Here is a 41,673-nt window from a genome sequence, read left to right as displayed (position 1 = left end):
AACAGAGTACTTCTAATTTTATTTTAATTTTCTAACTTATTTTTTTAAGTTGTAGAATGATTTGATACCTAGGTAAACAGCTGAATCACCTAATTGATCTTCGATTCTGATTAATTGGTTGTACTTAGCAACACGGTCTGTACGTGAAGCTGAACCAGTCTTAATTTGACCAGCGTTTGTAGCAACAGCGATGTCAGCAATTGTTGTATCTTCTGTTTCACCTGAACGGTGTGATACAACTGCAGTGTAACCTGCACGTTTAGCCATTTCGATTGCATCAAATGTTTCAGTTAATGTACCGATTTGGTTAACTTTGATTAAGATTGAGTTTGCAGTTCCTGTAGCAATACCTTTTGCAAGATATTCAGTGTTTGTAACGAATAAATCGTCACCAACTAATTGGATCTTAGAACCTAACTTGTCAGTTAGCATCTTCCATCCAGCCCAGTCGTTTTCATCCATACCATCTTCGATTGAGATGATTGGGTATTTAGCAACTAAACCAGCATAGTATTCAACAAGTTCAGCAGAAGTGAATTCTTCTTTAGTTGATTTCTTGAATACATATTTACCTTTAGATTTGTCAAAGAATTCTGATGCAGCAACGTCGAAACCGATAAAGATTTCTTCGCCAGCTTTGTAACCAGCATTTTTGATAGCTTCTAAAATAGCTTCGATTGTATCTTCATTTGAAGAAAGATTTGGAGCGAAACCACCTTCGTCACCTACAGCAGTTACTAAACCTTTTTTCTTTAAGATTGATTTTAAGTTGTGGAATACTTCAGCACCCCAACGGATAGCTTCTTTAAATGATGAAGCACCAACTGGATAGATCATGAATTCTTGGAAATCGATTGGAGCATCTGAGTGAGCACCACCGTTAACGATATTCATCATTGGAACTGGTAATTGTTTAGCATTGAATCCGCCTAAGTATTGGTATAATTCAACACCAAGTAAATCTGCTGCTGCTTTAGCAACTGCGATAGAAACACCTAAAATAGCGTTTGCACCTAATTTACCTTTGTTAGCAGTACCGTCTAATTCGATCATTTTTCTGTCGATTAGAACTTGATCTAATACTGATTCGCCTAATAAAGCTGGTCCGATAATGTCGTTGACATTAGCAACTGCTTTTAAGACACCTTTTCCTAAATAACGACCTTTGTCGCCGTCACGAAGTTCAACTGCTTCGTGTTCACCAGTAGACGCACCTGATGGTACTAAAGCTCTACCGAATGCACCTGATTCAGTAACAACTTCAACTTCAACAGTTGGGTTACCACGTGAGTCAAGAACTTCTCTTGCATATACGCTTGTAATAAATGGCATTGCATATTCTCCTTTTAATTTATTAATTAAGTTTTGTTTAACCACACATATTATACATTAATTTCAGACATTTTCAAATGAAATCAAGTAGAAACACACGACTTCTCATAATGAAACGCTTTCATAACTTTTATGCTTTTTCGTAAATGATGGATAATCGTTTATAAAGCAAGAAGGTAATTCCACTTACTAATGTAGCAAGAATTAAATTAAATGGAATGATTGCTATAAATAGGTAGTAAAGCATATAGTTGTCGGCAGTAATTCCTGGTATGACTTGCAGCATGCCAAAAACACCTTCAAATGTATACATATAAATATAGAATGGTAAGATGATTAACCAGTTAGCAATTGTACCTACTACTACCCATAGTACAACAATCCAAATAGATGCTTTAATGGCAGTCTTTTTGGTTTTATTTCTTTGATACATCATAGAAGAAACTAAAACCGTTACTAATCCAATCAATAAATCTGCAAGTTCACCAACACCAAGTGTTGATGATCCAGGAAGTTTAACAACAAATCTAATGACTGCAATAATTGTCCCTGCAATTGGCCCAAACATGTAACCACCTATATATATAGGTACATTAGAAAACTGAATATCTAAAAAGTTTGGAATAAATGGTAATAGAAAACTAATTGGAAATTTAACAAAATAGTAAAGTACCACTGATAGTGCTGCTAACATTGAGATTGCAGTTAACTTCTTTACTTTATTGTGTCTGTTTTCTATCTTCTTTTCAGACTTAAATGCTACAACAATTAAAACAATGAGACCTATGATGAATAAAGCAGTTAAACTCCATAAAAACGCTGCCTCATTATTCTTAAGAAACTCCATAATACTTTCAAAACTCATCATTCATCACTCCTTTCAATAAAAAATCGCCTACAATATGTGGGCGATGAAAAAAGATCTAAAATCACACTTTAAAAAGTGTTTATTTCCTTCTCCCATCCAGACTATACTGTCGGTTCCTGAATTTCACAGGATCCTGCAACTTACATTGCTCGCAGACTTTAACTGCCGGTGAGGAATTACGCCTCGCCCCGAAGATGATTAAGTTTTGTAACTATATTCTAACACTTAAACTATGGGATATCAAACAATATTATAATAAGTACGTTTTCATATATTGAAATCTATGATTTTGTCGACAGATTTGTAGTATAATTAATGCGAAATAAGAAAAGAGGTATATATTTTATGGCAGAAAAATTTGCAGCTTTAATTATCTTAGATGGATTAGGACTTGCTCCAGCATCTAAAGGGAACTCAGTAGAGTTAGCTGATAAAAAGTATTTTGACAATTTATTAAAAGAATATCCAAATAATACACTTGTTGCATCAGGTGAAGCGGTAGGTCTCCCTGAGGGTCAAATGGGTAACAGTGAAGTTGGACACTTAAACTTAGGTGCTGGCCGTATTGTTTGGCAATCACTATCAAGAATTAACGTAGCAATTAAAGATGGTTCATTCTTTAAAAATGAAGCATTCTTACAAGCAGTGGCTTATACTAAGAAAAACAATTCAAAATTACACATCATGGGTTTAGTTTCTGATGGTGGTGTCCATGCTCACTTAGAACACTTTAAAGCTATGTATGAATTTGCTAAACAACAAGGCGTATTAGATAAAACTTATCTACATGCATTCATGGATGGTCGTGATACACCACAAGAAGGTGGTTACGAATACCTTAAGTCATTAATTGATTATGGATATAATGTAGCAACCGTTTCAGGTCGTTACTATGCAATGGATAGAGATAATAACTGGGATCGTGTCCAAAAAGCATTTGATTCAATGACATTAGGTGATGCTCCAGTGATTAGCGATGCATTAGAAGGTATTAAAATGTCTTATGCTGCTGGTGTACAAGACGAATTCATTAAACCATTTGTTGTAAATCCTGCTGGTTTAATTGAAGATAACGATGCAGTCATCTTCATGAACTTCCGTCCTGACCGTGCAATTCGTATGGCAACTGCACTTTCAAACCCTTCAGATACTAAAGAGTTATATACAGAAGGTAAACCATTACTTGACATCTCAAAAGCTCCAAAGAACATCTTCTTAGTTTCAATGATGCATTATAAAGAAACTGTAAAAGGACCTTTAGCTTTCGAACTTCAAACATTTGAAAACCTATATGGTGAAGTCATTGAAAAAGCTGGTTTATCTCAAATTAGAGCAGCTGAAACAGAAAAATATGCACACGTTACATTCTTCTTTGATGGTGGTAAAGAAGTTCCACTTGCTCATTCAACTAGAATCCTAGCTGAATCACCAAAAGTTGCAACTTATGACCTAAAACCTGAAATGTCAGCTTATGAATTAACAGATAAAGTAATTGCTGAACTTCGTACAGGCAAATACCAAACGATGGTATTAAACTTTGCAAACCCTGATATGGTTGGTCATACAGGTTCAATTGAAGCAACTAAAAAGGCAGTTGAAGTAACTGTTGAATGCATGGGTAAAGTCGTTGATGTCATCACTAAAGAATTAGGTGGTGTAGCAATCGTTCTTGCTGACCATGGTAATGCTGAACAAATGTTAGATCAAGAAGGAAAACCTCATACTGCACATACAACTAACTTAGTACCAGTTATCATTACTAAGAAAGGTATTAAAGTAGATCATGGTGCGTTATGCGACGTTGCACCTACCTTATTAGATCTTCTTGGCATCCCTCAACCAGAAGCTATGACTGGTAAATCATTAATTTCAAAAGAATAATTGTATTATATTATCATACACAAGGTCTCCTTATATTTTGGTTATCGCTAACTATTAATATAAGTGAGATCTTTTCTTTTCTTTATTTATGCGCGGCTTTCAAAAAAAGAAGCCTTTAATTAGACTTCTGATTTTTTATTGTTACTTTATCTTCTAATTTCTTTTGATAATCACTTAATGTTTTAATTGATTTTTCTTTTATCTCTTTTTGAGACTTATTAAACCCATCTTTAATGCTTTTAATTTTAACTGCATTTTCTTTTGTTAACTCATTTATTTTTTGAGACTCTTTTTTCTTCATTTGTTCTTTTTGCTTCTTTTGTTTCTCATCAAAAGTAGCTTTTAGTTTAATCTTTGCTGCTTCAAGTCTTTCTGTTTCTTGCTTCTTATACTCTGCTGTTTTAGTTTGATAGTCTTTCTTTGTTTCTTGAAGTTTAGCTGATAAACGCTTCTTTTTTTCTTGAATCTTTGTTTGAATTTCCTTATTTAACTTATACTCAAGAACATTTAATTCTTCCAGCATACGTTCTTCTTCATCCATTAAGATTTGATCATGTTCTTTACGAATAGTTTCTTCTAAGTAATGAATCGCCTCTTCTTTTAAAGTCGTCATTTTTTCAATCCAAGTTTGTTCAAGTTTAGATTGTTCCTCTAACATGCGTTCTTTAACTTCTCTTGCAGCCTTGATAATTTGATACTTTTCGTTTGCTTTTTGATATTTTAAAACCGGATGTTTTTCAGTTATTAAATAGTCAAATACATCCTCATCTTGATTTAATTCAAAAAAGTAGTTATAGACTGCATCACCAATTGAATATTGATCAAGTAAAATTTGCTTAAAGTTTTGTTGAGGTTTGCTTTTATTAGGTTCTAATTTAGTAAATCTTTCTTGTGCTGATGCCCTCATCTTTTCAAGATAAAACTGACTTGGTAATTGTAAATCTAGATCATAAACTTTTAAATCATCAAAAGTTACATTTGCTAGATAATCATCTAGATTACGTTGAGCTTTAAAGACTTCTTCAGTTACGCTTTCATTACTTCCTAAACCACTACCAAAATTAGTTTCTGTAAAGAGCGTGATCAGCATTAAAAATAATGTATGATTAATATCCTCTTCATAGTTAGGGGTAATTTCTTTAGTTTTTGTTTCTCTGACGACTTCATATTTAAACTCATGTAATTCATCTAAATATAACCATAATAAATATGCTTGTCTAAAATCAGGGTTTTTCAAAATTATTTGCGTTTTAAGAATTGGTGGATTAACCTTTTTATAACGACGCATGATTGACATGAATTCACTATTATATAACGTTCCAACAAACTTATATGCATTTTCCAAACGATAATAAATTCTGTGATTCACGATATCTTGATCAGTTAATTCTAATGGTTCATTGGCATGCACTTGAAAATCAAAGTTTAAATCAATTGAGTTAACTTTAAATTGATTTTCTAAATTGTATACTGTTTTTCTGCTACCAAAAAGATTTTCTTTTAAGACTTTAATACGTTCAGTTAAGAAAGTGAACAATCTATCAATTAAGGTCATTATGAAGCGGTTTTCATAAATTCCATAATCAATATCTTGTAAGGAATTTAAAACCTTTTCAGGAATTATGTCGCCTTCTTCAGTAACTTCTTTAATGTATCTGGTATTCCTTAAAAGGTGACGAATCGATTCATTTGTAGTTCTTCGTGACTTTTCAATTGGTAGAATTTCTTCGTCACTCTTTAAGTTTACCTTAATATCAGAAATAATCTTTTGTAAAGATGGAAAGAATGTTTCTAGCCCAACAATCCAATCCTCTTCAAAGCGTTTATAAATATGCTCTTGAAATTGAGTATAATTTTTATTACCTTTAAGCAGTGTTTCGAATAACTGCTTTAATTCTTCACTTAGATTTTTCCTGATATTAATTTCATCTAAAATGATGTCTTTAAATCGGTTTATATTTCTAGGATCCATAAAAGATCATCCTTATAATTTAGTGGTGTAACGTACAATCATTTCTTTAGCTCTTGGTAATCGATCTTTACCAAAGAGTTCATCAAATTGTTTAGTTAACTCTTTTAACTCATCCTTTAAAAAAGGTAAGTTTAATGTTTCAAATTTACGTATAATCTTACGTGTAATTAAGTAATCGATACCAGCAAGTTCATCCATACCACAAGCAATAAAGACTGGAATAAAGTTTTCAAATTGCTTCATAATACGGTTACCAAATGTAATCTCAAAGTTTTTAGAAATAAATTCATCTAATTTCATAATAGCTTGCATCGTTGAAGTTGAAATTGCGTATCTTGATTTAGCTTCTTGAAATAATTGTTGTAAATAATCATATGAAACATGAATACCTTCTAAATTTCTACCTTCAAACTTCTCAGCTTTATTATTCATTTCAATTGAACCAGCACGGTCATAAACTTTATCTGTGATACCAAATGTTGAATCATCCTTATTAGCTGTACCAATAAACCAAACATTCGTTGGAATTTGAATTTTTCCGTTTTTCAGTCTATTTGGGTCAGAAAGTGTTTGTTCAGCAACGAGTTCAACTAACCACTCATCTGAGTTTGGTAATTCAAGTAATGCTAGGAAGTCAGCGAAGTAATATTCAATACGTGCTAAGTTCATTTCATCTAGCACGATTAAGTTTAAGTCTGTTCGATAATTCGCTTCATATAAAGCACGTAAGAACTCTGTTTCATTAAACTTTTTCGTAAAATCATTTAAATATCCCATCATTTCAAAGCGGTCTCTCCAAGAAGGTTGAACAGGAATGATGGTAGTTTCATTCTTAAAGAATTTCCCCATAGCATAAGGTAGTGAAGTTTTACCAGTACCTGAGATCCCTTCTAGAATTAAAAGTTTTGAAGTCGCCATACCTGCAAAGAATGTAGCGATAGTTTGATGGTCATAATATAACCCCATTTTGCTGGCAGCAAAATCCCTAAAATGAGCAACAAGTTGTGCCAGGGTTAACTTCTCATCATCTCTCATAATAGTAGGTAACGTTGTGTATTTATATTTTTCATCTACGAGTGAAAGTTTAGTAAATCGTTTGTGGTTTAATTTTTGATCATTTTGGTTTGAAGTTTTATTTGAAGATGATGTAGATGGAAGCATCTGTTCTGACTTCGTTGAATTTATGTTAATGTTTCTTAATTGTCTTTCTAACATCGAGTTTTGATATAAGAGTTCTTGTTTATCAAGTTCTACTTTTGTAAACACTAAATAGCGTTTAATAAGTTGAAATAAAACTAAGAAGATAATAATCACTAATGCGATAAAAACAAGAATAAATAAAATTGCTAAAACCCATTCAAGCGGATTAAAAGTCTTCGAACGTTCAATAAATGTATCTAGGTATTCTGCTGGGTCTTTGATAAACATATTGTATAAAGCATTAAAGAAACCAGAGATATAACCCCAGACTTTTTCAATAAGTTTTTCAAAAAATTCAATAAACCATTCTGCAAATTTCTTCATTTGTTTCTACCTGCTACTTTCTTAGTTTGGTTTTTAAACCCAATGACTTCTTTTCTTGATAACTTATGGGTTGCACCAACTAAGTCATACGCGTTTCTCACCAAGATTTCTTGATGATTTGTTTTAGCACTATAGACGATTCTTTCTAATTCATTTAGATTCATCATAGGTGTCACATTCAATTCGATTCTGTTCAATTCTAAGTTGAATAGATTTTCAATCATTACAGGATTTAAGTTTTCTAGTAAGTAACTTAATTTATAACCAACTTTATTTAAAGTTAGGATATTCTTTAAGATTTCAGATGAATCATTTAATGTACCTTCAATTGAAAGAATTGTTTTCTCAATTGAGATTCTATATTTGATCAGTAATCGTTCTAATAACCAAGGCATGTTTGATTCTTTTAATGTATCTTCATAAATCGGCAAGTTAATCATATGACTACCTTGTTGTTTGAGGTAACCTGCAAGAATAATCTCAATTATATACATGTTGATCCATGCACGATCTTTTGGACTAGCTTCTTTCATAATTTCACTAAGTGATTTTCCGTTAAAGTTAACCTCATAAAAGTATTCTTCCACTTTATTAAGTGACAATTTGTTCACTTCATAAACGACTAAATTTGCTTTTTCTAATGAGACTTCATTCATTATTGCTCGATAGCTTGCAAGTTCATAAGGATAATCATCACTATATGTAATGACTCGACCTAATTGACGTTTTGATTCAATCAAAGCTTTTTGAAGTTTTTCGATTGCTTTTAATAAGTCATCGATAGGATTTTTTAACTCAGCAATCGATACATCAATTATGACTTGTTCATTTTGATAATTAAGTGGAATGACGGCTGCATTTTTAAGCATGATTTGGAAGTCATTGTCAGTAAACTCATGATGAGGGACTAAAAGTATAAATGTGTTTCTATCTTTTAGTTGTGTAAGCTTACCACCTTTTGGTAAGCTTACACTCACATTCTTAGCAAAAAATCTCATGAGCTGTTTAATCATTGTTTCAGGGTATTTATTAAGCACTAAATCATAGTGATTCATTTGAATCATATATAAACTAAATGATTCTTCTTTTTCTAACATGTACTGATAATATTTTTTAAAGTCATTTGTTCTGATGATTCTGTTTAAAGTTAACATCTTTGTTTCATAATGTTTTTTATTGCCTTTAAGATAGACTCTAATAAGTAGGTAACAACCGACTACAAAGACTATAATTAACGCAAGCGCTAAGATTAATTTAGCGATATCTGGTAATTGATTCATTTTTATTTACCTACTTTCTTAGAAGATCACATCATCATGATGTTGATTCTTTTCTTTGTTACGTTTAAGAACAAAGATAAGAATTGTTGTTAACCAAAGGATTAAGCTTAAGATTAAGAGCACAGTTGTCATTAAATCCGGTTCAAAGTCACGTACGATTGTAACTTGATAATATTCAACTGTTTGACCATCTTCAGCAATCACTTTAACTAAGATGACATTCTTACCAACTTCTAAATCATTTACATTGATTGAAACTTGGTTAGATAATTGTGATGTTATACCTTGGACTTCAATATTTGCATTTGGATTAAAGGCCTCAGCACTGATTGTTACAGATTCAACATCATAACCGACATTTATTTTGTATTGGAATTGATTTTGAACAAATTTGAGGTCAGTACCACCAACTGTTAAAGTCTTTAAAAGTGCATTATCAGATGGGATACTTACTTTTGAAATTCTAATCACATATGTTTCAGTGACTAAACCAGATGCAGATTTGACATAAATTCTGATCTTTTCCTCTGTTAAACCAACCGGATATGTACCAAAACCAGTTATTTGTGCACCAGCAACATCTTGAGCTGTACCAGTAATTTGAACCCATTTTGTTAATGGATCAACAATAATGACATATTCAAACTGTTCTGGGTCAAATGTAAATTCGTTGTATAGTGTTGATGTTTCATGGTTATAACTTACTTCAATCGATCCACGTACTAATAATGTTTCAAGTAATGCATTACTTTCAACATAATTAATGATGACAGTATAGGTGTTTACTTCACCATTTTGGGCAATCACATTCACCGAATAAGTATTAATACCTGATTCTAATACCTTATTACCTAAACCTTGAATAGTTACAGGAGCATCACTTGTTGCTGATAAATTAATTTGGTTTGATTGATGTGTTGGCATAACAATTTCATACGTATTGGTATCTGGATTGAAGTTTGGAACTAACACACCATTAATTGTTAAACTGTTAAGTTTGTTGTCAGCTATTGCATCATCTTTAGTAACAATGATTCTATAGACTGGTGTTTGTTTAGTTGTGTTTTGAGACACAATATATAAATTAAATTCAATAACATTTGAATTACCAAATGATTTTTGACCTGCACCATAAACTGTACCTTGTGAATTCACAATAAGGTTCATTGTTGTGATATTGTATGGAACACTAATGTTATAAACTAATATTGATTCATTAAATCCTTCTAAATCTAAGTGAATACCACCTAGGTTATCTAAAAGTAATAAATCATTAATATCAGTTAAATCGCTTAAGTCAACATTTCTGTAAATTGAGATTCGATAATTTTCAATAATACCTGATTGAGCTTGAACGCTGACTGTTAAGATTGTATGGTATTCACCATCAACAAATCCACCTAATAATTGGTAACCTGAGTTAAAGACAATCGCGTTTGGATCAGTAGCTTCTGCTACAATATATCCACTCATTAAATTAAATTCAGCTGGCAAGTTAATGATGTATTCACGGTTCAGTGGATTAAATGCTGAAACGAATTCAAATAAATTACCATCTTTACGATCGTAGAATTCAAGGATTGATAAGGTTGTATCATCACTTGGTGCACTACGTTTAACAATAATTTGGTAAATCTTACCCATTGTTTCTGCTTCTGAAATTGCATAAACTTCAAAGATGTTATCACCAACGGCTAGTTTAGTCTTAATACCTGTACCAAATAATGTCGCCTTAGCATGTGTCGTTGCAGTAATTTCAACTGAGGTTTCTTGATATGGTATTTCAACTACATAGAATTGATTATCTTTGTTAAAAACTGGTGTCAATTGATAACCTAAAACTGAAAGTGATGTTAAGTCATTCACATAACTTAATGCATTGATGGTAATTGAATAAGTTTTTTTATCTCCATTTTCAGCTGTTACAGTGATGTTAAATGAGTTTTTACCAGCAGATATAGATAATGTACCAACATTACCTGAAAGGCTTGAAGTTCCATCTTCTAATACCGCAGAAAGGTTAATTGATTTAACTGTTGCTTCATCAACTCTGATCTCATATGATGTTACTTCTGGATCAAATCCTTCAATGGTTGTACCATTAATCTTAATATCAGATAAATTGTTATTCTCACTTGGTCCTTCTTTTAAAACTAAGATGTTATAAGTTTCACTAACCTTACCACTCTTAGATGTGATTGTAAAAGTGATCAATGTTTCTTGATCGTTGAGTTCATATGAACCTACACCAGTAATTGTTGCCCCTTCTTTATTTGTTACAGTTAAATTAACTGATTTTAATTGATAAGGAACGGTTAGTGTGTAAGTTTTTGTTGATTGTGTAAATTGATTTAATGCATTTGGATATTTGTCGTTGCCTAAATACATAATACCTTCACCTGATAAATACATGTTATCGATAATAACTGAATCATCTGGGTCAATATTTCTTTCAACAATAATGGTATATGTTTCTTTTGTTTCACCATCTTGTGCAGTAACTACAACATCAAATCTGTCAGTTGTTTGACCAATGCCAGATTTTAAGTTTTTCACACCTAATCCATAGATGGTTGCAAAAGGATAGTTAGATACTGCTTTAATATCAATATCTGATATATTTCCCATTGCTGCATCTAATGTGATGTAGTATTCATGAATGTCTTTATTAAATGGAATACTAAATGGTAATAACACACCAGTTTCAAAGTTATATACTTCTAATGCTTTTAGTGATGAGTCATTAGATACTTTAACAACTTGAATATTGTATGTTTCTAAATCACCAGTTTCTGCCACCACTGTAACTGTAAAGATTGATTGGTTATCGAATAATTGTTTATTGCCTAAACCATAAACAGTTGCAAAGTCTGGTTGGGTTGCACCAATTGTAATAGTTAGAGTATCTGGTGCAACATTAATCACGAATGATTTTAGATTCGTATCTAAATCTGTTCTAACCCCATCAACAATCACCCAAAGGTCTAATAATTGATTTTCATTTGATGCATTTTTTCTTGATACATTGAATGTATAAATTGCACCTTTAGTACCATCCTCAGCAGTCACTTGAACTTTAATTTGTTGAGTTTGACCAGGATTAATTGAATAGAAACCCCTACCTGTGATGGTTGCTCTTTGATGTGCTAAAGCTTCTAAGTAGAACTGAGTATCTTCAAAACTGATTTCAACATTGTATGTTAAGGTTACTGGATCAAATTCAAACGCTACTTCATTTTTTAATCCTTGGAAGATGACATCATATAATTGTGCATCATCTGATGGTACTGGATTAGGGTTATTATTTAATACTTCTTTTTCATAGTTAATGATATAAGTCTTACTAACTGCACCATTTTCTGATTTGATTGTTACTGTTAATGAATTTAATCCACTATATACAGGTTGGATACCTGTACCAGTAATACTTCCAAATGAATCAGAAATGATACCTACCACATTCACAGCACCAACTGTTGCAGGAATCTTATCCGTTAAGGTATAAGTTGTTACATCTTTATCAAATGCTACTGTGAATGGGAAGTTTGTTACCGATAAATCTAATAATTCAATATCTTTATTGACAACATTAATTGTAATTGTATAAGTCTTCTTAGTTTTTCCATCTTCAGCAGTTGTATAAATGTAAAATACATTTTTACCTGCATCTAATAATTGGTCTCCAAGAGAACCAAACATATCAGCATTTGGATCATTTAATTCAGCATCGATGATTACTTCTTGATAGCTTCTATCTAAGTTTAAGACTACATTTGTTCTTGCAGGATTAAATGTATCAAAGATTGGGTTTAAATCAGCAAGACCAAATAAAACATTACCATCTAAATCACGGATTGTAATTGATTTTAAGTTTGCATCTGCGTTATTTGATTTGCGTGTAACGTTTACGATATATGGATCTGATGCATCACCATTTTCTGCAACTACATAGAATGTAATTACAGTTGTTTTTCCAAGTTCAACTGGATATGAACCAAGACCAATAATTTCTCCATTTGGATGTGCTGGTGAGCCTTGAAGTGTCAAACTTGTAACGGTTGAAGGTACTTCAACATTATATGTATGGATTGATGCATTAAATGAAAGATAGTTTGTGTTTAGGCTATCTTTTAATGTAATTTCAGAGATGCCAGTGTTATTTGAATATGCTAATGTGACATTAATTGTATAAATCAATTCTTTTGAGCCATCCTCAGAAATAGCTTTAATTGTGAAAGTGTTTAATCCTTCGACTAAAGTCTTAGCACCAATCCCTTCTAATTTACCGAAGGTATCAGATAATGTACCTACAATATTAATTGTTTCAAATCGACCATCAACAGTACCTAAATTATATGTATCTGTATTTGGTTCATAATTGAATGATAATCCATCAACAGAAAGGCTAGTTAATTCAATATCACTATTTTTAATTGTGACATTAATTGTGTATGTACCTTTTAATCCTTCTTTATCTTCTGGTGTAACAACTACTACAAATTGGTTTAACCCATGTTTTAGTGTTTGTTGAAGATTTACAGGTCCTGTCACTTCTTGGCTTGATACTTTCTTTACATAAGTGATTAATATATTTGTATAATTTTCATTTAATGTAATGTTATAGGTAAAGGTATCTTCATTAAATTGATAAAGGGCACCAGTTTTACCTAAGATCTTCTCACCATTGGCCATTAAAACTAAATCATTTAATCTGTTTTCTAATGATGCTAAAGCTCTAGTTACACTAATCTTATAAGTTGCTGAACGACTACCATCTTCAGCTTCAACATAAAATTCAACGACTGAAGTTACACCATCTTTAAAACTTTGAGGTAATGGTTTAACATACACTACTTTAGCCTTATTGTGTTCTAATCTTACATCGAATGTTAGTTTATCAATTGCGTATGGTAAATTTATTTCATATTGTGTTTTAGACGGATCGAAGTTTTCTAAATAGTTTGTGTTGTATATATCATAAATTGATAATTCAAAGTTATTATTGTTTGATAATGTAACACCTTTAAACAATCTAATTGTATATGTTTGTTCAACACCTTGTGCAATGACTTTGAATGAAATCACTTGGTTAACTGTACCATCTTGGTTGTAATCAACAATAACATCTGTTAAATCAATTTCTGATTGAATTGATTGTTTAGAAGCATCCTTTAGTGTTGGAACGATTCTTACTCTTTGTTCATTGTTTACTTCAATGGCGTAGTTATAAGTTCCAGGTGTGTAATTTAGGGTAAAGTTCTTATTTAAGATAGCATCTTGAACTACAAGGTTAGATAAGTTTACATCTTTATAAGCAGCTTCTTTAGTTATAGTGAATGCATATTCACTTCCCTTTACACCACGTTCTGATGTCGCATATACTTTGAATGTATTGAGTCCATCTTTAAGTACTTGTGTACCGTTTAAATTTACAGTAGCAAAGTTACTTTCTAATAAGATGTCAAAAGTTATTGTTGTTTGATCCCAACGTACAGTTCCTAAGTCATATGATAAAGTTGAAGGATTGAATACAAACAATGATGAAATACCATCAATTGTAATATCGGAGATCTTATTGTTTGAATCTTTTCTGATGATTTTAACGACATAAGTTTTAGTCGTTGTACCGTCTTCTGCTTTAACTGGAATTTCAAAAATGTGCTCAGTTGTAGCTAGTGGTTTTGTACCTAAGTTTGAAATAGTTGCGTTATGTGAAGATGAAGCAGTAAGTACCACTTGACCAACTGTTCGTTCAACGAACACTTCATATGAAAGAATAGTTGGGTCAAATAAGCCTTCAAGTAAGTCAACTGGATTTGAATTAATGGTTACGGTTGCATGTAATTCATCTAAGTCTGCATTGTCAGATGGTTTTTGTTTATTGTATGTAGTAGTTACTACTGTTTGTTTATAATCAGTTGATTCAGTTGAAAGTACATCTGTTTCAATTTTAAACTGGAATGTTTTACTTTGACCTTCAATCAAGTTCACACTAAATTCTGCAGTGATTGAATTTGTGCCATAAAATACGCCATTATATGAAACTCTTGCTGTTTGATCAGCTTTTGTTATCGTAACTAAGACTGAGTTCATACTTGCAGGGAAATTATAAAGTGGGTTTAATAAGATGTAATCTGCATATGAACCATCAAAAATCACTGTACTACCTGATTCAACTTTGATATTTTCAATATCATTGTTGTCATTTTTACGTGTGACGTTGACACGGTAATCTTTTTTAGCAATGTTTGGATCTTCTGCAAAAACTGAAATAGTTTCGCTTGTAGTTTGACCTTCATTTAAAAGATTTAGTGTTTTGGTATAAACTTTATAGTTACCACTAATTGTTGGTGTACCCCAACCATTAATTTGTGACATATCAGCAGTTAATAAATAAGCCTTAATGATTACTGATGCAATATTTCTATCCACGCGAAGGTTATAGATTTGAGCCTCAGTTAATGAAAGACCATCCATTAAATCGAAAGTGCCATCTTGATAAGTAACTAATACTTCAAGTTCAGCTAATGAATTTTCTACTTTAGCTGCTTGACGATTGACTTGAATCTTATAAGTAGATTTAGTTACACCATCTTGAGCAGTTACATTAATAACAAGTTCTAACGTACCTGATGATGTAAAGTTCCACACACCAGAAATTAATGCTGGCTGAGTAGAAACTGTTGAGTAAGTATCAGTCTTGTTAACTTCAACGCTCATTGATGATTTTGAGAAAGCAATTGTTGGTAGCATTAAAACACCATCAACAAATTGGCTAACATTGTAAGTTTGTCCATCCACAACCACACTATCGATCGTAGAAATTGTATTTGCACGATAGATTCTTACTTGATATATCTTAGTTGCATTATTTTCACCTAAAACAGTAATAGTTACTGTTTGACCTGAAATACTAGATGGGATGTTATAAAGTTGTTCAAATGTATTTCCAGTAACACCAACGATTTTTTCACCTTGTGAACCTGAAACTGTGGCACGAACCGTGACTTTATCAATTGCATAGTCCACTCTGTGTTCAAATGATGTTTGTGTTGTACCTGGGATTAAGGTTACAACCTCACCATTGTATTCTAATTCTAAGGTTTCAAGACTATTAAAAGTCTTAGCTTCTTCTCTATAAATATTAATTGTGTAAGTCGTATCTGACTTTTTACCAGACTCAGAAGTTGCAAAAATTGTAAGTGTTCTAGTAGCTTTTGGAGTTAATGAGAATTCACCAGCACCAGTTACAATTGCATAAGGGGATGCTGTAACTACTGCATTTACCATCGAAATAGAATAAGGTACCGTAATGTTGTATGTGTTGGTACCTGCATCAAAAGTGAATTTATCGCCAGAAATGTTATCAAATGTAATATTTGTTATCGCATTTAGATCACTCTGTGCAGCCACAGTTACGCTATAAGTGACAGTTGTATTTGCTTGAGATGTAACTCTAATATCAACTGTGACTCTGCTACCAGGTGTAATACCAATTTGATTAGTCGATTGTTTTGTACCATTTACATAATACTCGACAGTCGCTTTAGTTGAGTTTGCGACAGCATCAATAAAGAAGCTGTTTGAGTTTCTATCAATAACAAATAAATCATAGCCAGCATACTTAGTTGCTAAGAAACCTGGTAAATCGATGTTATTGATGTTAATATTTGCTAGTTTATTATCATTATCTGCTGCTTCTCTAATTAGTTCAACACTATATTCTGTTGCTACATTATTTTGAGCTTTTACAGTAATTGTGCCTAATGTAATAGTTTGCATTGCAGTTGAGGTAAAGTCTTTATCAAAATATGCTTTATTACCAATGATGTTTGTAGCACCACTTGCAACAATAGTTGAATAATCTGATGTTGTAACAATAACTTTAACCTTATTTGTTAATTCAAAATTAAATTTAATTGAATATGAATTACCAGATTGAGTAACTACATATTTTGAAGGATCAATTGTAATTAATCCTTTTTCTCTATCTTGAATTTCAATTGAGACAATTTCTCTAGCATCTGATTGTTTTATAATCACTAATTGATATTCTTTTTGAGTAGAACCATTTTGTGCAGTAACTACGACATAGAATGTATTGTTACCATACTCTAATGAATCTACTTGAATAATTGTACTGATTGGTTGACGTTCTGAGTTTAAGAATTGAACTGTTTGGTTTTCGCCAAGTTTTTCTTGAACTGTCACAATTAATTCAGTACTTGATAAATCTCTTAAAGTATATGTATAAATAGTTTTTCCAGCATTTGGAATTGAAGAAATTGGTTGGAAGGTTGGTAATTCTTGAATTTGAATACCATCAATATCTGCATTTGTTGATTTTTCTCTAGATACAACAACTGTATAGATTTCTTCTGTTCCATTTTCAGATACAGCTTTAACAAATACAGTTTGAGTTCCACCTTTTTGAAGGATTCCTGCAAGAGTTGTTGGACTATAAGAAATACCATCCTCTGAATAGTAAACCTTAGTTGTTGTCTTTTCAGGAGTTGCAACAACTGTATAGTTTGTTGTTGCTTGTGGAATTGAATATGTATAAGCATCTAATGATGAATCATAAGATGTTGCTGCATTGTTTACTTTGATAGTTGCATTTGTATTTGAATCACCATCTAAACGAGTGATGGTGATGTTATATGTTTTAGTTGCTCCACTTTCAGCTGTGATTGTCACAGTTTTAGTTTGTGCCACACCAACTTGTAATGAAGTAAAGCTTAAAGTAGTTGTACCCGATACTGCTGCTGAGAGGGTTGCTTTAGTATCTGATGCTGTAATTAAAGCATTAATTTCAGTGACGGAAAAAGGAACCTCAATATTATAGGTTTGATTGCCATCATATAAATTCTTCGTAACTAATGAGTTCTTATTGGTTGTGACATTGATGTTAGTATTGGTTGAAGCAGGTGTTACTTTAATTGTTCTTGTATATGTCTTATTGACAGTTTCAGAACCGACAGTATCACTAACCTCAATCGTTAACACATCGTTATTGTTAAGTTTAGTTGTTGGTGTATATAAAACATCATTGACTTTAACGATTGCTGATGAATTACTTCCATTAAAAGTAGATTTAATGACTAATTCGGATTGACTATCTGCATATGAAATAGTTAACTCTTTAGTATCAGAAACATTACTATCAACTGAATTTTCATAGACAGTTGTTGATGCACCTTTAATATTTAAAGATTTTAAAGTCGCATCTGGACCAGCAACTGGTGTACCAATTTTTAAATCAAATTTAAATACATCTGCTGGATATGTTAAAATCCCAGATGATCCAAAATAACCAGCATCTGAAAATTCGATATCAAATCTAAAATTATCAAGACTTGAAGCAGTATTATAGTAAAGATATAATGTACCAATTAAAGTGCCATCTGGTGAAATATCGACATTACCATCTGATTCTCCGCCAACTGCTGCAAGTGATAATTTTTGAGTGGTGTAGTTAGTGCCTAAACCGTTCCAAATATCGACTTCATTTCTACCATTTACTTTTTTTGCAGAAACAAAATCACTTAAACCTGTGACTAAGTCATTTGGTATAACAATAAATTCAAGTGCAGCTAAATCTTCCACTTGTCCTGTTAATGAACGTACACGTAATTCAACTTCTACGTCCCCAGTTTCCTCATAATATGTGTCTGCAATTTTTTCTTTTGTTATGTCTTTATCGCCATCAATTGTCAAGTAGACTTCAAACAGTGGTCCACTAGAGTAAACCACTGTTTGAGTCATATACAAGCTAAAAGAAGCGATAAGCACTAATATTGCTATTAAAATTCGTTTCATGATTGTGAATCCCTCTCTTAATGAATCTGTACGCCACCGCTCACATGATTTAATATTGCTGTTGAATCAAGGGCTGTGAGACGTCCATCTCTATTCACATCCAATGCTAGTAATTTAGCACCACTAATTGTAGTCATTGAACCACTAATGTAGTTAATAATGGATGTTGAATCTACTGCTGTGATGCGACCATCACCATTTGTATCGCCATAAAGCACGATATGTACACGATCAATAATTTCACCTGAAGAATTCTTCAGAACAATCATTTGACCGGTTGCAACTTTGATATCACCTGTTATCTCGTTGCCATTAATATCAAGGAAGATTAATCCTTCATTTTCAAACTTAAGTGATAATTCATTTAATGACATATCAAGTTTGACACCAAGACCAATTAAATAAGTTGGATTGTCTTCTGAATAACGAACACGTTCCTCAATCGGAATAGTTGTAACGATTTCAGCATAATATAATCCTAATTCAAATAGGAATTCTTCTTTAATTGTTATATATCCGTCATATTCATAACGGGCGATTAATGTAATTTCACCAATGATTGAACCTGGTTCAATTACTTCAATTGGTTTTTCACTAATACCTGATGTTTCATTAAGTTTTTGTTTGGTTTTACCTAAAACTTGTGTAGCTTCTTCAGTAACTAAGAACCAACCAATAAATTGATGATCTTCTTTATGTGCACTTTGAAGTACGATGGTATCTTCAACTGTGTATGAGTCAGGATTAATTGCCTCACCACCATCAAGTTCATAATGAATTTGATAATGTACTGGTAACCAAATAGCTTCTAACTTCATACCTTCGTCACTAAATTTGATCGTTTGACCATCTAGATATGCTATGTATGATTCACCTTGACGTTGCCAACCAACAAAGTAATATCCCTCACGTTCAAAAGAAACATGCGGTAATGTAACATCACTATCATATGCTGCTACCATTCTAGGCATACTACCAGTAACAGGAATAATGTCACCTTCCTTGAATCCACCATTAAATTCGATATAGTAATTATTTGGTAAGAAAATTCCGTATGTTACTGTATCTTGTGTGATGAATGAAAGGTTAGTATCCCAATCAATAAAGCGATAGCCTTTTAGGTAAGGGGTTGCTACTAAGTTGTATGCACTCTTACCATATTGAACGTATTCGATAACTTCCTCTTCGCCCATAATGAAAGTTACTTGGAAGTCTCTAAGTTGACGTTCAAATTGTGCTGTAACAGTTAAATCACTTGTTACATTATTAAATGTAATATCCCAACCAATGAATGCATATTGATACATCGCACTTGGAAGTTTTGTAGGAATTGTTGTAGGTCCTTTAGCATCTTTACCATAATCAACAGTTTCAGCATGAACTAAGATGCCATTACCATCAATAAAGATGACTCTAAAGGTTTTTGGAACTTCTTTGTATCTTGCAATATAGAATATATCTTCTGTTAGAACTTGTGCCACAGGAATATGCCAACCTAAGAATTCAAATACAGTTGATTCTGTAGCATCTTTCTTTGGTGGTGCTGGTGCGATGATTGGATCACCATAAGCACCAGTAATTTCTTTTAAGATTGTGACTTCATCTTCGTCATAAAAGGTGTATGTATATTTTCTTAATGTTGCTATGTATAAAGTCTGAATCACTGTATCTTCAGTGATATATGAGAATGATTTATCCCAACCGGCAAAAATATAGACATATTCTTTGGTTGATGGTTTATCAGGAATAATTGAACTATCAGGTTCAGTTGCACCAAGTCCATATTGAACCATTTGAACTTGGAGGATATTACCATATTCATCAGTGAATGTAACTTGATATTCTTGTAAGTATCTATAGAATACTGCATTAATCACTAAATCTTGGTAAACCTTGACAGTTGTTGTTTCCCACATTCTAAAGACATAGTAATATTGTTCATTAGCATCCTTAACTGGAGTTCCTGTTGGTGTTTTTGGTGTTTGTCCATAAGGCACTAATTGTGAATCATAAACATCACCATTACCATCTGTGAACTCAACTAAGTATTGTCTAATGGTTCTGTCATAGACAGGATAATAATCACCATCTTTGATTAAGGTTTCATCCAATGTTGGACTCCAACCAACAAAGTGGTACATATATTGATTTGTCATTGGTTTTTCAGGTGGCATTGGACTTTCAATTGTTTGTCCATAAGTGCCTGAAATTGTGATATATAATTCACCAAGGTCATTATAGAATCTAGCATAGTAAATTCTTTCAACTTCCTCATAATATAATTCAACGACTAAATCAGTTTTAACATTTGTATAATCTTTACTCCAACGGATGATGTATTCATACATATCTGTTGAAGGTTTTTCTTTAATATTTGTTGGAGCAGTTGCACTCATACCTGATTCAACTTGTTCAACTTTTAAGATATTACCTTCATTGTCTTTAAAGACGACTGTAAATGTTCTTACAGTTGCCTCAAAGATTGGATAAATCTCTAAGTCTGAATCAATCACACTATAGTCTTTGTCCCAACTGATGAAGACAAAACTTTCAGTTTGGGTTGGACTCTTCATTGGTGTACCAGGGTTTGTTGCAGCTTTTAGATAATCAACGATTTGTTCTGAATAGATGTTGCCATCACCATCAAAGAATGTCACTGTATAGCGCTTCTTTATCGCATCATACTCTGGATAAACATCAAGATTTGATCTAACAAATGAAGTATCTTCGCTCCATTTTACAAACTTGAATAAATAATCTGTCTCATCTGATTTAACTGGTGCATCTGGAGGTGTAACAAAATCTCCATATTCAACATAATGATCAGTAATAAAGTTACCGAGGTGGTCATAGAATGTTACTGTATAGTATCTATCAACTTCACCAAATATTGCATAAACATCTAAATTTTCTGTAATGTAGTCAAATGGTTGATCCCATTCAACAATAACTTCTAATCTGTTTTCACCAACAATTTTAACCACTGTTTTACCAAGTTCAATAATTGGGTCATTGGCAGCTTTACCATACTCAATCACTTGAGTATTTAGTAATTGATTATTTTTACCAATGAAGTTTACTTGATACCATCTGTCAACCTCTATAAAGGTTGCATAAATGATTTGGTCTTGAACAACATTGGTATAAGAACCACTCCAACCAGTAAAGATATAATATTTATCTTCGGTTGGATTTTTTGTTGCATCCATTGGTGCACTCGCATTTAGTCCATAAGAAACTAAGACTTCTTTAATGATTCTTCCGTTTCCATCAACAAACTTAACGCTAAATTGTTTTTCTATTTCTTCATATTCTGGATAAATATTTAAGTTAGATGTAACTTCATCAAATGCTTCACTCCAGCCAATGAAATTGTATAGGTATTTACCTTCTAATACTTTTGAAGGTGGAAGTGGTGCAGATGCACTTGTTCCATATTCAATTCTTTGAATAGATAATTCATTATTAAAGGCATCAAAGAAAGTTACATTATAATATCGATCCACTTCATAGAAGATTGGATAAATGTTTAAGTTTTCTTCTACTGCTAAATAATCTTTATCCCAAGACTTGAAAATATATACTTTATCTTCTGTCTTAGTCTTTCTAACATCTTGTGGTGGATTAGCATCAGCACCAGGGTTAACATTTTCAAGTTTTAATAACTTACCATCGCCATCAAAGAATCTTACTTCATAGAATTTGTAAACTTCATTGAAGGATGCAGTAATTGTCATATCTTGTTTAATTTGTTTACCATTGTGGTTCCAACCTACAAACTCGTATGTAATTTGATTATTAGGTGATTTAAATGGTTCAGGTAATGTAACATCTTTACCCCATTCAACAACTTCTTCAGTTGTTTCATCACCGTTAACAATCGTAACGATAAATCGTTGTAGACGTGAACCATAAACTAAATTAACAGTTAGGTCACTTTCTACAAATGAAAAGTCTTTATCCCAGCGGATGAAATAATATTCTTGTCCAACTGTAGGATGTGGACCAAAGGTTACTTCCGGGTCTACTGCGGCAAACCCATAATCGACTTTTTCAGTCTTTAATATGGTGTCATTCATCATGAATGTGACGTAGTACCAACGGTATACTTCTGTGAAGTTTGGTAGAACTTCTACATCACCTGTTATATTTTGATATGTGTTTTGCCAGCTTACAAATTTATAACCAGTATCACCAACACCATCTTTACGAGGAATATTTGTTGGTATAACACCAGATTCACCATAAAGTACTGTTTGTTCTTCAAAGACATCACCATTACCATCTTTGAAGGTAATCTTATATGGTCTTAATTGTTCAGCAAATACTGGACGAATTTCTAGATTTTCTTCTACTTGTTGATAGTTTGTATCCCAACCAGTAAACTCGTAAATATATTCTACTGTTGGTTCTTTTGTTAACTCAACGTTTGGTGCAATTGCACTTTGGAAGTATTCAACAATTTGAGTTGAAAGTACATTTTCATTTTGATCATAGAAGACGACATTATAGTATCTTGGTACTTCCATAAACACTGCATTAACTACTAAATCGGATGTAATATTTGAATAATCTTTATCCCAACCAATAAACTTGAATGCTTTATCAAAGGCTGGGTTTTTAGTTGGAGTTCCACTAGGTGTTGCAGCTTTATTACCGTAAGGTACTTGTTGGCTTGAGAATGTATTTCGATTACCGTCTTTGAAAATAACAGTATATTCTCTAATCTTTTGTTCAAAGATTGCTGTAACAACTAAATCTTCTGTAACAACATCAAATGTCTTATGCCAACCAACAAACTCATAAACTGAATCAATGGTTGAATCTTTTGTTGGTATTAAATCTGGACCAATAGCACTTCTTAAGTACTCAACTTTCTCTGTATGGTAAACCACACCTTCTTTAATAAATGTTACAGTGTAGAATCTTTCGACTTCTTCAAAGATTGGATAAATCTCAATCGTACCTGTTACTGGTAAATTATAGTTATAATCCCATTTAATAAACTTATACGCAATATCATCGTGATAAGTCTTTTCTGGAACTTTTTGAAGTGGTGTTAAGTAAGTGTTATATTCACCCTTAACAATTTCATAAACCTCTTCGTCACCATCGTAATAGATCACTTCATAGTAACGATCAAGTTGTTCAAATTTAGCATAAATCTTAGTTGGTTCAAGGATATAAGTTTGATCAAAGTTGAAATCCCATCCTAAGAATTGATAAACAAAGAGTTGATCTTTGTTCTTAGTTGCTGTTAAACCAATTGGTTCAACAACTTTTTGACCATGTCTAATTTCAAGTGATTCAATCACTTTATTATTACCATCAATAAATTGTACTGTATGGTATGCTTCAGTCCATTTAGCGTATAAAACAATATTTGATTCAAAACTAAACGGTGCGATACTTAAGCCATTTTCATCGGTTATCTTAACTTCTGTACCGTTATGATCATAGTACCAACCAGTAAACTTATATCCAAAATATTCTGGGATGTAAAGTTTGAAGTGTTCATTAATTAATACATATTTGAAACTTGTGGTTGGTGTTGATTCATTACGTTCTTCAAAGCTAATGATATATAAAGAATTTCTTGTTGCATCAGCAATTCTGTTTTTAACATGAGCGTTTGGATGCATTGCAAAGTATCTTAATTGCGGATAATGATTTTGGTCTTCAATGTTAATTGATGTAGTCCAAATTGAAACGTGGTTTGTAAACTCTAATTTAGTTTCACCAGTACCGATTGCTGATTGACCTGTCATAAAGAAGTGATCTAAGCCCTTAACATCATCTGCATTTTCGCTTGAACCTATAGCTGATTTAGGTTTGATATAACCTGATACATCGCGGTAACTTTCAAGGATGGTTTGATCATAATAACTTGATCTTAAATCACCTTTAACAAATAGACCAACGATGGCACCAACGTTAGTTTTACCTAAGATAACACCTGAATTATAAGCATTCATTAAGTTACCATCAAGGTTACCAGCGATACCACCGACGTTGTTATTACCGGTTACTTTACCGTGGTTAAATACGTTTTTAATTGTTCCAAGATTTGTACCTGCAATACCACCAACATTTTCAAGACCGTTAATCGTTGCATTATTGTATACTTCTTCTACTAAACCTTCATTTAATCCAACAATACCTGCAGTATTGTTTCCACCTTTAATCAAGCCAGAAACTGAGATATGTTTGATTGAACCTTTAACCCCAAGTTTAGCAAATAATGCAGAGCCTTGAAGTGAACCATCAATAGTTACTTTAACATCAACCCCATTACCATCAAAGTTTCCTTCAAATGGTTGATCAATTGATCCTACTGGAACAAATGTATAAATTGATGTTTTATTATCAAAGTTAAGTTCATGAATTTCTTCACTCACTTTAATAAATTGATTTTCATATGTGCGACCTGATTTAACGCTTTGTGCAAAAGCAATCCAGTCACTTTCGTTTCTAATAATATAAGGATTTTCCAGAGTACCAGAACCTACCATAAAGGTTTTGGTTTTTACAGAATTTATCGATAAATCTTTAACAGTTTGATCTTTATGATTAGCAAAATATGCTAATTGAACATAGTATGAATAGTTAACGTCTGTATCTTTTGTCATAAAGTCAGTTTTTGGTGCTAACTTCATCGCTTTATCACTTAATGCATATTCACCGATCATTAAACCGTGACCAAGCGATGTAATGCCTGTAACTTCTTGATTAATACCAGCAACTTTAGTTGGTTTTGCTAGTGTTAAATGGCTTGTTGTATGATATAAATCTTCATCATAATAAACATTACTAAAGTTATTTGATGGATTCACTAAATGTCCAACAATAATTCCGTGGTCTTCTTTTGCATATACTTCACCGAAATGATATGCATTAGAAATTAAACCTCCATCCATGTTACCAACTAAACCACCAGCTTGTGTAAGTTTAGCTGTAATGATACCAGCGTTATAAACAGACGTAATGTTTGCACCTTGAAGGACACCAACAATACCACCTGCTACTGAGTCATCTGCATGGATTCTACCACTGTTATAACTTAGTTTAATATTACCGGTTGAAGTACCTGCAATACCACCTGCAATATTCTTAATTGCTTTAACTTCACCACTATTAAATACATATTCAAGATTTTCATGGTTATAACCAGTAACACCACCAACATTACCGAACCCATTAATTGAACCCGTATTATAACTATCGCTAATTAAACCTGAGTTTTGACCTGAAATACCACCAACAAATGAACCTAATGCTTCAATCGTTCCTAGGTTCTTAGAAGTTATAATAATACCTTCATTAACCCCAACAATACCACCGACGTCATTGTTTTGTCCGGTGATTTTTGCATAGTTTGTAACATTTTTAATTGTACCTAAGTTACGTCCTGCAACTGAACCAATATATGATAGACCAGATAATTTTCCGTTAATAATTAAGTTTTCAACAATTGCATTTGAACCTAATGTATGGAATATACCTAAGTTATTTTCTGATTCTTCTAGAAGATTAATCTTAAAGATTGCAAGAGAGCCATCAAAGAAACCATTAAAGATGGTTTCACTTGTTCCAATTGGACTGTAATTTAGTTCATTTAATGTTAAATCAATAATTGTTACACCAGGTGCAACCTTAAAGTATTTATTTGTAAATTCGTTACCAAATTTAACATGGTAATCGATTTCTACCATATCAAATCCATCATAGATTAAGAATGGATCTAATTTGGTACCACTACCAGTAATTGATTGATAAGTAATTGATTTTAATGAATCTGCTTGGAAGTTAGGATTACTATGTTCTTTAAAGCTTATTAATTCTGGTAAGTATTGTGTAAAGTCTAAGTTTGTTCGAATAAAGTATAGTGATTCATCCATGAACATTTGAGATTGGTCTAAACCGAATGGGAAATTTGCAGACATATCATCTAATGTTCTTGATGCTACATATAATGTGTCTGATTCATTTAAGATGGCAGTTAAAGTATTTTCTGTGAAATCTTTATTGAAGTACGCTTTATCAATTGTGCCATTGTTTTCAACTGCAATACCTGAAACATTTGAATTACCAACAATCGTTGCTGAAACATATACTTCTTCAATTAAACCTGCATTTCTTACAACAAAACCTGCAGTATTTGTTTTTCCATTAACATGCATTGTTGAGTAAGCATTTGTAATTGAACCATTTAGATAGCCTACAAATCCAGAAACATTATCATTACCATTAATCGAACCTGACGTGAATGATTCACTAATTTCTGTTTCAAGTGCATAACCAATTAAACCTGCACCGTAAGATCCAGTATGATTGATTTCACCCATGAAATATGCATTTTGGATCGTTTGAATATTACTAAACCCAAAGAGCCCACCAACATAGGAGGCACCACTTACCTTACCAGTAGTACCAACATTAATTAATTCTTTGGTTGATGAACCAGCCAGTAAACCTACATAGTTATTACCAATAACCTCTGCACTCACATAAATATTTTCTAAAGAACCTTGTGATAAACCCGCAAGTGCACCAACATAATTGTTACCCTTAACAAGTCCTTTAAGTTCAAGATTATAAATGTAAGATTCCATACCTGTGACACCGAATAAACCAACATAATCTAATGATTTTTCAATATTTAAATTAACTTCTACATGATTACCATTTAGCGAACCATTAAATGGATTTTCATTGGTTCCAATTGGTGTGTAATACGTACTAATTTCTTTAAAGTCAATGTTTGAATTGACTGGGATTTCAAATACAGCTTGACCTAATTGATAGCCATCCTTAACAATAATACCTAATGCTCTAAAGTCATATGCAGTATTTAATAAATATGGATTTGATAATGTACCTTCACCATAAAAGACTGGTACAGTTACTGATATTAATGAGTCATTTTTAACCTCTAATTTAGTTGATTCTGTGAAGATCTTTAATTGAGGTAAATATGCATTGAAATCTTTATATTGTTTTAATGTAAATAATTCAAGTTGTAGTGATACTTCAAAGACAACATCAGAAGTCATTTGGTTTTGATAAATTGACTTCATGCCTTCTTGTGAACCTGTGCCAACAACTAATGTTGCTATAGCTTGTGTATGATTCTTGTTTACTGCATAACTACTTGAATCTTTTAAGTAGAATGCATTTTGTACAACGGTAGCTCCATCACGACGACCAGCAATACCACCAAGCCATGTTTTACCAAATACACCACCAGTTGAATAGACGTTATCAAGATTACCCATTAAGTAACCAACAATACCACCTGCTTCGGTGTATGTTTGACCATTACCAAGTGCGTGAATATCTGCTGTGTTATATGCGTTTTTAATTACTTTATTTCTAACAATTGCTCCAGCGATACCACCGATATATCTTAATGTACCAGTGACTTCACCATGGTTGAATGCACCAATGATATCACCATCTGAATAACCAGTAATACCACCGACATATTCAGTACCTGTTACCTTAGCCATGTTATAAACATTTTCTAAGAGACCATAGTTTCTACCTGCAACACCACCTATGATTCTGCCACCAGTGATATTACCTCTAACCCCTAAGTTCTTGACAACACCACTTTTACCAATAACACCAAATAAACCTTGGTATTGAAGCGCATTATTAAGTTCTAATTCAAAGACGGTATTATTACCATCAAAATTACCATCAAAGCTTGTTGTTGCATAACCAATTGGTCTAAAGTTAGTTGCTAGTCTTAAGTCAATATATTCAACTGAATCTGCAACTTTAAAATAGATTTTTGCAAGATTATAACCAGCATAAGTCATGTTAGCAATAGCTTCCATGTCGTAGGCATTATAGATGATATAAGGATTACCCTCAGTACCATCACCTTCTGAGAAGATATCTACTTTAACCACTTCTTTTGAGTAATCTTTAATTGTTTTATATGTACTTTCTGCAAACACCTTTAATTGAGGGAAGAATGCGAAGAATCCAACTTGTTTTTCATATACCCAGCTGGTTGAATTAAATAGATTTGTTGAAGTATATAAATCCATTAAAGGAAGGCCTTTAACTGTTGGTTTATTTAATTTATTTGAAATTGCTTGAACTGGTTTATATAATGTTTCACGATCACTTATTTCAATCTTAATTTCGTTGTAGTAAAGGTTTTGTTCATCCCCAGTTGAAATACCAATTAAGGCACCAACAAAAGAATTGCCAAAGACTGTTGATGATGCATAACCTTCATTAATCGTGTTTTCGTTATTACCAACTAAGGCACCAACATTTGTATGGCCAATAACTTCGCCAATATGGAATGCATAATTTATAGTGCCTTCATTAGAACCAACTAATCCACCAACATTATTCATACCAGTGACATTCACACTTGAGAAAACATTTTCCATTAAACCTTGATTAACTGCTGCAATGCCACCAACATAATTGTTAGCTTTAACATTACCTGAAACAGATAAGTTTTTAATGGTTGCATGTGGTCCTAGAACACCAAATAAACCTTGATAATCAAGATTATTGTTGATGTTTAATTTAAAGTTTGTACCTAAACCGTCAAATGCACCTTCAAATGGATACTCAACTGTACCAATTGGTTGATAAGGTTTACCATATGTTAAATCAATTAAATCAATGTCATCTTTAACTTTGAAATAAGTTGATTCAAAGGTATTACCATTTCTTACAAGCTCTGCTAAGTAATCCATATCATCTTTACTAATAATGATATATGGACTATTTAATGTACCTTCACCAATAAAGACGTGAGTTGAGATAGCTTGTTGTTGATCAATTCTAGCCTTTTCATTTGTTGATTCACTAAAGTATTTTAATCCTGGATAATAAGCATTTAAATTATCAATTTCAGTGAAGATCCATGATGATGCTTCTAATTCAAAATTCTTTAATGTAGAAAGACCAATTAAATCGTATTTATATAATTTCTTTAAGTTTTCAGTTTCTAATTTGTTAGCAATTGCTTGAGTAGGTTTTAGATAACCTGCTGGTTGAATATACGCATCAATGACTGATCTGTCATAATATGAATTTGCTTCATAAGTTGTGCCAGATACACCACCGATTAATCCACCTAAGTTAGATGCTACACGACCCATAACAAGTCCTGCTGAATAACTTTCTTCAAGATTTGTTGAATTGTAAGAAGCACCAATAATTCCACCATTCCAAGATTGTCCTGATGTTATTGTAGATGTGATTGAACCACGGTTAAATGCATATTTAATTTTAATGTTGTTATTGGCATAACCAATAATACCACCGACTACTTGAGTTGCTTGAATGTTACCAAAGTTAAATACATTGGTTAATGTACTCTTCTCGCCCCAACCAACTAGTCCACCAACATCACGTGAGGTTGATGTAACATCCCCCATGTTATATGAACCAGTCATTGTTACATTTGTGATAACACCGACTAAACCTGCAGTATATTGGCCACCTTTTACATTTGCACTATTTGAAATATTTGTTATTTTTACATTGGTTGCATAACCTGATAGTGCACCAACATAATTTCTACCTGTTACTTGACCAGCAATTTCAATATTTTGAATGATCGCAGAATCACCTAAATAACCAAATAAACCAACATAATCAGATGTTGCACGATTAGTATTTAAAACGATTCTTGCATAGTTACCATCAAATCCACCTCTAAATGGACGTGTATTACTATGTCCAATTGAAATGAATCCTAAGCTTGGATCAGTTAAATCTAGAACAGTAACACCATCCATAACTTTAAAGTAAATGTTTAATAAACTTTCATTTAAAGTAATGTCAGATAATGCCTTCATATCTAATTCATCACGAATTAAGTATGGATTGTTTTGCGTACCATTACCGTATGCAAAACGAATGATTCTAGCTGATGCATCTGCATTATTCTTAATTGTTGCATTTGCATTTGATGCAAAGCCTGATAGTTGTGGATAATAATCATAGAATCCAGTTGAACCTTTAATTGTCCAAACTGTATTACTTAATGATGTATTTAAAAAGATATTTAAACCTGTAATTTCTTCTTTTTCTTTATCAAATGTATTTAATCCTGGTTGGTTTGAAACTGCATGTAAAGGTTTTGTTCTATCTTGGATTAAATCATCAAATTCAATAATTGTTCTATTGTAATAAACATTTGTAATATCAAGGGATTGTGCAAATCCAATTAAACCACCAACATTTTGATACCCTTGGACTTTGCCACCTGAATAACCTTCACCAACTAAACCATTGTTATAACCGATGATGCCACCGATGTTTGAACCTGCACCATTAACATTACCAGTTGCATAGAAGTTTTCAATTTCACCGTTATTAACACCTAAAAGACCACCGATATTGTTGTTACCAGCAATTTCAACTTTAGTGTATACATTTTGTATAATTGCTTCACTATACCCTGCAACTCCACCTAAGTTATTGCGTCCTTGAATTAAACCAGTTACAGATAAGTTTTGAATTGTTGCATCACTTGATAAGTAACCAAATAAACCTAGATAATCAGTACCTGTAAGATTAATTTTAAAGTTTGCATAATTACCATCAAAATGACCTTTAAATGGTGCAGTATTTGTACCAATCGGCTTATAATCAACCGTTGTTAGATCAAGTTCAGCAATCCCTGAACCAACTAAATAGTAAGTATCTTTAGCGTCAAAATCTGCTGTAATTGATACCGCAAGGGTAGCCATATCTCTTGGTGTATTAATGATATAAGGGCTAGCCTTGGTACCATCACCTAAGAATGGATTAGTGATTACTGATAAGATTGAATTATCTTTAACTGATTGATATTTATTATCAGCAAAAACTTTTAATTGTGGATAGTATGCATAATTTCCTTCAATCATTTTAAATGTCCAAGTTGTTTCACTAAAGCCACGTGATCCCATTTGGTTATCAAACATCATGGTTTTAGTTAAACCTTGTCCCGTTACTGCTGTTGAAGGAATTGTATTGTAAGGTTTTTGATATGATTGTAAAACTGAAACATCATAATACAGGTTAGTTCTAGCATTTGCAATACCGTTATAAACTGATGGATTATCATATCCAATAACCCCACCTGCATAAGAGTTAGCTGATACTAACCCTGCGGAATATGATCTTAAAATTGAATTATAGTGATAAGTCGATGAGGTACTTCTTTGATATAACATAGACCCCCCAGCAATACCACCGGCATAGCTTGGAGATTTAACTTCACCACGATTATATGTATCTTGTATTGTACCTTCATAAAGATAGCCAACGACCCCACCTGCATATGAAGTAGTTGCAAACACATCAGCAAAGTTAAACACGTTAGAAATGTTACCGGAAGTATTACGTCCGACAACCCCACCAACTTGTGTTGTTCCTTTAACATCTGCAAGATTGTAAACATTTAAAACATTACCTGATACTTTTTGACCGACTACTGCACCAGTATATGCAGCACCAGTAATGTTTCCGGTAATATAAAGATTTTGAATGGTACCTTTACCAAAATATCCAAATAAGCCTTGATTATCTGTTGTTGTATTTATTTCGATATTAATTTCTGCAAAGTTTCCATCAAATGAACCATAGAATGGACGAGTTGATGTACCAATTGATTCATAAATACCTAATTCTAGTTTTTCTATACCATCGTCAACTTTGAAATAGAAACCTTCGAAAGTATTCCCATCTTTTACCTTTTGTCTTAAGGTATCCATATCTTGTTTACTACGGATTAAGAATGGGAAATCAACATTACCTAAACCATCTTTAATATCAATTCTGACATTTGATGTTGAGAAATCACGTACAACAACCAAAGCATGTTCAGAAAAAACAGTTAATTGCGGATAATATGCAAAAACTTCGTCTTTTTCTCTTAAATACCAACCATTACCAAGTTTACCTTCCATTTTAGTGAATAGTTCAACAGAATCCATTGCATATGTAGTTGATTTTAAACTTGATGGTTTTGTATAACCTGCTGGTTGATCATAAGCAGCAATCACTGTGATGTCATAGTAGATATTCGTTCTTATGTTAGCCCCACCACTATAAACAGATGGGTTATCATATCCAACCACACCACCAACATAACCTGTACCTAATGCTGCTACTTGTCCAGCATTATATGAGTTATTAATTTCATTTGTATGATATGTAGATGAAGTACTTCTTTGGTATCTCATTGAGTAACCTACAACACCACCTACAGCCGATGTACCATTAACTGTTCCTAAATTAAAGCCATTTGATAATGTACCAATATAGAGTTGACCAATCAATCCACCTACATTTGTCGTACCTGTTACATTAGATGTATTGTATACATTTCTAACTGTTGCAGTATTGACATAACCAACAATAGAACCTGTATTTGATGCACCTTTAATCGCACCAGATACTGAGAAGTTTTCAATAACAGCACCATTATTAATCGCACCAAAAATACCAACTTGGCTATTCGTTGTATCAATATTTACAACAAAATTTACCCCATTACCATTAAATGTACCTTGAAAGTAATTAGTTGTTGTCCCAATTGGAATAAAGTTTCCTAAATCAAGTTCATTAATATTATCATCAACTTTAAAGTAATAATTCTTGTAGTTATTACCTTCATTAACCATTCTTGATAATTCGTGCATATCATCAGCACTCTTAATTAAGAATGGATCACCTTGTGTACCTAAACCACCTGATACATCTTTGATTGTTGATTGAATAGAATCTACTTTAATCTCTGCATCTTGATTAAATGCAAATACTCTTAGTTGTGGATAATAAGCATTATCCTCAGTTCTTGTTTGTCTAAACCAAATAGAACCATCATACTTTATTTCAGTAATTAAATCACCATATAGTAAGAAATCTGAAGTTTTACCATAAGCATGGCCAATAACTGCAGGTTTTTGAGTATATGGTTGATCATATGCAACTAAAACGGATGTATCATAATACACATTTGTTCTAGCATTTGCTCCACCGGTATAAACTGATGGATTATCATAACCTACGATGCCACCTGCATTTGAATTAGATGAAACTAATCCTGATGAATACGAGTTTGTAATTGAATTATAGTGATAAGTGGATGAGGTACTTCTTTGATATAGCATAGAACCACCAGCAATACCACCAGCATTGGTTGGTGATAATATTTCACCACGATTGTATGTGTTAGTTACTGTACCTTCATAAAGATAACCTAAAATACCACCTGCATATGAAGTGGTTGCAGTTACTGATGCATGATTATAAGCACCATTAATTTCACCCGCTTGGTTTCGACCAACAATACCACCAACTTCAGTTGTACCTTTAATGGATGCTAAATTATAAACGTTTTTAACTGTACCAGAAACTTTGTAACCAACAACAGCACCAACGTACTGTGTACCTGTGACAGATCCTGATATATATAGATTTTGAATTGTACCTTTACCAAAGTATCCAAATAAACCTTGGTAAGTTGTTGGATTATTAATAACTACTTTAAATTCAGCATAACTACCATCAAATGAACCATAGAATGGTCTAGTACTCGTACCAATTGGTTGATAAGCACATAAATCAAAGAATTTTACTTCTGGATTAACTTTAAAGAAAAATCCTTCAAATGTATTACCATCAGCTACTTTTTGACGCATGATATTAATATCTTCAATCGAATTAATAATAAATGGTAATTCTTCTGTTCCCATACCAAGTGAGATATCGACTCTAACAGCTAATTCTGATCTATCACTAATATCTTTTTCAATATGAGATGTAAATAATTCAAGTTGTGGATAATAAGCAAACTGATCACCTTTTACTTCCAAGAACCAACCAGTTCCAAATTTGCCATTCATCTTAGTAAATAATTCACCAGAGTTCATCGCATAAGTTGCTGACTTTAAACTTGATGGTTTTGTATAACCTATTGGTTGATCATAATTTGCAATGACAGTGACATCATAATAAATATTTGTACGAGTATTAGCAATACCGTTATAAATTGATGGATTGTCATATCCAATTGCCCCACCAACTGAGTTATTTCCGTTAACTGCAACCTCACCTGCACTATAGACATTTGTTATTGAGTTATAGTGATAAGTGGATGAGGTACTTCTTTGGTAAAGCATTGAATAACCAACAACACCACCAACGTAGTTGTTACCATGGATTCTACCTAAGTTGAATGCATTATTTAAATTACCATTATATAAGTAACCAATAATGCCACCTATATGAGTAGTACCTGTAACATTTGCAGTACTATATACATTTCTAACTGTTGCATTATCAACATGTCCTACAACCGCAGCAGTATATGAAGCACCAGTTACAGTACCTGAAACTGAGAAGTTTTCAATGATTGCTAAGTTATTTAAAGAACCAAAAACACCAACATAACTATTGGTTGTATTGATATCAACAACAAAGTTGACACCATTACCATCAAAATTACCTTGGAATTTATTTGTTGCATTACCAATTGGAATGAAGTTACCTAAATCAAGTTCAGTAATACCATCGTCAACTTTGAAATAATAATCTTTATAAAGATTACCAGCTGCAACTTTTCTTGATAATTCATGCATATCTTCTGCTGTTTTAATTAAGAAAGGTATCGCTTTGGTACCTAAACCATAAGAAATATCAAGCGAAGTTGATTTAGTATTCTCATTTTTAATTGCAGTAACAGTATTTTCAGCAAAGACTGCAAGTTGAGGATAAAAAGCAGTTGTTTGAGTCTTTGTTTGTCTTCTCCAAATAGATGGGTCAAACTTTAATTCAACTGTTAAATCACCATAAAGAAGGAAATCTGAAGTTTTACCATATGTATGATTGATAACAGCTGGTTTACCAGAAAATGGTTGATCATAAGTAACTAAAATTGATGTGTCATAATAAAGGTTTGTACGTGCATTTGTAATACCATTATAAACTGATGGATTATCATAACCAACTATACCACCTGCATTTGAATTTGCTGAGATTAAACCTGAATTATATGAATTTAAAATTGAATTATAGTGATAAGTGGATGATGTACTTCTTTGGTATAACATTGAACCACCAGCAATACCACCTGCACTATTTAAAGATAAAATTTCTCCATGATTATATGTGTTTTGAATCGTACCTTCATATAAATAACCTACAATTCCACCTGAATATTGAACAGATGCATAAACTTTTGCATTATTAAATGATGTTTGAATATTACCTAATTGGTTACGTCCAACAACACCACCAACTTGAGTAGTTCCAGTAATTGTAGCAGAGTTATAAACATTTTCAATTAAGCCTGATTCTTTATAACCAACAACACCACCTACATACTGTGTACCAGTAACTTGTCCTGTAACATATAAGTTTTTAATTGTACCTTTACCAAAATAACCAAATAATCCAACATAAGTTGTATCTTCAATTGAAATATTGAAATTAGCAAAGTTACCATCAAATGAACCATAAAATGGGAATCCTGTTGTACCAATAGGTGTTGTTTCACCAAGATTAAAAACAGTTCTACCTTCTTGAACTTTAAAATGGAATCCTTCAAAAGTATTCCCAGCTAAAATTTTTGATTTTAATGTTTGAATATCCGTATTTGTTCTAATTAAGAATGGTCTTGTTGGAGTTCCTAAACCATTTGAAATATCTGTTGTTACATTATCAATGGATCTTGCAACAATATCTGTGTTTGCATGTTCTTTGAAGTATGCAAGTTCAGGGTAATATCCATAGTTGGTACCAATATTTGTAAAAACAAATGTTGATGTTAATTTAGTTGACATACCACTCATTAACACTTCACTGTTTAATGCATATTGAGTAGTTGATAAACTAGAAGGTTTCTTATAACCAGATGTTTGGTCATACATTGCATTGACTGAAATATCATAATAAATGTTTGTACGTGCATTGGCATTACCATTATATAAAGATGGGTTATCATAACCAATTGCCCCACCAACGTTGCTTCCTGCTACTTCGACAGTACCTGCACTATAAACATTTGAAATTGAATTGTAATGATAAGTGGATGATGTACTTCTTTGATATAGCATTGAATAACCAACCAAACCACCACCACTCGACTGTGCTTTAATCTTACCTAAATTATATGAAGAAACTAAATTTCCTTCACGAAGATATCCAATAATACCACCAATTTGTGCATTACCTTCAACACTAGCAGTTGAATAAACATTACGCACATCACCTTTGTTTAAGTAACCAACAATACCACCGACGTTATTTTGACCTTTGACATAACCTGAAACAGAGAGATTTTCAATTGTTCCACTTTGTACAAAACCAAAAAGACCGACATAGTCAGTTGTAGCTCTATTTAAATTTAATTGAAAGTTAACTCCGTAGCCGTCAAACGTACCTGAGAAAGGTCTTGTGTTTGAACCGATTGGAATGTAATCATCACCTAATGTAATTTCACTTACATTTGCAGCAACAATGAATACTTTCCCAGAAAACGTATTTCCATTTGCTACTTCAGTTGCAAGACGCTTCATATCTGCTGCGTTTGCTATAACATATGGATCTGCTTCCGTCCCTGCTTGTGATAAAAACACACTTGCAGTTGCTGGTGGTCGATAACTTATATGTTCAGCTGCATCACGTTCTATATTCTCGATGTCTGTGTTGAAATGCATGATTGTGAGTACAGTACTGATTGTTAAAATTACTAAAACTAAGGCTAGTAATAGTTTTCGAATTCTAACTTTCACAATGCCAACTCCTCATCAAAGCTGGGGTCAAGTAAAATAAAAGGCTTTTTGCCGCAGCAAATAGCCTCATTAATATGAGTATAAACGCTTTTAGCGGCAACTGGCTACCATTTTACAGGTCCTATAGCTTTGCGTCCTTAAGTTTCCTTAAGTTTGCCAAGATTTAATTTCATTCACAAGTATAACAAGTTATAAACCTTATTGCAAGTAAAGTTATAATTCGAACGGCTTTGTGAGGCTATTCTTACTAAATTTAAACTTTTACTTACTCCTGCTATACCCGTCCATTATACACATATGTTTCGGTTTAGTAATATTTTAGGATCTATTATGGATAATTTTGGTAAACTTTATCAAAATATAATAAAAATCCCAAAATAATATTGCATATAATGGGATTTTTTACATTCTTTTATAAAATATAACAATTTTAAAATGAATTATTGAATTCTGATTGTTTGGGTCCAAAAAAAATCATTAATATAATTTTTTACATCTAAATTTCAAAAAAATCTATATTAATTTAGTGTTTTTTATTGGATGTCTTATAATCGTCTTTAAACTTACACTGTCAGTTTTTCTAGGATCTGAGATATAAATTTCATGATGAAACCTCGTATCTGATATGTCTAAAGCATATCCATTTTGAATTATAAACTCATGCATCAACTCAACAGATTTTACTTCTTCTTGATATGGTCCAATGTGCATCATTTGCACACAAAGTCCCTCATCATAGGTAAAGAACTTAACCTTACTGTAATCCTTTTTCTTCTTTTTACTTATTGTATCTATTGCCCACAAGACATGTTCTTCTTTAATAAAGTCTGGTAACCTTAACAAAGAGATAAATTGAAATTCATCATATCTATCATAGTCAACACCTTTTAATCCCTCAATCCACCAGAATCCTTCAAGTTGTGGTACAACATATTCTTTAAAATCCGGTATTATATATGAAGTTTTGTAGCTCATCTTTAATGTATATGCCACGCCATACAAAAATTCTATTGCTTGACTATACTCACCATCTTCTAAATTTGGGTTCCCCTTCCCTCTAACTGCAAGAAAATTAGCTTTCCCAATATTTATAATACTTGGTGTTGTTTTCGGATTGTATTCATCCTTATATATTTTCTTAAAATCAATCATCATTATAACCCCTCTTTTAACTCAATGCCATCTTCGCTAAAGACTAAAACATTTACTATTTTAGTAATGATTGTTTTAGCATCAATTCCAATAAATCCTTTTTTTCTAAATGGTTCACTAGATTCAATACCAAGCTCGTAATAGTTTAATGGTTGAACATGAAAGTGTCCAAAAACATAAGTTTTATCTTTTGGATCAAAGTTTTTAATAAAGTAAGGTGTTTCTGCAAAGTTATAAATATACCAACCATTCACATTATCAAAAGTGTAACCAGCATGAATGAATTCATAATTACCTAGTTCAAACTTAGGTATCATACTTTCTAAAAACCCAATTAACCAAGGATATCTTTGATTAATTGAATCTCTCATTAATTCAATGGTATTGACATTAGAATCTGAAAGTTCTCTTAAGGTATTACCTAGTCCATTGTATTTAATATTGAAGATACCATCACTTACACCTTTTAAAAAATCAAGCAGAAAATCATCATGATTACCCCTAATCATAATGAGTCTATTTTGTTTTTGAAAATATCTTAAAAAGCCAAGTACATCTTTATTTTCTATTCCTCGATCAAAATTATCACCTAACGATAATAAAATATGATCTGGATTTTCCAAATCAAAACCTTTTTTCTCTAGTGCATCGACTAAAGGTTTTAAATTCCCATGGATATCAGAAAAGACGAAATAGTATTTCAATATCATTACCTCTAAGTTATTTTATCACGGTATAATACAATCTTTTAGAATAATCATATACTATCGTATATAATGGAATGAGAGGTATATTGCACATGAGTGAACTTAAGAAAACAATATTATATGACAAACACAATTCGGTTGGTGCGACTATCGTTGAATTCGGTGGATTTTTAATGCCACTTTACTACACGACAATTCCTTTAGAACATCATGCAGTTAGAAACGAAGTTGGCATGTTTGATGTCTCTCATATGGGTGAGATTTTAATTAAAGGTAAAGATGCATTAAGATTCACAAACTATGTTGTATCAAGCAGAATCACAGTATCTAATAAGATGCAATACGGATTTCTACTTTATGAAAATGGAACCATTGTCGATGACTTAATGGTATATCCATTTGCAGATGATAAAGTCTTGCTTGTTGTAAATGCAAGCAATACTGATAAAGACTTCAAACATTTTTTAAAATATGTTGAAGGATTTGATGTGAAGGTAGAAAACCGTACAAATGATTTTGGTGAAATTGCTGTTCAAGGTCCAAAGAGTTTTGAAGTATTGTCAAAGCTATTAGGAGAATTACCAGAACATTCAGGTGACTTTGGTTATTACAAATATAAAGATGGATTCCTATTAATTTCTCGAAGTGGATACACTGGTGAAGATGGATTTGAGGTTTATGGTGATAACAATCAAATTCAAGAACTTTGGGACTTATTCTATAACAATGGTATAACACCTTGTGGACTAGGTTGTCGCGATACACTACGTTTTGAAGCAGCTATGCCATTATACGGCCATGAAATTGATGATACAGTTAATCCATATGAAGCAGGTTTAAGTTTTGCTGTTGATTTAACTAAAGATCAATTTGTTGGTAAAGGTGCATTAGTTCTTGCAAAAGAAAATGTAATAAGAAAATCCGTTGGCATTGAACTATTAGAACGTAATGTTCCACGTCAAGGATACTCAGTCTTTAAAGATGATGTTGAAATCGGAAAAATAACCACAGGTTATTTATCACCATCTATAAATCAACCAATCGCAATGGCTCTAATTGATGGTAAATATGCTAAAATTGGAACTAACGTATTTGTTTCAATAAGAAACAAAATGATACCAGCAGTGGTAAGAAATAAAAAGTTTATTGAAAAGAAAAATAAGATTTAAGGAGATTAAAATTATGAATAAACATGACGTTAAATATTTAGCTAGCCATGAATGGCTATATGTAGAAGGTAACAAAGGTAAAGTAGGTATCTCATCTTATGCAGCAATGCATTTAGGTGATATTGTTTTCTTTGATTTACCAAAAGTTGGACAAGAATTTAAAAAGGAATCAGTGTTTGGTGCAGTTGAATCTGTTAAATCTGCTTCAGATCTTTATTTACCTGTATCAGGAAAAGTTGTTGCAGTAAATGAAGCATTAGTTTCATCTCCACAACTTGTTAACGATGATCCATTTAATAACTGGATTATTGAAATAGAAATTACAAATCCAAATGAAGTTGATTCACTTATGGATGTAGCAGCATACGAACAAACATTATAATTTATAAAAAGGGGATAACTTATGCATAAATATCTACCACATACCGAAGATGACATCAAGGTAATGCTTAATACAATCGGTGTGGGTTCACTTGATGATTTGTTTTCAAAAATTCCTAAGAATTTAAGATACAAAGGAAATTATCAAGTACCGACTCAATTATCAGATTTAGAAGTTTCAAAACTGTTAAATAACATCGCTTCTAAAAATAAACCTTTAACTATTTTTAGAGGTTATGGTGCTTATGATGTTTATACACCAGCAATTGTTAAATCTTTAACATCACGTCAAGAATTCTTAACATCTTACACACCATATCAACCCGAGGTATCTCAAGGTACATTACAATACATTTTTGAATATCAATCATTCATTTGTGAAATCACTGATATGGATGTAACCAATGCATCAATGTATGATGGTCCAACTGCAACCGCTGAGGCTGTCTTTATGGCAATTGCTCAAACTGGTAAAAAGAAAATTGTATATTCAAAAACTGTACATCCTCGTATCATGGAAGTCGTTAAAACTTATGGACATTACCGTGATTTAGAATTTGTTGAATTAAGCGAAAAAGATGGTGTAACAGATTTTTCTAATCTAGCTAATTTAGCAATCGATTCTGCCGCTGTACTTTTACAATCACCAAACGTTTATGGTAATGTTGAAAACTTAAACGGTGTTGCAGATATTATTCATAATGCTTCTTCATTATTCATTATGAATACTGAAATCTCTTCATTAGCATTATTTAATACACCAGGTAAACTTGGTGCAGATATTGCATGTGGTGATTTACAATCTCTTGGTGTACCTCTAT

The 41,673-nt window shown here is 32.4% G+C and carries 13 protein-coding genes and 2 riboswitches (1 of these 15 cut by a window edge); of the genes, 4 read left to right on the top strand and 9 right to left on the bottom strand.

The genetic code is table 11. The features are described from left to right. Positions 1 to 36: 36 nt before the first annotated feature. The gene (eno, locus tag PG914_RS02470) at positions 37 to 1,332 is read right to left on the bottom strand and encodes a phosphopyruvate hydratase (RefSeq protein ID WP_488822102.1); all 1,296 of its coding nucleotides are present in this window, start codon (positions 1,330 to 1,332) and stop codon (positions 37 to 39) included. A gap of 130 nt (positions 1,333 to 1,462) precedes the next feature. Continuing rightward, positions 1,463 to 2,197 carry an ECF transporter S component gene (locus PG914_RS02465; protein ID WP_488822101.1) on the bottom strand — a complete coding sequence of 245 codons (735 nt, stop codon included), beginning with the start codon at positions 2,195 to 2,197 and terminating at the stop codon, positions 1,463 to 1,465. Between the two features lie 83 nt (positions 2,198 to 2,280). Beyond that, positions 2,281 to 2,400, bottom strand: a riboswitch (FMN riboswitch). A 145-nt stretch (positions 2,401 to 2,545) separates the two neighbouring features. On the opposite strand from PG914_RS02465, the gene gpmI reads away from it, so the two are divergent. Next, positions 2,546 to 4,081, top strand: coding sequence for a 2,3-bisphosphoglycerate-independent phosphoglycerate mutase (gene gpmI / locus PG914_RS02460; RefSeq protein ID WP_488822100.1), 1,536 nt, complete (start codon positions 2,546 to 2,548; stop codon positions 4,079 to 4,081). A gap of 115 nt (positions 4,082 to 4,196) precedes the next feature. On the opposite strand, the gene PG914_RS02455 is transcribed toward gpmI, so the two are convergent. From PG914_RS02455 to PG914_RS02425, 7 genes are all read right to left on the bottom strand, one after another. After that, positions 4,197 to 6,053: a hypothetical protein gene (locus tag PG914_RS02455; RefSeq protein ID WP_488822099.1), complete on the bottom strand. Its 1,857-nt coding sequence runs from the start codon at positions 6,051 to 6,053 to the stop codon at positions 4,197 to 4,199. A gap of 12 nt (positions 6,054 to 6,065) precedes the next feature. Beyond that, positions 6,066 to 7,577 (bottom strand): hypothetical protein, encoded by a 1,512-nt coding sequence (locus tag PG914_RS02450; RefSeq protein ID WP_488822098.1) that lies wholly within the window; start codon positions 7,575 to 7,577, stop codon positions 6,066 to 6,068. Further along, positions 7,574 to 8,857: a hypothetical protein gene (locus tag PG914_RS02445; protein ID WP_488822097.1), complete on the bottom strand. Its 1,284-nt coding sequence runs from the start codon at positions 8,855 to 8,857 to the stop codon at positions 7,574 to 7,576. The genes PG914_RS02450 and PG914_RS02445 overlap by 4 nt, the downstream gene beginning before the upstream one ends. Positions 8,858 to 8,875: 18 nt before the next feature. Then, positions 8,876 to 18,676: a cadherin-like beta sandwich domain-containing protein gene (locus tag PG914_RS02440; protein ID WP_488822096.1), complete on the bottom strand. Its 9,801-nt coding sequence runs from the start codon at positions 18,674 to 18,676 to the stop codon at positions 8,876 to 8,878. 17 nt (positions 18,677 to 18,693) lie between these two features. Then, positions 18,694 to 37,443, bottom strand: a complete 18,750-nt coding sequence (locus PG914_RS02435) for an InlB B-repeat-containing protein (protein ID WP_488822095.1) — start codon at positions 37,441 to 37,443, stop codon at positions 18,694 to 18,696. A 92-nt stretch (positions 37,444 to 37,535) separates the two neighbouring features. After that, positions 37,536 to 37,611: riboswitch (cyclic di-GMP riboswitch) on the bottom strand. 345 nt (positions 37,612 to 37,956) lie between these two features. Next, on the bottom strand, positions 37,957 to 38,598 hold the full coding sequence (locus PG914_RS02430) for a GyrI-like domain-containing protein (RefSeq protein WP_488822094.1): 642 nt from the start codon (positions 38,596 to 38,598) through the stop codon (positions 37,957 to 37,959). Continuing rightward, positions 38,598 to 39,299, bottom strand: a complete 702-nt coding sequence (locus tag PG914_RS02425) for a metallophosphoesterase (protein WP_488822093.1) — start codon at positions 39,297 to 39,299, stop codon at positions 38,598 to 38,600. The genes PG914_RS02430 and PG914_RS02425 overlap by 1 nt, the downstream gene beginning before the upstream one ends. A gap of 95 nt (positions 39,300 to 39,394) precedes the next feature. On the opposite strand from PG914_RS02425, the gene gcvT reads away from it, so the two are divergent. The 3 genes in view from gcvT to gcvPA are tightly spaced (at most 21 nt apart) and all read left to right on the top strand, a layout consistent with a single transcriptional unit that may run on beyond the window. Continuing rightward, complete coding sequence (gene gcvT, locus PG914_RS02420) at positions 39,395 to 40,471, top strand: glycine cleavage system aminomethyltransferase GcvT (RefSeq protein WP_488822092.1); 1,077 nt, start codon at positions 39,395 to 39,397, stop codon at positions 40,469 to 40,471. Positions 40,472 to 40,484: 13 nt separating this feature from the next. Continuing rightward, on the top strand, positions 40,485 to 40,853 hold the full coding sequence (gene gcvH, locus PG914_RS02415; protein ID WP_488822091.1) for a glycine cleavage system protein GcvH: 369 nt from the start codon (positions 40,485 to 40,487) through the stop codon (positions 40,851 to 40,853). Positions 40,854 to 40,874: 21 nt separating this feature from the next. Continuing rightward, on the top strand, positions 40,875 to 41,673 hold the 5' portion of the coding sequence (gene gcvPA / locus PG914_RS02410; protein ID WP_488822090.1) for an aminomethyl-transferring glycine dehydrogenase subunit GcvPA. It continues 515 nt past the right edge of the window; the window shows 799 of its 1,314 coding nt (coding positions 1–799); the start codon lies at positions 40,875 to 40,877; its stop codon lies off the right edge, out of view.

Source organism: Acholeplasma sp. ORD1043 (assembly GCF_057808485.1).
The sequence above is the reverse complement of the archived record's forward strand: the minus strand, read 5'-3'. Positions and strand labels throughout refer to the sequence as shown.

Coding starts and splice junctions, on each gene's coding strand:
- eno (WP_488822102.1), bottom strand. CDS start 1,332: ATGCCATTTATTACAAGCGTATATGCAAGAGAAGTTCTTGACTCACGT.
- PG914_RS02465 (WP_488822101.1), bottom strand. CDS start 2,197: ATGAGTTTTGAAAGTATTATGGAGTTTCTTAAGAATAATGAGGCAGCG.
- gpmI (WP_488822100.1), top strand. CDS start 2,546: ATGGCAGAAAAATTTGCAGCTTTAATTATCTTAGATGGATTAGGACTT.
- PG914_RS02455 (WP_488822099.1), bottom strand. CDS start 6,053: ATGGATCCTAGAAATATAAACCGATTTAAAGACATCATTTTAGATGAA.
- PG914_RS02450 (WP_488822098.1), bottom strand. CDS start 7,577: ATGAAGAAATTTGCAGAATGGTTTATTGAATTTTTTGAAAAACTTATT.
- PG914_RS02445 (WP_488822097.1), bottom strand. CDS start 8,857: ATGAATCAATTACCAGATATCGCTAAATTAATCTTAGCGCTTGCGTTA.
- PG914_RS02440 (WP_488822096.1), bottom strand. CDS start 18,676: ATGAAACGAATTTTAATAGCAATATTAGTGCTTATCGCTTCTTTTAGC.
- PG914_RS02430 (WP_488822094.1), bottom strand. CDS start 38,598: ATGATGATTGATTTTAAGAAAATATATAAGGATGAATACAATCCGAAA.
- gcvT (WP_488822092.1), top strand. CDS start 39,395: ATGAGTGAACTTAAGAAAACAATATTATATGACAAACACAATTCGGTT.
- gcvH (WP_488822091.1), top strand. CDS start 40,485: ATGAATAAACATGACGTTAAATATTTAGCTAGCCATGAATGGCTATAT.